This is a genomic window from Bacillus sp. AFS012607 (assembly GCF_002558005.1).
Lineage (GTDB): Bacteria > Bacillota > Bacilli > Bacillales > Bacillaceae_G > Bacillus_A > Bacillus_A thuringiensis_S.
Map to the genome: position 1 here is coordinate 115,343 of NZ_NTVM01000002.1, position 57,671 is coordinate 173,013.

Sequence of the window (57,671 nt, forward strand, 5' to 3'; positions counted from 1 at the left end):
TTCCTCTCCTAAAAGATACTGCCACTGATCCACTTCTTTATATTGTAGCCATTGCGCTACTTCTTTTAATAAAAGGAGAATACTATCACTTTCAATTTCAGTAGCAATTCGAATTTCATGTTCTTTACTTATATTTCTCTCCATATTGCCGTTCCCCTTTCAAATTGCTACCATACTGACAAATGCGTCCTTCCATCATTTTCATCTGTAATATATTCTACATAAAATCCTTGATTCACTGCGTTTTCATACATCATTTCAATCTCTTCTTGGTTTTTCGCATAAATTTGTATATACTCACCATCCGCTACTAATACGACTACTTCACACTTACTCTCCTTAAATTCTTCAAATGTTGCAATTTCTCCTAGTACCTCTCCTTTTGGACATGCTTTTAAATCTAAAAATAAAAGATAATATATGTTATCTTTTATTAGCTTTTTTAATTCTGATCCTTCCATGATCTCGTTATCTTCTGAAAATAATTCTGAACCTAATTCATTCCCTATTATTATATAAGCTTCCTCCCTTCCCATGACTTGCCAATCAAATACAGTAATATCAATTGGCTTTAATACTTTCCAAAGTAAATTATCATATCCATCTAGAATATCTACTGTAATCCCTCTTTTCATATACTTGCTCCTAACTTATTCATTTTCATTTCATACATTATATATCAAATGTAATTACTATATTTTGTCGATACATATGTACATCATAAAAAAACCGCTCCACTACTAGCGAAACGGTTTCCTTCTGCTTACATTTAAATATTTCATTCAATTGTTGCACTACGTTTTAAAATATTTTTTAATATATGCACCACATCAGTCGTTCATTCTTAATGCTCACTTCGACTTCACGAAGTAATATAAAAACCATACTGCATGATTTTGTTCATCCGCAGCTATTCTCCGCAACAACTCTTTCAGATGTGCATCCGATGTCTCATCTGAAATTTCCAAATAAAAATCTACTGTTTTTTGTTCATCTTGTATAGCGAACTCTAATCCTTGTAAATACGTATTTGGGCAGTCTTCAGTAATTTGTGGTTTTGGCTGCCTACCAGTTAAACTCGTATAAATTTGTACAAAGTTGTGAAAATGCTTTATTTCATCATTACGAATTTCAAGAATTTGTTTTTGTTCTACTTGATTTGGAGCCATATTCGCTAATTTTGCATAGCAGCTTATAGCGCTATACTCTCCGTTTATAGCTTTTTCAATATCACTAATCAACTTATCATTTTGTCTATACCAATCATAATAATTCGAATTATACATCGTATCCCTCCATACTTTCGCTTAACATTTTATGCATTTAGAAATAGTAGGAGCCTGTGTATATAACGGGACGACTTTAGATTGAAAGTAAAGTTTGAGAAAAGGGTCTATTTTGCAAAGGAATTGCTTATTCATAAAGTGAAACTATAATCAATGGGGATTTTACTACACGGCAAATAGCGGATAAAATATCACTATTTTTTTGTACGCTGTTGCTATAAATTCGCGAATGAATCAGGTTTCCAACCAGATGTGGTGTTGAGATGCGAAGCTATTATGAATCCAGTCATATAACTAGGAGGTACCACTATGCCATCTTTATTTAAACCTATGGCCTTCCAGCTGAAAACCGAAAGACTTGAGCTTAGTATGTGGGAGGAATCCGATTCCGTTTGGCTGAGCAAATTAATTGGCGAACGTGGTGTGGACATTCCAGCCGTTGATTCCGTTCGTAACCGGCTCATTGAGATGCGCAAGAAGGCAGAGGAAAATGGCATTTCCCTTCTCACTATTCGAAGGCGCAATGAAGGCGATTTCATCGGATACTGCGGCTTAATTATCGGTCGTTCCACACTTGAAGAGCCGGAGATTGCATACGAGTTGTTCCGCAGCGCCCATGGTAAAGGTTATGCAACTGAGGCGGCATCCGTTGTACTGGACGCTGCGATTGCTACTGGGCGCCATAGACTTTGGTCGACTGTAGGCGCTTGGAATATCGCTTCACTCCGGGTACTAGAAAAGATAGGATTTAAGCGTCATCACAGTACGTGGGATGATGAACGTGGTGAGATTGTTTGGAACGTACGCGATTTTTAGAGATTCCGACTTAATTCTAAGGCGACAACAGCAGATACTCATTCTTCAGCTTTTAGATTTCATCACAAAAAAGCCGTTTCACTAATTTAGTGAAACGGCTTTTTTTAAGCGTTCAATTCTGTTTTATGCCCTTTTACTACACTACGTTTGAATGTAGTTGCTAATATAGTAACCATACTTACTATACCAATCCAAACGAGTACAGTAACAGGTGTATTCCAGCTTAATCCTTTTCCGAAGAAGAAGATTTCTCTTAGGCCTTCAATCATAAATTTCATTGGTAACCATGAGTAAACCCAGTCTTGATAAAACGGAGACAACATCTCAGGTGCTAACGATAATAACGGCGCTCCGAAGAATAGTAATAAAGCGAATAAACCGATTCCTTTTAGTCCAACTAATGAAAGTACCGCAGATATCATTAAGAAGAAACTAAAAGAAGTAATAGATAAGAATAGAGCTGTATCCGTGAAGTTCGAAATATTTAACCCTACCATCCCATCTGCAATCCATGTAAGACCAAACCCAATTACAAGTGTCGCAATAGCTCCTGTTACGATTTGTTTTACTTTTAACAGAAAGTTTTCTTTTCTTGAGCTTACTGGCATTTTACTAATCGCAATAAAAATAATCGCTGCACTAGCTAAACTTGCAATCCATAACGGTTGGAACAATGATATTGGTGAGTTACCGTTCGCACTATTTTTGCCGACCTCATTCACATTTTTCACGTTCTTTACAATAGGTGTTACTAATTTCTCAGCTTGGTCTGTTGTTACAGTAGCTCCTTTTGTTTTCAACCCTTCTAATATTTGTGTACGGACATTATTGTTCATATTATCAACGATCGCCTGTAATATTTGCCCTACCATAGTTGATGCAGCCGTATTCATTCCTTGATTAATATATATTTCTATCTCAGGTGAAGATGGCTGTGGTGTTCGTAACGATGCTTGTTTTGCACTAAATTCTTTCGGAATGACTAACGCTGCATAATACTCTTTATTATTTAGCCCTTTTTGAACTGCTTCCTTATTCTTCACTTCTACCCACTTTACCGCAGGTTCTTCATCTGATTTCGATGATTTTTTCACCGTATCAACAATTGTTTGCCCCATATTCATTTTCGGTTGATTTGGAATTTCTACACCTTGATCCTCATTTACAATTGCAATTGGCAAGTTTTTCGGCTGCGGTTGAACAGTTGGAAATAACGTTAATGAAAAAATAAAAACAACAAGCAGTGCAATAACTGGTGATAAAAATAAAAGTTTATTTTTAAACATTTTCTTTTTTCCTCCTTTAATTTGATTTATAATAATCAACAACGTGTTGTTTATTTATATTTTGAATTATATGTTCGAGTTGAACCATATACAATAATCAAAAATCGGGAATGTGTCGGTTATAAGACACATTTTCTAAATGTGTTGAGTAAAATTAAGGAGGGACATGCGTTGCGCGATAGCAATTTAGATTTGCGTGTTGTTCGTACGAAAACCGCCATACGAAATGCATTGGTGGAGCTAATTGAAGAAAAAGGTTTTGACGCCATTACAGTGAAAGATATTACAACGAAAGCAAACATTAATCGCGGTACTTTCTATGCGCACTATCAAGATAAATTTGATTTAATGACAAAATGCCAAGAAGACATTATGTACGAGTTTTCTAAAATTGCCAAACAGAAATTCCCGGAAGTTATTGCTGATCTTGGAACAAATCCTTCTCCAACAATGCCATTTATACTTATCACTTCTATTCTTGAATTTCTAAATGAAAATAGTGATTTTATGAGAGCTGTGCTTAGCCCAAATGGAGATTTATCTTTCCAAACAAAACTGAAAGATTTTATGTGGCAAACATTATTTGAAGATACGAATGGTCCTCTCATTAATAAGGAAAATTTACTTGTTCCAAGCGAATACTTAACTTCTTATATGGCATCTGCACATATAGGTGTCATACAGCAATGGTTAAATAATGGACAAAAAGAAACACCTGAGGAGATTGCTCGCTTTTTATCAACTATTGCAGTTCATGGACCTTTTTATGCGGCTGGTTTAAAGAAATAAGTCAGCTATATAATAAAAGAGCATCCACTATAATAGTGGATGCTCTTTTACTTACAACACTTCAATATACCCTTCTGTTCCATGTATCCGAATTCGTTGACCGTCTTTTATTCGTTTCGTAGCATTCTCTACTCCGACGACTGCTGGTAATCCATACTCACGTGCAATTACTGCTCCGTGCGTCATAAGCCCACCGACTTCTGTTACTAACCCTTTTATAGAAACAAACAAAGGTGTCCAGCCAGGATCGGTAAATGCCGTAACTAATATATCTCCCTCTTCCAAATTCGCGTCTTCCATATTTAAAATAACGCGTGCTCTCCCCTCAATCACTCCAGAAGAAACAGGCAAACCTACTATTGCTTCAGCTGGGAGATTTTCTCGTTTATATTTACCTGTAATGATTTCTCCATCAGACGTCATAACTCGCGGCGGCGTTAGTTTTTCATATAATTTGTACTCATTTTTTTGCTTATGAATAAGCTCGTAATCTAGTTTATTTGTGCGGACGACTTCGTGAAGTTCTTCAAAAGTTAAGTAGTATATATCATCGACTTCATGAATGACCCCGCTCTGCACAAGTTGCTTAGCTTCTTTCAATAACGCCTGCTTATATATAAAATAACGATTAATCATGCCGTATTTTGGATATTCACGATAACCGATACAATTACGGATGTTGCGAATCATTCGCTTCGTTTCTTCTACTTTTTGTTTTCCATCCGGCAAGTCTTGTAATCGCTCTACTAACTCTTCTTCTTTTTTCAAAGCTTCCTGTAGTCCTTCTTCAAACTTTCGCTTACTAGCGCCAGCTTCAAAGTCTCTTATATTATTTAAAATCATCGGGATAATGATTGTTGGCTTTTCACTCCAGCGCGTTTTCGTAATGTCGATTTCTCCGCTGCATCTCATTCCATATTTGCTTAGAAACGCCTCGATTGCATCCCGAACTTTTTCCCCGCCTTTAAACTGAACTAATTCATCTAAAAAGCTGTCATCTTCTACATGCTGTAAATACGCAATGACTTCTGGATACGGCCGAATCACATCTGCAACATCTAATAATGCTAAACCCATTTCTGAAGTAATATTATTTTGTACGGATTGAGAAAGTGTATCTGCTGCATTTTTTTCACCTAGCCATTGCTCCATCTTTTCATTCATCCATGTTGAAGCATTCATACCAGCCATAATAACAGCTATACTTTGCGGGTTAAATAATACTTTCTTTAATTGCTGGATGTCTTGCAAAATAAAATCAAATACATCCACACCTGATTTCGTTTGCATGTTTCGTTTTAACTCTTCGATCGATTCTTGACTATTCTGTATTAAATTCGTAACGATTGCCGTATTATTTTCGATTTCTGTTTGCGAACTTGCAGGTTGCTTACTTTTACTAGCACTCTTTCCTTTTTCATCATCCGGTAACAATTGAATAAAATCATCTCGCTCGATTATAGTCGTTAATGCATCTCTTACGAGTGGATCCGATTTTCCTAAAGTGTTTATTAAGTAATCTCTGCTAGCAGGTAAAGCTAATTGTTGCGTAGCATCAACAAATAACCTGCCTCCCGCTTTACGCATAGGAGCACTAGTCGTTAACAAGAAAAAAGATAACCCAAGTGGTTTCATCGCATCGGTCATCATTTGTTGGTGACCAACCGATATATACACATGATTTTCCCCATCATTTACTCCTGGAATTGGATATAAAGTCGTAATCGGCCTGCTTTGGACTATATAAAATGTATCATCAACTAAACACCATTCAATATCTTGCGGACAACCAAAATAAACTTCGATTTGTCTTCCGATGCGTGCTAGTTGTAAAATTTGTTGTTCAGTAAGTGTTTGAACTTTTTGCTGATTAGGAGCAATTTTCTTTGTCTCTGTTCCGCCTTCTTTTCGTCCATAGATGGCTAATTTTTTCGTTGCGATGACCTTTCCGACGATTTCATCTTCTTTTACCTTATAATTATCGGCAGAAACCAATCCAGATACTAGCGCCTCGCCAAGTCCAAAGCTGGCATCGATTGACAACACCTTCCTATTCGAAGTAATCGGATCGGCAGTAAATAAAATCCCTGAAGCCACAGGGAAAACCATTTTTTGAACGACAACACATATAGAAACTTGATTATGATCAAAACCGTTTTGCATTCGGTATATAACCGCTCGATCTGTAAATAAAGAAGCCCAGCATTTTTTAATATGCTGCAAAATACTTTCTTTTCCAATAATATTTAAATACGTATCTTGTTGACCAGCAAACGAGGCATACGGTAAATCTTCAGCAGTAGCACTCGAACGCACTGCATACGCATGTTCATCGCCAAAGCGAGAGAGATGATGAGCTACTGATTCCACTACATCAACTGGAATTTCCACCGCCATAATGACTTCTCTAATCTTCTTACTAATTTCACAAATTTGACCTCGTTCCTCAATTTTTAGCATCGTTAGCTGCTGCAACAAAATTTGAAGCCCTTCATTTTGCTCGATGGCCTTTTCATACCCTATCGTTGTAACACAAAATCCTTCTGGCACTTGTATCCCTTGAATGTTGGATAACTCCCCTAAATTCAAACCTTTTCCACCGACAAGTGAAAGGTACGTGTTTTCTATTTCCTGAAAATCGAGAGCGAAAGAACTCATGTAACATCTCTCCTTACTTTACTTGTGTTCTTGATTGTATCAGTAGTAAATGAGAAGAAACAGTCTATTTCGAACTTGATTTACATGATATAATTAAGTTAGGAAGAGATAATCTTTTTTATTTATCCCCTCGAATTCACTTCAATTATATCTCCAAACTTAAACATTCTTTGATTATGAAAAGCATCGATACAAGTAATCGTCTTATTTAATGGATTTATATCAGCTACTGTTATGTAATTTTTGTATAAACTTACATTATAATATCCAGATGAATCTTTTATTAACTCGTAATCCCTCCTCAAAAAATAGTAGAAACTACAATTGTAAAATTAATATTTCCTGTTTGCACTTTATATAAATTGATATGAATCTCTCTTAATTCTAGGACTAAATTATTGTTTTTTAATCCCACATTAATTCTTTTCTCAAATTCGCCAAAATGAATTTTCAAGATTAGGGAACTATAATGTCGTATTAAAATATATTAAGGGGGAGAAAAATTGGACAATGAAATGAATTATGGAAGTGATTACAAGTTTATTCCAGCAACTTCAATTGAAAGTGGTCATGGCATTGAAGTATTGCCTGATTTATTTTGTTACACGATTCAAATCGTCAATATATGCTTTGCTGGAAATCCTGAGACCAATGATTTTGTTTTAGTTGATGCTGGAATGCCTAAATGTGCAAATAAAATTATCTCTATCGCTGAGGATCGATTTGGTACCAATAGTCGCCCAAAAGCCATTATTTTAACTCACGGCCATTTTGATCATGTTGGGGGAATAATTGAACTCATCAAGTATTGGGATGTTCCCGTCTATGCACATCAGATGGAGATACCGTTCCTGACCGGACAACAAAGCTATCCAGAACCAGACCCTACAGTTGAAGGTGGTATGGTAGCAAAAATGTCTCCTCTGTTCCCAAACGAACCAATTGACTTAGGAAATAACGTAAAAGCGCTACCTACCGATGGAACTGTTCCCCATATGCCAGAGTTTAGATGGATTCATACACCAGGACATACTCCAGGGCATATTTCATTATTCCGAGAAAAAGAACGAACTTTAATTGCTGGGGACGCTTTTGTTACAGTGAAACAGGAGTATCTGTATAAAGTAATAACTCAAGAACAGGAAATAAGCGGTCCGCCTCGTTATTTAACAACAGACTGGAAAGCCGCTAAAGAGTCAGTTATTAAGCTAGAGAAGTTAAAGCCTCTAACCGCTGTTACTGGACATGGGATACCGATGTCGGGTGAATTGCTATCAACAAGCCTCAAAACACTCGTTCAAGAATTTGATAAAATCGCTTTACCCGATTATGGAAAATATGTAGACTAAAAGATACATTAAGCATGAAAATAATTTTTATTCTTATATTTAAGAAACAAAATCAAAACGGAAAAAATTATTAAGTTTAATAAAAAACACTGTACTTAGGCAACATCTCTATTATTAGAATAGAACTACGCCTTGTGAATAAAACTCGATATTCCTCAAATACTATCTGTAGTATAAGCCCGCTTCTTACCCAGGTTGTACTTCTTACCATTAAAGGTTGATTAAAATGGGTTACGCTATATAGCATAACCCGTTTTTAATGAAATCTTTTATTCCATATACGTTTAAATAATGGAGGAAAATGATGAAACATATTGTTGCTTTATTAATTAAATACACAGCGATAACTGCAGTATTACTTATCGTACTCAGTATCTTTCAAGGCATTTCAATTCCTAGAGTATTACTCATTTCTCTTTTCTTAACAGGGGCTGCCTATTTAATCGGCGATCTCTTCATTTTACCTAAATACGGAAATATGATTGCTACAATGGCAGATTTCGGCTTAACTTTTTTCGGAATTTGGTTACTAACATACTTATTCACTAATTTAGACACTACTCGTAATATTGGACTTTCTTCATTTATAGCCGCTTTAATTATTGGTGGAACAGAAATTTTCTTCCACATTTATATGAAGAGACTAGTGCTGCGTAACGACGATGAATTAAGAAATCACAAGCATATTCATCATGATAAATATGCTATGGAAATGTCAGATGAATATATGGATTCTTCTACAATAAATAAATCCAAAATTGGGGATACATCTAAAAAATAAAAAAGTGGCCAATGCCACTTTTTTATTTTTGGTTATTAAGCTTGATCAGAGTTTCTTACATGTAACGGTGGTGGAACTACCCACCCTTTTTTCTTACTTAAACGCAGCAAAGTTACACCTGCTTGCGCTTTTTTCATATGAAATTGTCCGAATAACATCCCTACATCTTCTCGAAGACATTTTCCCATCACTTGACTACATGTCACAAGTCCAGCTGCTAATCCTGTAGAAACAGCTGCTGCTATTTCAGCATCATTAATACGTGCCCCTGGGGGAATGTCTTCGATAGATGCAACTGGTCGTTCTGGAGGAGCAGGCGGTAAAGCTACGCCATTAACCTTTAAAAGAGTTTTTAACTCTTCTATTTCCGAGTTCATATCATTTTCAATTAAGCTTTCTAAAAACTTCTTCAAATCTTCGTCACCTGTGTGATTCATAAACACTTGATGGCTTGCGATTCCACCTTGTGCAGCTAGAAGATAACTCCAAATATCAAATACTTCTCCGTAATGTAACGGTTCATTTTGAGGATTTCCACTTAAAATACCCATTTTTAAATTCCTCCCTTTCGAAAATATCATAATCAATATTGATTTCAATATTGAAATCAAATTTTTAAGTATGCTTTTTCCTGCAAAAGATTTTCTACTATGCATGGAAAACACCTTTCCAACACTGCGTGTTTATTGTTTAGGAAAGTAGTTTACAAATTAAATACTCAAAGATTATGAAAGAAGATTATCAATAATCTTTGAGTGAGAATCCATTTACTATAAGGGTTTTTATTTTTATACATATACAAAAGAAATTGATTTACATATCTGCTATATTGTATGCCAATTTACTTAGCGGTTAGCTCTACCACCAAGTTGTTGTTCAGCCATTGCTACTAAACGTTTTGTAATTTCACCACCAACAGATCCGTTTGAACGAGCTGTTGTATCTGCACCAAGTTGTACACCAAACTCTTGTGCAATTTCATATTTCATTTGATCAAGGGCCTGTTCAGCACCTCCAACTAACAATTCATTACGACTTCCACTATTATTGTTTGCCATATTGTTTCACCTCCGATGTTTTTAATATGCTACAAATTATGAAATAATAATTATCCTTTTTGTGGGAATTAGATTATGAATAAAAATTGATTTTTTTCTTAAAGTAGGGCAAAACATATAAGAAAGAATAACTGATATAACATACTTTCATAACAACACTATGTATACTTCCTAATTCCCTTCAGTATATAAAAGAAAGATTTCTATTTCACCAAGAGATTAAATAAAATTATGTTTTGAGACATAATCCAAAAGGAGATATGAGATGAAAGCTGTAACCTATCAAGGACCAAATCAAGTACAAGTTAAACAAGTTGATGATGCAAAGTTAGAGAAAAAAGATGATATTATTGTAAGAATTACTTCAACCGCTATTTGCGGTTCTGATTTACATTTATATCAAGGTAACATGCCCTTACCTCAAGGATACATTATCGGCCATGAACCAATGGGAATCGTTGAAGAAGTCGGGCCAGATGTCACTAAAGTGAAAAAAGGCGATCGTGTTGTCATCCCCTTCAACGTTTCTTGTGGACATTGTTTCTATTGCCAACATGAAATGGAAAGTCAATGTGATAACTCAAACCCTCATTACGATTCTGGTGGATACTTTGGTTATACGGAGAAATTTGGTAATCATCCAGGCGGACAAGCAGAATATTTAAAAGTTCCTTTTGGAAATTTCACTCCATTTGTTATACCGGAATCATGCGATCTTGAAGATGAATCCCTACTATTTTTATCAGATGTTTTACCAACAGCCTATTGGAGTGTAATAAACGCAGGCGTTAAACCAGGTGATACCGTTATCGTCCTTGGTTGTGGACCTGTTGGATTAATGACACAAAAATTTGCCTGGATGCAAGGTGCTAAGCGCGTAATAGCAGTGGATTACTTAGATTATCGAATGAATTACGCAAAAAAGATTAACAATGTTGAGGTATTTGAGTTTACAAAATTTCCAGATATGGGAGAACATTTAAAGGAAATTACACATGGCGGTGCCGATGTAGTCATTGATTGCGTGGGAATGGATGGAAAAAAATCGCCTCTAGAATTTCTGGAACAAAAATTGAAACTACAAGGCGGAACTCTCGGCCCTATTCAAATCGCTACGAAAGCCGTAAGGAAATATGGAACGGTTCAAATGACTGGCGTTTATGGTGGCAATTATAATGCATTTCCACTCGGGGCATTTTGGGTTAGAAATATTAATCTTAAAATGGGACAAGCACCTGTCATTCATTTTATGCCGGAACTATTTAAAAAAATAACAAATAAAGAATTTGATCCAAAAGAGATTATTACACACAAAATCCCCCTTGAAGAAGCGAGCTACGGTTATCAAATTTTTAATAATCGTGAAGATGATTGTATAAAAGTCATTCTGAAGCCTTGAAGCTACAATTCATTATTCTTAATGAAAAGATAAGTATCTATCCCCTATTTTCATCTCACATCTAAAATAGTTATTTTCAAAAACTTTGCATTTTGAGTTAATAAATAATTGGTAAAAACATGAATTAAAGTATTAAGCAACCAAATAGCGGACACGATAACAATGTTAACTAACTTAAAAGAGGTGTACTTCATGTTTTATTATAAAGAGGAAATAATTAATATGATTAAGCCGGATAAACCAGACCCAGCTGCTGCAAAAGTTTTACAAGAAATATTAGGCGGGCATTATGGGGAAATGCGTACAATGATGCAATATTTCTTCCAAAGCTCAAATTTTAGAGGTAAAGAGAAGCAATATCGCGATTTACTTCGAGGTGTTTTTTTAGAGGAAATAAGCCATGTAGAACTTGTACAACATACAATTAATCAGCTACTAACTGGATCTGGTGAACCTACGCCAGGAAATGCTGGTATTGACAAAGCACCGCTTGATGAAGCGGTTAAACATGCAAACCCTCACCACTTTATTGTAGGTGCTCAAAGTTCATTGCCTGTTGATGCAGCTGGAAATCCGTGGAATGGATCTTGGGTATATAGTCATGGAAACTTAATTAGCGATTTACTAGATAATGTCGTACTTGAATCTACAGGCGTACTTCAAAAGACTAGAATTTATGAAATGAGTTCTAATCAAACATTTAGAGAAACTCTTGCATTTTTAATTGTACGTGATAATGCACATCAAAATGCTTTCGCAAAAGCTTTAGAGACATTGGGTGTTGAATGGGGAAAACTCTTCCCTGTGCCGAACTATGATATTAATAAATACCCAGAGTGCAGAAAGTATGTAGACATGGGATTCCATAACGCACAATTTAATTTTAGCTTAGATCCAACAAGAATGGGAGAAATATTCCAAGGTGAATCACCAAGTAGAAACAAAGGAACATTAGCAGTAACTGACCCGCCAAAAGGTTTTCCTGTACCAGAACTTCCTGAAATGCCAAATGAGCATAGTCCTGGATTAAAAGATATGGGTCTTTAAGATCATTATGGCCAACTATTGATTCATGGTTGGTCATAGTTATTTATAAAGATTCATGTAAACTTGTTGTTAACATGATAGGATGTTTTAATAAATCCTCTTTATTTAAAAGTGATGTTGATTATATTGCTGCTCCTCTTAATTTTGTTTCTATGAACCATTAAACGCCACTGTATACTTACTTATAATCTCTCTACCTCTATTCACGTATAACATCCTTATATTGTAAACAAAGAGGAGGGACTTCTCCCCCCTCTTCTTTTAATTTTTCTTTAAAAGAGTTGCTCCTGCAATCCCTGGGTGTGTCATTTCGAATGGATCTAGAATTAATTCTAAGTCTTCTTGTGACAGTACACCATTTTTCACACAAAGTTCTCGAACGGATTGCCCTGTCGCGATTGCTTCTTTCGCAACGCGAGCTGCTGCTTCATAACCGATATGAGGGTTCACGGCTGTAATAATTCCTACACTTTTCTCAACATACTCTTTTAAGCGATCTTCATTCGCTTCAATTCCTTTTAAGCAATTATCTGTAAAGGCACGGAAACCGTTATTCATAATGCTAATCGATTGCAGTAAGTTGAAAACAAGTACTGGTTCCATAACGTTTAATTCTAATTGTCCTGCTTCTGAAGCAAGGCAAATTGTATGGTCATTACCAATTACTTGGAACGCAATTTGATTAATTACTTCTGGCATAACAGGGTTTACTTTCCCTGGCATAATAGAAGAACCTGGTTGGCGAGCTGGTAACATAATTTCAGCTAAACCAACACGAGGACCTGATGCCATTAAGCGAAGGTCATTCGCAATTTTAGACATATTCATCATACATACTTTCAGTGCTGCAGATACTTCAGTATACGCATCCGTATTTTGCGTCGCATCTACTAAATCTTCTGCACCGACAAGCGGGAGTTCACTAATTGCAGCTAAATGTTTTACAACTGCTTCAATATATTCTGGATCTGCATTTAAGCCTGTACCAACTGCAGTTGCCCCCATATTTACTTCATATAAGTGTTGACGCGATTGTTGAATACGTTTCATATCACGTTCAAGTACGCGAGAATATGCTTTAAATTCTTGTCCAAGACGAATTGGCACAGCGTCTTGTAAATGTGTACGACCCATTTTAATCACATGGTCGAACTGTTCTGCTTTTAATTCAAATATATCGTGCATATAACCCATCGTTTGTAATAAGCCTTCTAATGCGTTTAATGTTGCAATATGAATCGCCGTTGGGAATGCATCATTTGTTGATTGCGCCATGTTTACATGACTATTTGGACTAATATAATGATAGTCTCCCTTTTCCATCCCTAATAATTCAAGAGCACGATTGGCCATGACTTCATTTGCATTCATGTTCATTGAAGTACCCGCTCCGCCTTGGATTGGATCTACGATGAAATGATCATGCCATTTTCCATCAAGAATTTCTTGAGCAGCTTCTGCGATGGCACCGCCCTTGTTTAATTCCAATCTTCCTACATCTGTATTGGCAAGCGCTGCAGCTTTTTTTACAACTGCGAACGCTTTAATTAAACTTTCATGAATTTTATACCCTGTAATCGGGAAATTTTCAACAGCGCGTAAAGTTTGAATTCCGTAATATGCCTCAATAGGTAATTCCTTTCCTCCCAAAAAATCATTCTCCACTCGCACGTTCTTGTTTGTCATTGCCATTTTAATTTCTCCCCCATATTAAATGTAAAACCTAAATAAATCATATGAAGTCATTACCAATCCTTATCAGATTTTATTGTTAAATCGTAGGCTAAAGGCTCTTCAATAATTTTTTTAATCTCTTCTAATTTATTAGTTTTCCCAAGCGCCCACATCAATTTTGCTATGATGGCTTCCGTATTCATATCTCCAGATAATATTACTTGATGTTGTGCCACTTTCCGTCCTACTTCATAGAGAAGTATGTCTTCTCCTTCTTCCAGGCATTGAGTAGTAATCACTACAGCAATCCCCATTTCAGTCAACTCTTGAATTTTCGAAAGCAAGTTCCTTCCTTCAAAAGGTAATCCACCGTTACCAAAACTTTCAATAATAACCCCTTTATACAAATCTTTTAAACAATCAAATATCTCTGGTTTTGTACCTGGATACAATTTCATAAGAAAAACATCCGTACATAAATTAGTATTTATTGAAAGTTCATTATGGGAGGACTTTGGCTTCCAATGATATTTCAGTTCATCTTCATTTACCTCAGCAACATATGGATAATTCACACTTTCAAATGCATCATAACTTTTTGTTCGCATTTTAACTGCTCTCGTCCCAATAATCACCCTACTATCAAAAACAATAAACACACCCCCAACATCCTCACAGGCAAATCTAAGAGCATCAGCTACATTTTTCTTTGCGTCTGTCTTTTTAAAACTAATAGGTACTTGTGAACCTGTTAAAACAACTGGTTTTCTTAAACCTTGAAGCATATAAGATAACGCGGAAGATGTATAAGCTAACGTATCCGTTCCATGTGTAATCACAAACCCGTCATAGTCATCATAGTGATTAAAAACAGCATTAGCTATTTCTTTCCAGTGCTCAGGTTGCATATTGGTACTATCAATATTCATTAAGATTTTGCAATCTATTTCTAAGTTTCGAGAAGACTTCGAAAAATAATTCAATAATTCCTCAGCGGACAATCCTGGAACAAGCCCCTCATTCCCCTCCACAGATGCAATTGTCCCACCAGTTGCAAGTAATAAAATTTTCTTCATACACAACCCCTCCATAAAATAAACAACGATATATCGTTCGCGTAATGCGTATTTATATTTATCATTATAGAACTTAATTTGAATTAATCAAGATTTTGTATTCAATACGCGTACTTTTTTCTATTCTTGATTCTTTTTCTATGTTATAATTAATTTAATAAAATTAGATGGGGTATGAGACGAATGCTGGAACGTTTATCTAAATTAAGAAAAAATCAAAAATGGTCCTTACAAGAGACAGCAGATCGACTTGGGATTGCGAAAAGCACCTATGCCGGGTATGAAAATGGTTATAGATTACCTTCATTACAATCTTTATCAAAAATAGCCGATTTATTTGATACATCTGTAGATTATATATTAGGTCGAATTGAACATTCACATCAAAACAAAGATGTAATTGATATTACAAGACTCCTAAACGATCCAGATCCAACACTTTTAATAGATGGAGAAGCACTGTCAACAGAAGAGATAATAGATTTTATTGCTTTTGTGAGAAGTAAACGAGAACTAAGTTCCAAGAGAATAGAAAATATTGAACCAACATGTAAAAGTTGATTCAATAAAAAACGAAGACACTGTACTCTTTAAACTTAGAAATACTTAGACAATTAATTTGCAAACGGTTTATATAATGAATTCTTAGCAGCTGGCCTCATTCGGGGACTTATACTTGGAAATAATCCCATTGGTTATATGATTCAATTATTTTTCATCATTTGTGTAGTGGTAGCAGCTATTTTCGGAGGTTTCACATCCAATAAATCAATTATCATGAAACAAGGATTTCTCGCTATTTTAGCGTTGCTTGCCCTTTTATCTGTCATATAGAACTAAAGCTTTTCAATAAAGGAACTCACTTTTGAAGAATACGCCATTCTTTCTGTAGATTTATAAGAAAGAATGGCGTTTTTGTATGTCTATTTCTGTATCGAAAGAATTTGAAAGTATAACAGAATTAACAAGAATTAGCAAAGTAGATAAAGTAGATAAAGTACTATAATCATGAAAGAATCAAGGAAAAATAAAAGGAAATGAATCCAGTATTGTACTAGGCTCATTCCCTAGAGACTACTTAATAAACCGACCTTTCTAACTTTCGGGGGCACAGTCTAGTTGAAGTGCTACAACTACTTTAAAGTTAAGTGTTTAACCTTGAAGTACTTAATTCTTTTTTCCAGACAAAGCATACATTATATCTTGATGCTTTATTTTCCTCTTATAATTATGTGGTATCGGGAATTTGTTTCGGTGTTCTTTTATTATAATTATGATTACTATAAGTGATAAAGCTACAGGTATAAAAACGATTAACAAAGCATCTTAATGTTTATGAAATTCTTTGTTAATCGTTTCTCTTCTCCCTAATCTCCTGCGAGACTATATTTTTTCATTAAAATTCCCCATATCTTATTTGATTTATTCTGTAACACCAGATTGGGTTACTTTTACATCAGCTGTTACACGAAAACGTAAATGTTTATAGGATTCTTCCCATTCTTGACTGTTCCATTTTCTTACGTGAGTTCTACCAAGCTTTCTAAGTCCTATAGGATCTGTGTCTTTTTTAATAAATCTCTTTATCAATGTAGTTGCTTTTTTCTCTATTTCTTTTTCCATAATTTTTTCTAATTTTTTTATTTCTTTAGGATTATCTAGATTTTTTGTTTTTGTAAATTCTTGAATTTCAGCTTTAACTTGAATATGAGCATTTACGAATGGATGCTTACTATTCCCCTCCATCTTATATTTTGTTCTAGCTTTTATATTCTCTATCGTGGCGTAAGTATTTGGGGAACCAGGTAGTTTGAATTGGTATGTACCTTGTTTAAAATTATCTGTCAACAATTTAAATACAAATAAATCTTTAGGGTTTACTTTATCAACCATTTTACATCTTTTAAAAAGTGCTATTCCATCTAACTCCAACACATTACCTTTTTTAGATATTATCGGTAAATATGAATCTCTCGCATCATCATTAAGTTGGTTTAAAAACATAAAAAAATTTGTTTTTGGCTGCGTTCCATTATCCATATTTTGCTCCAGTAAAGAGGATAGATAGGAAGCAATTTCTTTTTCTTCAGAATAGTTCCCCTTTAATAGTGATTCCCCTTTTACATTTGTAATTGCTAAATAAATTGCATTTCCTACACTAGGATTTCGATTCAAAGTCTCTAAAATTTCCTGCATTCCCTTTTCAATTATTTTTTCATTAAATATAATAACACGCAATTGCCCCAACTCTAGAGGTCCAGAAGATTTTTCGGATGCTCTTGCAAGAACTTCTCTACCAGTCTGGCCTGATGCTGAATAGATTTTCGTTTCACCTTCCCCGCCTCCTTTATAAGCTGAAATCGCAAAGGTTCCTTTTAGCTTACCTTTTGCTTCGGTATCATATGCCGCAACTTGAACTAAGTCAATGTCATCCACAATTTTCGTTTTAGCACAACCTATTAAGAAGACACTTACTATAAGGAAAAGTATCCATCGCTTCATGTTTATCTCCTTAACTTTATTTTGGCGGTTTGAATTAGCCATAGTACAGGTAGGTATACATATATATATATAAAGCCCATTTGACCTGTCCAAGTATTTAATAAGTTAATTTTATTACGGTTATTCAAGAAAAATGATAAAACAAAGATGAATAGGATGATAACTGGCAAAACATATTTTTGCTTTATTCCCAGTGCCTCTTTTATACCACGACTTACTCCCCATAATGTAAAGGAAACATTGGGTAATATAAAAAAAGCCCAAACAGAAACAATAATGTATTCAAACCGCTCTATAAAGGGAAATTGTATAATTTTAATCATGCTTAAATATGCCCATATCGCACTCGCTAGTTGTTTTTCACTAAAAAACGCAAGAGTTAAAATCATAAGGTATGTGTAGACAATAGTCGTTACTAAATTTGCATAGTGCGCATATTTTTGAGACGTTTTTGCCTTTTTAATAAATGGGTAGTACAGCAATAACATTTCAAATCCAAAAAAACTAAACATATTTCCTTTCATTCCTTTCATAATTTCTAGGAATGAATGCTGTGCAATTGGAAATAAATTTCGGAAATCTGCATACTGCAAAGGATAAAAAAATGTGAAGATTAGAATGCTTGGGATAACGATTCCAAAGAAACCGATTCCGGCAACTACACGAAATCCTCCAGTAACAATGTAATAGCATAAACCCAAAAAAGCCCCAGCTATAACCCAAGATGAAATAGAAGGAAACATCCAAACATGTACTACTTCGATATAAGTATGTAGTGTTGTTGCACCTAACAATACAATATAGGATAAAAAAATGAAGTTGAATATTCCACCAATCCATTTTCCAAGTACGTTTTGATTGATTGCAATGATGTCTCCATTACCCTGATTTAAAATCTGATATATGATCCAAATCATAAGATTAACAGATATTCCAAAAAGTAGCGTGCTAATCCACGCATCATTTCCAACTAATTTTGCACTAATCCTTTCAAAACCAAGCATACCAACCCCCATCTGTATAGTAATAATTAAAAAAAATACCATATATGGAGAGACTTGATACTCAATTGGGATCTGTTTCATAATGCTCCTCCCTGTTAAATTCAATCATCAAAATCATTTCTTGATAGTATTTTATTTTTCTCTACCTCTTCTGGATTAAAGCGAAAACGCTGTTTAGACCTTGAAAAAATAGGACGTCGAAACATCGCTGAAATCGGCATACGTACAATACTGTCTTTCCAATCTGTAAGGCGTGTAGGATAAAAAGGAAACAAATAAGGACGTCTTAATGATTCTGTACGTAATAAACGTGCTAAAAGCAAAGAGCTTGTTAAAACAATTCCTAATAAACCCAACAGGTGTGCGGCGATTATAAAAGGAAAACGAATTACTCGAATTGTATTACCAATTCGATATATTGGTGCTGTAAATGAGCTAAGGGCTGAAAGTGCAACAATGATAATAAGTACATTACTTGTAAGACTTGCCTCTACCGATGCCTGTCCAATTACAATACCACCTACTATACCGACAGTTAGACCCACTTTAGTTGGTAAACGTGCCCCCGCTTCTCTCAGTAATTCAATCGTTATTTCTAAAAAAAGTGCTTCAATAACTGGAGGAAAAGGTACTTTACTTCTCGATATGATTAACGTTTCAAGAAGTTCTCTCGGAATTAGCTCGTAATGATATGTTAAAATTGCAACATATAATGGAGTTGTTAAGACAGAAAAAATAAAAGCAAAAAGCCTTAGCAGTCGAAAAAAGGAGGAAATAATCCAAGGCATGGTGTAATCTTCTGTCGTAGAAAAAAAGTCAATTAATGTTGTTGGAAGAGTGATAGCATAAGGCGAGCCATCTACAAAAAGTGCAATTTTCCCTTCTGCTAATACAGCTGCCACACGGTCCGGACGTTCTGTATTCAAAAATTGAGGGAATATAGAATTCGGGTTGTCTGCAATTAACTGCATCAAATAAGTACTATCCAAAACATGGTCTGTTTTTATTTGACTTACCCTTTTTATAATTTCTTGTAGATTTTGATCATTTACAATTCCCTCAATAAATACAATCGCAACAGTTGTGTTAGAGAGAGATCCTACTTTCAATTCTTTCATTTGTAAATAAGGTGTTGGAAGCTTTCTACGTACTAAATTTAAATTTACATCTAAATCTTCGACAAATGCGATTTGCGGACCCACAATATTGTATTCAATTTCGGCTTTTGTAATATCCCTTTTTTCTTTCTTTGACACATTTACTAACAAACAATTTAATTTATCTGTATCGAACTGAATCAGTATATAGCCATTTAAAATACTATCCTGAATATCTTCCATTTGATTTGTTATTTTTGAATTCTCAAAAGGTAAGACAGAGTGAATATCTTGTAACGAATCGAAGCTCTTCTCTTTTATATAAGTCAAAACCTCTTCATGAAATATATTTACATCGATTAATGTTCTAAAATATGAAATGACTATAGAGGAATTATTAGAAGCAATTTCCAACGTTATAAAATCTTTAGATTTTTTTAGTAATTTCATTAAATCCTGCAAAGATTCTATAGAGTAAACAGATATTCTTTCATGTGGTTTCAATTGATAATACCCTTCCTTTCAGAAAGAAACTATATATAGTTTTCAGGAAATTGCTATTTTTAAAATTAGGGATGGTGATATGTAAATATACTTATTGAATTAATAATAACGCCTTTGAAAATAACTTAACCAAAATTAGTTAAAAAATGTATTAAAAGTAAAAATAAGAAATGTTTTCGAGCATAATTACAATATTAAAAACATCCTTTCTTTTAGTTCTAAAGAAAGGATGTTTTTATAACAAGCTTTTTCAATTGTCTATTCTATAGGGTAAATTTACCAGTGTTCTTCTCTTTATTATTTCATTAAGTAACATTAGCATTACATTCTGTATGGTTTCTTTAAAAATTTCAGTAAAAGAATATATTAATTTTGAAGTGTACAAATAGGGAGAGTGACTTCAACTGTAGTCCCCTTATTCACTTCACTCTCAATAAATACCTTTCCCTGATGTGTTTCAATGATTTTATAACAGATCATTAACCCTAAGCCAACCCCCTCTTCTTTAATACTATAAAAAGGTTCTCCAAGGTATGGTATACGTTCTTTTGGAATCCCACACCCTTGATCGATAAAACGAATTCTTACTTGATTATTATCAAGTATATTTATTTGAATCAGAATTTCCCCTCCCATCGGCATAGATTCAATTGCATTTTTTAATATATTAACAAATACTTGTTTTAATTGATTTCCTTCACATGAAATCAATGGAATACCAGGGTTAAGATCGATTCTAAATTTTATATTATGCATCATTGCTTGAGGTTGTAGTAGCATTAAAACTTGATCCATTAGCACACTAATATCATTAGGTTGTATTTTTACCACCTGTGGTTTGGCTACCGCCATAAATTCAGTTGTTATGCTCTCTATACGCTCAATCTCTGATGATACTATATTAATATAACCCTGATTATTCTCATTTTCTGTTGATTTTAGTAATTGCATGAACCCTTTCATTGCAGTTAATGGATTATTAATCTCATGAGCCATTGCAGTCGCTAATTGTCCTACAACAGCAAGTTTTTCAGATTTTCGTAATAATTCTTCTGTTTTTAGCCGTTCAGTGATATCACGAGAAATACTTAGGAAAACCTTTTTACCATTTAAGTTAAAAACACGAACACTAAACTCAGCTGTTATTACTTTTCCTGTTGGAAAAACATATTCATCTTGCAAAGTGAAGGAAGTTTGTCCCTTTTTAATTTTTTCTAATAGCCTTACGATCATTTGAGAATCTTGTGGTACTATATTTGAAAATGATAATGAGAGCAACTCTTCTCTACTATATCCAAATCTTCTACACCCAACAGGGTTTACCTCAATAAATCGACTTGGAGCATTATCTTCATTCAGCTCTACTACATATACCGCATCAGTTGCTTGTTCAATTAGTGCACGGTACTTCATTTCACTATCTCTTAATTGCTGGTGTAATCGATGTCGTTCTCTTTCTGCTTGTTTTCTTTCAGAGATGTCTCTACATATTGCTGATAAAGCTATCACATTTCCTCTTACATCTAGTATAGGAGAAACTGTCAGACTGACATCAAGAAGACTCCCATCGCTCCTTTGTCTAACAGTTTCTAATCTAGTAACCACAGATTCGCCTGTTAGAATTTTCTGAATATTTTTAAGCGATTCTTCCATTAAAAAATCTGGTACACAAGGTAATCTCTTACCTATGATTTCTTGTGATGACCACCCAAATATCTTTTCATAAGCTTTATTTGCTTGTAAAATATGCCCTTCTCGATCAGAAATGGTAATAGCATCTAGATTGTGCTTTATAAATGATTCCAATAATTCTTTGGTAGCGCTTAATTCTGATTCTACCTTTTTCCTTTCGGTTATATCAACTGTAGAACCAACAACTTCAATAACTTGTCCATTTCGTTTAATCGGCCTAAGCGCAATAAGAATAATAGTTTTATCATTTGGCCAAGGTAATTCAAATATAATTTCTTTTCCTTCCCATGCCTGAAGATAGTACTTCATCAATTGTGGAACTAAATGTGGAGGAACAATAGAAGCATCAATAGTACGTAAGCTTTTTCCTACCACCTGTTCAGAATAAAATCCGTTTTGATAATAAAACTGTCCATCACATAAAGTGTGTATAAAGTGCTTATCCACTTTTTTAAATTTAAAAATTCCTCCTTGAAGCTCATGTACGGTATCTGCAAGTTCTTGCTTCGATTTTTTTAATTCTCGATTCATTTTAGATAAGTCCTGTGTTAAATAATACAATCTCTGGTAGGCTTCCATAAGAAATAGCCCAATTAAAAGTCCTAACGCTATATATAATAAGCCTCCTGTGTAAAGTAATGTAGTATTAAATAATACGCCAACTAACCACTTTATTCCAATAAAAACAGAAAAATATAACGATGCACTTTTAAAAGGATGTAGTTTTTTAAAATAAGTTTTAAAGGTAGAAAATAGAATCCCCATACCTAAATAAGCAATCACAGGAGGTTCCCAGTACCCTCCTGTGTAAAAGATACGCATTACAATTATGCTAATTAACGTAATCCAACCAGCAATACGACCAAAGTAAATAAAAGATAGAATAAGAGGAACAACTCGAAGATCGTAAGAAAATCCCATGTATGGAAAAGAAAAGAACATTAACGTAACTGCAATAATCCCTCCATAGAGCTTTTCGAAATATCGACTAGAATTAATTGTAAACACTTGAATAAATATTGCTGCGCTAACTAATAAAGAAAAAATAGAAAGGTTGATGAAATAATCTTTAATAATCATGTAATGTCCCTCCTTGCATTAAGTGTATTCGACAAAAAAGCTAAAAATCCTACAAATTGTATAAACAGTTCAAATGCATAAATTTTAAACTAGGATAAAATCTGGAAAAGTAAATAAGGAGCACAGCAGATGAGATATTTTAATGAAAAATAGTTCAAAAAAGATAATAGTAACCGTTGACTACTATTATCTTTTTTCTTTAAGTTATCGTAATACGTATGAAACTCTAAGGGACGTGGTATGTCATTTCATTAAACAATGATTATATGCTGAGTCATGAATATAGAAACTTCAACAGTAATTTTTGAAAAATAACATAAAAAAACAAAACTATCTTTGAAAATGGAAAAAATCTATATAAATGTCAACTAATCTATGTACAAAAACGTTCACTTAATTTTGCATAAAGTCACTCCACTTAGGAAGCTAAGTAGTTCTTCAAGGTCGATAAGAACACCTGTAGATGCTTCAGGATAACTACATAATTGTATGAGTAATGTACTTGAAACCTTTCGGTAAAACCATACACATAATACAACTAACTCCTTGGTTCAATATTTACTTTTTCGCTGAACAAATTCTTTTTCTTGAGCAAAATATTCTAGGATATAAGGAGATTTTTCAATTAACTTGGTGTCTAGTTTATTCTCCAGCTCCAATTACTTCGTTACTTTCAGATTCAGTTCATTATATTTTGTACTTTGTCTTTATACACAACATATTCTTTACCATCCACTACTGCTACTACCGCAAATTCATCATTTGGATTGAATGAAAGCCAATCAGCCCACATGTTAGTATTAGCCCCTCCACTCCACATATTATGAACAGTGTTTTTAGTTAAATTCATAACTTTATAAGACGCTTTTGGCGCATTTGTTCCAGTCTTTATTTCAAAAGTGTATGCGTTATGAATTTTTTTATAAAAGTAGAAAACGTTTGATGGACGAAGCTGATTCAAAAAATCCTGTTCTTTTTTCTCTGCAATTTTTATCCCTTCTTGCAAAGTGACAACATCTGTTTTTAATGTTTTCCAACTGTTTTTCGCTGCATTCAAGCTAGGGGTTAAGAATTTATATTTATTTTGATCAGCTTTTTGATCAGCTTTATCAATATGTCCCAGTACACCCGAATATTGAGAATCTAAATCCTCCCATTGCGTAGACATATAAGTAAGAGCAGTGATAGCACTATCAAGCGTACTATGCATATCACTAATATTATGAAATGCAACTCCAACTACACGATTCAATGTTATTTTATAATCTACAGTCTGACGCAATTTTGCTAATTCAGGTTCTAGCCAACCTAACTTACCTCTTGCATCACCTATCATTATGCCACCAGCAATCAAGGTTGGAATAAAGGGGATTTTTACCATGTCTAACCCCTTAGATTCTATGTCTTTCTGATATTTTACTTGTCCTAAAAGGTCCTCTAGACGCTTTTGGTCAGCCTCCACATCAGCACCTTGGTTTTTTAAAATCGATTGCAATGTCTCTTTATGACTTCCAAATGTTCTAACATCTTCTCCAATAGCATTTTTTAATTGAATTAATTCTTCTATTAATGCTTTTGCAGACTTTTGATTTTGTTGAATTCCTCCCTGTAAATCTGTAATCCCTTTTTTTAAAGTATCTCCATTTCCATTATTGATCGCCTCTACTAATGTTTCATAATAATTTTCAAATTTTGTATCGTATTCTATAATGCCTGTCAATGTATCAAAAAGCTGTTTTTTCACTTGTGTATTCCATGTAACAGCATGTGCTCTTGCATTCTTTTGATCTTGTACAATTTTACTAGGTAAATCTGCATTTCCATTAATAGTTATTCCTTCAAAACTCACATCTGGATTATTAATTAGCAAATAAGAATATTCATTCATAGCTTTTGCAAATAAACCAGCATCTTGCAAAGCTTTTTTCATCTGTTCTTCATTTGCTGAAAGAGATATATTTTCATTGTTCGTTTGTTCAATTTCAATCGCAAAAGTTTCTAGTGGTATGACTGCATAAGTAGTTGTTATAGTTAAAAACGCTGATACAGCGAGTAGTTTATTAGGGATTTTTTTCATCATTTCGTATTCCTCCTATATAAGGTATGGTTTCAAGTTCTAATCTTATTAAAAAGCGATGTCTTTCAAAATGAGTTCTACATCTTTTATCAGTATCGTTTGAACTTTCTTTAGCAGCCTTCAAATCATTAAGTATTAAAGAAAATGTATATAATCTGCTTCAAATTAACCGATTCTGTTGCAAATTTTAAAAAAGCAATTAAACTACAAGGTTATTTTTTATTCGAATCATACTTATATATAATTGAAAGGCGAAGTCTTTAATGAGACTCCGCCTTTCTGTTATATAAGGATTTATTAATTATTACTTTTCTGTTTAACAGTGTAATCATAGACTTTCTATGTTTTAGTTCACTTTACGCAGAATTAATATTTCCCTATTTTTGTGGAGTAACAGTTTCCACTTTTAATTCCTTTATTCCTTCTTTTAATGTAACAGCATCTGTTCGTAATGTTTTCCAACTGTCTTTCGCTGCATTTAAATTAGGTTTTAAGAATTTAAATTTATTTTGATCGGCTTTTTGAGCTGCATTCTCAATATGCCCTAGAACGCCCGAATATTGAGAATCTAAATCATGCCACTGCGTGGACATATAAGTAAGAGCGTTAATAGCATCATCAAGCGCCTTGTGCATTTCATTAATATTACTGTAAGCAACTCCAACTACACGATTTAAGGTTACTTTATAATCCACAGTCTGACGTAATTCTGCTAATAAAGGCTCTAACTTACCTAAATTATCCCTTGCTACTCCCACTATAATACCGCCAATTATTGGTAGACCCAAAATAGCACCCTTCATTACATTAAACCCATCAGATTCTAATTGTTTATAATAGTTTACTGATCCTAATACTTCTTCTAGACGCTTTTGATCGGCATCAACATCTGCACCTTGATTTTTTAAAATTGACTGCAAGAGCTCTTTATTACTTCCAAAAGCTCTAACATCATATCCAATAGAGTCTCTTAATTTAGTTAATTCTTCTATTAGTTGTTGTGCATACTTTTGATTTTGTTGAATTTCACCTCGCAAATCTGTAATCCCTTCTTTTAAAGTTTCTCCATCCCCTGTATTAATCGCTTCTACCATTGTTTCATAATAATTGTCAAATGTTGTATCGTATTCAACAATACCATTCAATGTATCTAAAAGCTGTTTTTTTACTTTCGTATCCCAAGTAACAGCATGTGCCCTTGCATTCTTTTGATCTTGTACGATTCTACCAGGTAAATCTACATATCCATTAATGGTAATTCCCTCAAAATTCACATCAGGATTCTTAATTAACATATAAGAATAGGCATTCATAGATTTTGCAAATAATCCAGCCTTTTGCAAGGTCTCTTTCATTCTCGCTTCATTTGCAGAAAGAGCCGTATCTCCATTGTTCGTTTGTTCAATTTCACTTGCAAAAGTTGTTACTGGTGAAACTACATTAGCAGTTGTAATAGTTAATAGCGTCGATACAGCGAGTAATTTATAAGGGATTTTTTTTATCATTTCATTTTCCTCCAATTTAGGTTTTAAATTTCAGTTCTACTCCTGTTTAAAAGCAATATCTTTTGAAATGAATTCTGCATCTTTATGAATATCATTCCAACTTTCTTTAGCGGCTTTTAAATCATCTGGTATTAAAGAGAATTTGTGGTCTTGCATAGAATCGATATTATCCAGTAAATCTGTATAATTTGCGCCCATTGTATTCCATTGCTTTTGAATATTTGTTAGAGACAATATCGCTTGATCTACAGTCTGATATAAATATGCCAATGTTTCTTTCGCGTTAGTAAGCGAAAGAACTGCTTGATTAGCACGATCTGCTTTCATACTTAATTCTCCGATTTTGTTAGAAATTTCATTATAGGAGTCCATATGCTTAGATGCTGTGACACCAGCCGCAGTTCCTAGACCGATACCAGCTGCACCAAGAGCCGAGAGTCCACCAACAACAGCCGGTGTTGCTGTACCGCCAGTTACAACAATAACTACCGCTCCTCCAATAGCTGCAATAACTAAAATAGCTGCTCCCAATCCACCACCAATTGACCATGCTAATACATCATCAAAATGTTTTTTCTGTGTAGAACGAAGTTGCTCAATTTCAGCTTGAAGTTGTGGAATCGTTGCCTGTTGACCTGCTAATATTGCAGTTAATCCACCTTTCCCATCTGGACCACCAACATTATTTTTAAAATCTGTAGAATTTTGATATAGTTTCCCTTTGAAGTCTTGTAGCATCTTAATCACATCTGTAACTTCTTTTGAATTTGTATTGATTGTAGTAATTAAATCATTTATACCCTCTTTTAGACCTGCCTTATCTTTCTTTTGTACAGTTTCTACTAATGTGTCGTAATAATTTTGAAATTGTTCATCGTAATTTACAATATTACGAGCAGTTTTTTGAATCTGTGGCTTCGCTGTATCTAACCAGTAATTCGCATTGATTCGTGACAGCTCTTGATTAAGGTGAATATTTTTGAGCAACTCTCCCCCCTCTGAGCCTAAATCGATATTAGATAAATTTACATTTGGTTGCTTAATCATTGTTTTTGCGTATAAATCCATTACTAGAATATGAGACCCTGTTTCAGCTAATGCTTTCTTCAGTCCTTCGGGGCCTAATGCATAATTGCCTACTTTTTGTTCTTGAGCGGTCGTTTCTTGTGCAAATGCATGAATAGTGTTACCGGTAGTAGCAGTTATAACAGTTGCTAATGTAGCTAAAGTTAGTACTTTGAATGGAAATTTTTTCATGACTATTCTCCTTCTTTCGCTAAATGCTTATAATCTGTATGAATTCCCTAAAAACGCAATATTAAAATTTATATACTTGTTCTTCAAGGTAACTTATTACATTTTTTAATTGTCTTAATGTATCTTTTTGAGACTGCTCGTTAGTTGTATCAACATTAGTAGATAATTTTGTAATGCTATTTTTTATTAGATTTAAATCTTCTTTATAGCGCTTTAGTAGATCCAGTTCTACATCTACTTGATTTGCAAACGTATGCAAATCATTTTGTGTAAGAAGAAGCATTGATTTTTGTAAATCAGCTATTGATAGTTTCGTTGTTAAATCATATATTTTTTGATTTTGTTTCTCTAAATCATCTAAATATGCTCGCTGTTCTGCTGTTAATTTATTTACTTCAGCAAAAACGCCAAATGTTTTCTTAATCTTTTCGGTATCAATGACCTTCATCAGGTCATACTCTTGTGTTTTTGCTGCGGCTGCGGCTGCTATTTCACCTTGTTTGCTTTTCTCAATTGCTTCACGAGCTGCTTTTTTTGCTGATTCAATCTCTAGAGCAGTTTTACCTTGTTCTGTCGCTTCTTGCGCCGCTTTTTTCTCCGCTTCTAGAATAGAGTTGTTAATTTCTTTTCCTTTGTTATACGCTGCCACCCCTGCTTGAGCAGCTGGTTCAATAATTTCTTTTGAAAGACTATAAACTTCTTTGAATATAGCAAATCCCTGCTCATTTAAAGCTCCTGGTATTAATGCAATTTGCTGTAAATCATTTTGAATTGCTTTTTTGGTATTTAATATTTCATTTTTTAACTGATCTATTTTTCCTGTTCCATCTGTACTTAGTATGCCTTGCGCAGTTGCCACATTAGTATCAAAATCTTTTAATTTTTTATCAAGCTGTAATTTAAGATCTGTTAATTCATTGATTTGTCGTTGCGCATTTTCTTGATTCGTCATAGCCATTTCTTGAAGTACTTCAAGTCTATCCGAAAACCCTTCTCTATCTTCTTTATTGTCTACAAACGATTTTAATGTCGGGTAATAACTATTAAATTTTGTTACAAATCCTTTACTTTTTGAATTTAATAGAATTAACTGTGGATAGAGTTCCGATGACCATTCCTTCATATCTTGTTTGATTAGGAATTGATTGGTATTTAAAGCTGGGACTTCCTCTAGCTGTACATTAGGACTCATTAAAGATTGATCAATATACGTTTGGATTAATTTAGATTGCGCACCTAATTTTCGTAATGAAGAGGAAATATCCATGCCTTCCTGTTGAGTTTCCGCTTGAACGATTGGTGTTGCGAGAGTATTGATAGGAATAGTTGCTCCAGTTACAATGGATGTGACTAATAATCCTGTCATTATTTTAGTTTTCATTCCGTACACTCCTTTACCATTGTTTTTATAACTTAATTCATATAACTTGTACGACCGCTCTCTTTGTAAACTGGATAAGAAGGAGAAATCTTTCAGATACGTTAATATCGTTGTTTTTTACTTCTAATAGGATGTAAGGATTTTATTTATCTCTCATTTCGATACTCTATTTTTTTAAATATAAATAACAAAAATTTATTAACTATATTTGAATCAGGCACCTTATGAGTAGTAAATTATTAATTCTTTCCTAAAGTTGCGGTTTAACTTACAGAATCGTGAGGATCAATAAACCAATGCTTACAGTTAATCTTGTCATAACATTGTTTAATTTCAATTTGATAATATCCCTCTTAGTTTTGTCAGCAAACTCCTTAGTAGACAACAAAAGGTGAAATTATACTGTACATTACTTATACTTTTATTGCGGAATAACTTTACTTTTGTTATGCAGAAACTTAGAACACGTTTATTACCAATTTGATTCTTGACCTCTTGTGAATAAATTGACTATTTAGAAAATTTTCAAAGACATAATGTTACTTATAACTTCACTATAATTCCTATTAGCGTAACCTTCTCCTTTCTGTCTGGTCATACCAGTTATGTTGTTCATTAAAACATTAAATTTTTAATGCGTAAATAGAAAAATTTTGTCGATTATGCTCGATAATTTACTGTTAAATAAAAATATGAACCGAAAAAAATTATATAAATATAGTTATTCGTAAATTTCATTTCTGTAATTGTAATGATTACAAATTAATGTGTATACGGTTAAAAATAACTATTTTAGCTCAACCAAGAAATTTTATTTTAGAAAAAATACTTATAGAATAATATAATAGGTTTTTTTATACTTTTTTACCTTTATTTAGTTATGTATAATTGCATAAAATGTAGATATATTTAGTAATATATGTTATATTATTGATTTTTTCACGAAATATCCCAATATCATTATTAATAAATATCTAATATGAAGATATTAGTCTATAAACTTATCATCGTTATAAACATAGGTTTTAAATTACAAAAAAGCTACAAAGCTTCCTTGGAACACTTTGCAGCCTTCTATCTTTTTGTTTCCTTTAGCAAAATAATGGTTAGTGAATTTTCATTTTTTGGGATACTTACACCCATGTTTAAGTCTTTACATTGGAGACAGTAGGTAACAAACTTATATTATTGTATATTTTTCACGGTACTGCCTAGGGGTCATGCTAGTGATTTTTTTGAAAACTCTTATAAAATAACTTTGGTCATTAAAGTTAAGCCAAGCACAGATATCTGATAACGAATAAGTAGTGAGTGTTAATAATTTCTTTGCTTCTTCCACTCGTTCCCTTTGAATATATTCGCTTAAAGTAATTCCCATTTCTTTTTTAAATAGTTTAGACAGATAAGTAGGCGTAATTTCTAAATGATTAGCAAGTTCATTCAGAGATATTCCATCGTAAACATTTTTATTAATATGTTTTATACATGTAGTAACCGCGTAAGAATACTTTTTTGCATTGTATTCTTTCACACGATCTGCAAAAGTACGTAAAGCATCCCCTGACAATCGCTTTACAGATTCTACATTATCTAATTGTTCCAGGGTTTGTATATATAAAATACTATGAGCAAAAGCAATATCTGGTGGCAGGTTTCCTTCTATTGCATATCGAGTGGCTAAGGTAATCGCAATAATTCCAAGGTTTTTTTGATTCCTGAGCGGATCCTCTATTAGCATAAGTTCAACATCTTCTTGCGAAACCGCATACATATACTGTATTAACTTTTTTTTATTCCCTTCTTTAATAGTCGAAAAGAAATCATTTACTAATGACATATTGTGCGTTTTAGGTTTGTTTTGTCGACGTTTTAAAATATATAAATCAGGTTTCACATTTTTATTAGGAATTTCCTCTAGTACTTTATTTTTTTCCAAGACAATATCTACATCTAACTTTTCATTGAAAATCATGTAATGTAATAGAATTCCCATATCAATTAATGTAGTTTTTTTAATCTCAGATAAACACTGATAATAGGCAAGTCTTTCTTGAATGTTATCATTTGATTTAAATTCTTTCTGAAATTTTATGATCATATCATCTGAATCTTTTGGATGTATAGTAGGACCGATTATAATAGTCCCTTTAATATCATCATGATTTTCTATATGAATTAGAACAAAATTTTCAAGATAGTTGTTACTTCGGAAAAGTGGCAAGTTAAAGGGATCGTTTTCTTGATAAATATCACTAAGATGTTCTTCTTTTGAAGAATAAAAAGGACTACAAACATTATCAGATGTAGAATGATATAAAATTTTTCTGTCTGCAGATAAAATATGTACAGGGGCATTAAATGCTTTATGTGCAAGATCACACAAGTGTTGTATATCGATAGAAGTATTCATTACATTCTCCTTTATAGATCCATAAAATATATTCTGTTAGATATAATTCACGACAAATAATACTATAAAATATCAAATTAGTACAATTCACAACAAAATATTACTATATCTTTTTTATAAAAATCATATATTATTTAATTGTAGTTAGCATCTAAATATCAGAGTAGATAAGTAAACGAAATAAGCTAAGTTCTTTTCTTAATTCTACAAGATATAATTATTGAACTTGAGAAAACAGTGAAGCACTACAAAATACAGTGGTAGTCAATGCGAGGACCGAGATAGAAAAATATTACAAATAAAACGAAAGTAACAGGAGATACTGTACCACCGCAAGAAATAACAGTCAAAGTTCCAATTCAATCATTTATACAAATTGAATTCAAAAAATAAATACTGCTAATTTAAATATGAAACTGAAAAACTATTTTGCTCCAAATTTTAGAAAAAGATAATAAAGAAGTCGTGAAATCGGAAAAAGAGGAAAGCGATACGGCTATTTTTGAAACACTATGTTTTGAAAAGTACAAGGTGGAGGAAATTCAAGTGCTCAATTAAACATTTAATTGAGAGAAAGGTCTTTTCATCAACTAAAAATAAAAATAAAAAACGAATGAAATATTCAAAAAATGACACTATATTACTGGTCGTAACATTAGTTTTACTTTCCACAAAAGAGGGAAAAATATATAGAATTTACAAATACTAAGAATAGCAAAATAGCTAGTTTTATTACCGCATCACATAAAGTGAAACTTTAATCAGTGGGGGTTTTGTTCATCCCCCACTGATTATTAGCCCACACAAATCGGGCTTTTACAGACAGTTGATCCCCCACCTAACTTCTTTGCTTCCGCTGAATTTTGAGGTGGGGGTCTTACTGCCCGGCAAATAGCGGGATAAACTTATTATTAATTTCCAAACACAATAGTTGTTAATCAACAAAAAACTTCAATAATTAAGGTACACAGTAAATTGATCTCAAAACAGTAATTACTACAGTATCAGTTTTTACTTATTCTATAAAAAAAGAAATATCACTTAATGATTATTACTTTATATCAATTTAGACATAAAACATTTTATTATATCAGCTTAAGTATTATGGAATTAAAATTATAAATAACACAAAAACCCTTTTAAGGGATCATACATCGTTCGTATCGAATTTATCACCTTTCGATACCTATGCCATTGACACAACTAAAAAAGATTATTACAAAGGAATCTGAGAGGTTTTTTCAATTTCGAAATTTTTTTTTGTAAATTAAAGGAAAAATAATCCGTATATATACGGATTATTTTCTTAGTGTAATCTGTATTGACCTGTTAACTGTTTTTCAGCCATTCAAACTAAGCGTTTTGTAAACTCTCCACCGATCCGAACCATTTGCAGATGATGTGATGTATCAGGTCCCAGTGTGACTCTTAGTTCAAAAGCAATTTCATACTTCATTTGCTCAATAGTACTTGTAGTAGCAGAAATAAGAATTTCCTTTGTATTACTTTCGTATCTTTGAATATTTATAATTGCACTTCCAATATATTTATAAATAACATGTGTCTACTTATGCTATTTATGCATAAGTGACCTAATTTCTTCCAGTATTTTTATAGGAACCCTTTCCCTCCCCTTATTCCACCAATTAAATTTGAAACACAAATGTACATTACATTTCAATATAACAATAAAAGCTACAAAAGCAACGAATTTACTATTTTAAAGTTAAGTGTTTAACCTTGAAGTACTTAAATTCTTTTTTCCAGATAAAGCATACATTATATCTTGATGTTTTATTGTCCTCTTATAATTATGTGGTATCGGAAATTTATTTCGGTGTTCTTTTATTATAATTAAAGTTTGAAGTTCTATGCTCAATACTTTTGCGAGAACATGATAGTTATATCCATTGTTTAACAGAGAAATTATGTCATAAAACATAGTTTTTCCGCCTACTAATTTTACTAATTTATTCTTTAACTCCTCCCCTTTTTCTTTAGCTTCATCAATTTCTAACAACATAGATTTTTTATTTGTCTGCTTAATGTATTGAGTATACAACTCTGGGAATTCTTTTTGTACTTCTTTGTTTAATACTGGTTTATATTTAATCATATAAGTAACTTGTAACAATGAGCGTTTTAACAAACTATCTTCAATGAGATACGCTACTTTATTAAATAAATGTACATATTCCTCAATATTGGAATAACTATTAAAATGAGCTAATACTCTACTTTTTATACTAAAAGCCTTGCCTACATAAATAATATTGTCATTATAATCTTTAATGAAATAAATACCACTGTCAGATTTTTTCAATTTATTATCCAATTCTTCTATACTCATAAAATGCAATTCACTCATACTTCTCTCTCCTTAGCAGTTTTAAATCGTAAAAAACAAGCAAGGTTTCTAAAAAAGTACTTAGCTGCCCTAGCATCTCTTATTTTATCTCTTGCTAAATGTCAAAAAACTGTTTCTATGTTACTCAACTATCAATATGATTATTAATAAAATTTTCTATCGTTATTATCTCGTAATTTTATCATGTAATTTCGAGATCGTTTCCTCATTTAAATTACTGTGTTTTATCGAATAAAGGAAATATATTACTACCCCAATAGTAATCCAAATACTAAAGTACACCCATGTCCTTAACGGTAAATTTAGCATTAAAAACACACAGCATACAATTGCAACGCATGGTAATACAGGTACAAAAGGTACCATAAATCCACGTTTTAAATTTGGGTGTGATTTACGAAGGATAATAACTGATAGACAAACTAACGCAAACGTCACCAAACTACCGATATTAACTAAATTAACTAATTCTTTCAAATCAATAAACCCAGCTATTATAGAGCTCCCTATTCCTGCCAATCCAGTTATAAAAGTGGGTGCTCCAGTTTTCTTATTAACTTTCGCAAATGATTTCGGTAACAATCCATCACGACTCATTGCAAAGAATACTCGTGTTGCCGCATACATATTGGAAAAAATAACAGCCATAAGGCCAATTACAGCACCTGCAGCAATTGCACCAGCGACTTTTCCTTGTCCTACAACTTCCATTACATAAGCCATTGCCTCAGGGACATTTAATTCTTTATAGGAAACCATTCCTGTCATAACAAGGCATACCATAACATAAATAATTGTACATATGATTAATGATGCAATAATACCGATCGGAAGATTACGTTTCGGGTCTTTTACTTCTTCTGCTGAAGTTGCTAATATATCAAAACCCGTAAAAGCAAATAAAATAGCTGCTCCACCCGTAAAGACTCCACTTAAACCGTATGGTGCAATTGGTATCCAGTTCATTGGTTTTACATAGAATATACCAACCGTAATAAACAACAAAATCATTCCAATTTTAATCGATACCATTGTATTATTGATTCGTTTACTTTCCCTCGTACCACGGGATAACATCCATGCTAATATCAATGTAATGATTACCGCTGGTAGATTCACAATACCACCATGCGAAGGAATCGTTACTAGAGCTTTAGGTATCTCTAATCCAAATCCCTTTATTAAATTGTGGAAATAGCCTGTCCATCCAGCAGCGACAGCCGCTGTTGCCACGATATATATTAACAGCAATGACCAACCTACTAGATGAGCAACAAACTCACCAATTGTTGCATATGAGTACGTATATACACTACCAGACGCCGGGAGTGTAGAAGCAATTTCCGCGTAACATAATGCTATAAATCCACATATAATTGCCGCAAGTATAAATGAAAAAACAACTGCTGGACCAGCATTTCTTGCTGCTACTAATCCAGTTAACACAAGAACACCCGTTCCAACTATCGAGCCTACCCCTAACATAATTAAATCAAATGCTCCTAATGTTTTCGTTAAAATCTTGCTTTGATTATGCTCTAACAATTGTGTAACGGATTTCTTTTTTAGTAAATTACTCATATTTTCTGTATCCCCTTTAAAATAAGGTTTATTCTTCTCGTTAGTGTTGTATATAAATTTACTTAGTTATTAACTAGCCTCATAATATTTCTTTTACATTAAATAGATTTGAAATATTATATAAATTCGCTTCTCACTTACTAGTTAAACTAGACATTTCCATAGATTTTTGCGTACAACGTTTCATAGCTGAAATGATAGCTGTTCTTAAACCTTTTTCTTCTAGCGTTACTACAGCTTCTATCGTCGTTCCACCTGGAGAACAAACCATATCCTTCAATTCACCTGGATGTATTCCTGTTTCCAATACCATTTTTGCAGAACCTAATACAGCCTGAGCCGCAAATTTATAAGCTTGTTTTCTCGGCATACCGCCAAGTACAGCAGCATCTGCCATGGCTTCTATAAACATATACACATATGCTGGAGAAGAACCACTAATAGATGTAACAACATCCATTAGTTTTTCATTTATGACCTCCGTCTGGCCGAAAATATTAAATATGTTCAGTACCTCTTTTATATCTTTTTCTGTAACCATTTCATTAAAACATAACGCAGACATTCCTTCTCCAACAAGTGCCGGTGTATTAGGCATTACTCTAACAACTTTTAACTTTCTACCAAATTCATTCTCAGTGCTCTTAATACTTTTTCCTGCAGCAATAGTTACAACGATTACATCATTTTTTATTTGATCTTTTATTTGGTTAATTACCGATAAGTATAAATCTGGTTTGATTGATAAAATTAAAATGTCAGCGCTGTTAGCGACTTCATTGTTGTTAGTAGTTATAGTTATGCCATATTCATTACTAGCATTTTTTAAATTAATGACATTTAAATCTGAACAAATTATTTGATCTGGAGAAACTATATTTTTTTTAATCATCCCACCTATCATAGCAATACCCATGTTTCCACATCCGATAAAACCTATTTGTTTATTCATAATAATTTGCTCTTGCTCCTTCTACTCTAAATTTTATTGATTTTGAAATTATTATTCTAAATAAGGGCTATTACAATTACTTGGTTTATCAATAGAATTTCAAAATTCTCCTTCCTATATAGAGCTTACATATACCTCTAATAACTTCTTTGCTTTCGCTGAATTTTGAGGTGTGGGTCTTACTGCCCGGCAAATAGCGGGATAAAATCATTTCTTTAATCTATAATAAGAAGGACATAAAAAAACAAAAAGTTACAAAAATTTTCAAATTAAAACTTTTATAACTTTTTGTTTTGATTCAAATATAATTTCAATTAAGGTATCTCATCGTTTTAAACTTGACGCTCCATAATCTTGTATAGTTACATTTATATGATATTTAATCGGTACTTTACTAAATGTTTGATCCCAATCTTTTTTGACTTTCTCCCATGTTCTCGGGTGTTTAATTCTTAATTGGTTGCCAAAACCCGCAATATCGACTTGATATTCTTTTTGTATTTTTTTTGTAACATGATGTACTAAGTGCTTTACTTCTTTTTCAATAGCTTTTTCTTCCTTTTTTAAAAATTCATTTTCAAAATCTTTTCCTGATTGCATCCAATTTTCAGACAAACGCCCTTCTGATTCAATGTTTACATCAAAGGAAATATTATTTCCGTTAACATGTGGTATGATTTTGCTTTTTATTGACTTTATTTCGTATATAATGAGTTTCTTTGATTCTTTATCAAAAGTTTTTACCACACCACCATTCCTTTTTCCGTTTATCCATACTACTCCTTCCAATTCCTGTTCATTTAAAAAGCCCATCAACTTTTTTGTCTTCCCTTTAATTACAGCAGCTCCTGCAAATTTTGTTTCCCCTTTTATCGATATTACATTTTGCAAAAGAAAACTGAACCCTGACCGCATCTTTCCTTCCAATTTAGCGAGCGATACAGGGGGTAAAATCCTTGTTGTTCTATTTCTATTATCTGCAATTCCAGACAAACGAAATGCTGGGATTTCTCCTTTTTTGTTTGATTCCAGTACCTCCTTCGCTAGACCCTTGCTAATTAAGAGCATACAGCTAAGCCGAACTTCATTGTCACGGAGATACTGTTCAAGTAATTGTTCTAAACTGTATGTACGTACAAGACTATCACTAATAACAATGTTTTTTAAATGTGGGCTAAACATTGTGCTCTCTCTTTTCAATGAAAACTCACGAACAATTTGATGAATGGAATCACCGGTCTCAGAAACATTTATATAACGTTTTTGTTGTCCATTTCCTTTACTTTGTGCTTGCGAACTAACAATTTGATAAGTAGCTGTTATAAGATTTCTTTTAGGATAACCTCCTTCCTCATCTTCTTTCTCAATTGTTGAATTCTTCCCTTTATCTAGTGCTATACCTGCAGTTAAACTCAACTCTTCTACTTCTTTACTGCTCCAACATCCTGTTAAAAATAGAAGCAAAAGCGTCCATAACAAAGCAAAATAGAACCGCATATAATTAAATTTATTTTTCACACTACTCCTCCTTTTAATCGCGTAATAATAAGAAGAAGCAGTGGCAGTAAACCAAATAAAAATAAAGCAGCATTACCGAGCATATCCCCCAATTTAAGCAAGTCATTTATATTTTTCGAAGTCATAGCAGTGATGTAAATGATTGGAATCAAAGCAAAAATAAACGGATGAATACTCTTTTTAAAGAGTTGCGCTAATCCTAATGCAGCTGCATAATAACTAATCGTATAGGTAGCAAATATTTGCATAATCCATATTACAAGCAGTAAAGATTCAAAACGTTCAAATATCAATCCAGAAATTTCAAAACTGCGCATAAGGTCAATTGTCGGCCATGTTCTTGTTACAACCCCATCAATTGATAATGCACCAATGACCATTACAACAGTTATTACATAAAAGATTAACGGAATAGAAATTCCAACTAAAATAGCTTTTACTGCTTTATTTCGTTGTTCCATAAATACCAAAAGAATTAACATAATTTCAGGACCTGTATATGCGAGAGACGTTGTTTTTATCCCATCTAATACTGGTTTAATTCCCAAACCTAATACGGGACGGAGATTATCTATCTCGAATATTCCGATGCTCATAAAGGAAATGATTAAAAAAATAAAAACAGTAATAGGAAATATTATTTCAAACATCCGTGCAATTGAATTAATACCACTCATAATCAAATAGAGACCTATCCACATAAAAGGCATAACAATAGCCCATGTGGGGGTTCCTTCGAGCAAAAAAAAGCTTATTACTTCTGCCATTGAACGAATTTGAAATGCTGAAGTTGTAAGAAAATACCCTATAATAAGAAAACTAAGCAACCTGCCTATCCATTTCCCTACAATATCTTGACTGTATTGGTAAAATGTTTTTTCTGGAAACTGCTGACTTAATTTGACCATAATTACTCCTGAAACCATTGCCAGTATTCCACCTAATATCACACTTATCCATACATCTGGTGTTTTCACTTTTTCCACAGATGCTCTAGGCAGAGTGAGAATTCCTGTCCCAAGTATGTAATTTACAATAATAACAACTGCCTGTGAAGTTGTTATTCGGTCTTTAAATTTAGTAATCACTGAAGGCCACTTCCTTTCGTCATCAGCTACCTTTTGCGGATATTTTTTTTGGTATGCATTATTTTTGGTCGACGTCTCATTATTTTTAATGGCATGCGAACCATAAAATCTTTCCAGTCACTGAATCGATATGGAACAGCAGGACTGGTATAAGGAACGCCAAAACTTTTCAGTTTCACTAAATGACTGCAAAGTAAAAGAAAGAAGAGAATAACTCCATACAAACCAAATATCGCAGCACAAAACATAGCTACAAAACGAAGAATGCGTAACGTAATTCCTACACTATATTGTGGAATAGTAAAAGAAGAAATAGCTGTTACCGCAACAACGATAACCATTATTGGACTAACAATTCCTGCTTCTACGGCAGCTTGACCAATTATTAAACCGCCCACAATTCCCATTGCAGGTCCAATCGGTTTAGGCAGACGTAAACCTGCTTCTCGCAAAACTTCGATAGCTACTTCCATAATTAACGCTTCTATTAAAGCGGGAAAAGGAACTCCTTCTCGCGATCCGATAATAGAAATAGCGAGCTTAGTGGGAATTAATCCTGGATGAAATGAAATAAAAGAAATATACAGTGCTGGAGCAAATAATGAAACAAAAGCTGTCATGAAGCGTAATAAGCGGAGAAGCGTACCAGGAAGCCACCTTTCATAATAATCTTCTGGTGATTGCAGCAGCATACTAAATGTAACTGGAGCAATTAAAACAAATGGTGTTCCATCTAACAAAATAGCTACTCGACCTTCCATTAAAGCACTAATAACACGATCAGGTCGTTCTGTATTTTGAATCTGTGGAAAAGGACTTAGATAATTATCTTCAATGAGTTGCTCTATATAACCAGATTCGAGTACACTGTCTATGTCAATTTTCTGAATTCTATTTTTTACTTCATCCACCAATTCTGTACTAGCAAGATCTCTAATAAATGCGACAACTAACTCTTTCTTTGCACGTTCTCCTACTGGTAGCTTTACTAATGATAAGCTCTCATCCGCACAATGTCGTCGCAAAAGTGAGGTATTATCACTTAATACTTCAGTAAAACCGACCCGTGGCCCTCTGACTAATGCCTCCGATACTGGTTCTTCAATGTTTCGTTTATTTGCTTTTGTTGTACCAAGAATAAACACATCTGCTAAACCATCAATTAAAAGAGCTGTTGAACCTATCAATACTTTGGGTATTAAATCTTTTATGTAATGGACTTCTGCTACTTCACTAATTGTAAGAACTTTATTTTTAATATATTCTTTTGAAACAGTCCCCTCCACATAAGAAGTTTCATTTTTATATTCATCAGAAAAATCATCCATTAGTAATTTCATAATATGTTTGTCAATTATCTCTTTATCTGATAGGCCATCAACAAAAACGATCCCAGCCTGAATATCTGTGCGTCCAATATTAAACTTCCGAAAGCGAACATCAGAATTATGTCCGATTTGTTGCTTTATAAGTTCTAAGTTAGAGGCAAAATCATTTGTGAAATGAACGATTGCATTTTGAGAAGGTTTATGCTCTTGTTTCGTTTTACTTTGAATATTATTTTTTTCACTTGTTTGTCTCTTGACTTCCACCAACTCATTCTTCCCACTCTTTCTCTGACATACGAACCCAATGAAAAAATCTTGAGATAGTATACGGAATTAAAAACAAGATAAAAGCTTGTACAAAGACTTTCCAATCTGGAAGATAAGAAGTAATTATGTTCCACATTTTTATCACCCAATTTATATACTCTGCTAGGATTGAGATTTCTAAAGAACGATATGTACTTAATAAAAAATAACTATAAGATTAAAGAGCAGAAAAGCGAGACATTATGCTTATTTAGCACCAATAACCTAGTTAGTATAAAAACATTTCTGACCTAAAATACCATTTCCAATTATAATTTGTTAGATATTATCTCCTTTTCCCTTATTTGTATGCCTGCATTTGAATTTCAAATAATATAAGTATTAATGATATTTCCTCTTAAAGAAAAAAAGATGCTAGAAGATAGCATCTTTTTTTAAATTCAACTTACTATGTATTTATATTTCATTGTGAAAATACTCGTTTTTTTAAATGAATATTAATGTTTAAAAAAATAAAAAATACATATTCTTTTGTTATAAGTTCATACACTTCTACCGAATCGATACGGAATTTTCTGATTTTAAAATCAATATGAAATAAAGGAAAATACTCTCTTAGAAAAACTATATAAAACAAATAACATGAAAACAATTATCAATCTAGCAATTGAAAATAATAATTAGCAAGAGTTTATCATCTTAACTCCAGGTGTATTCGTTTTGCTTCAAAATAAAGAACTTGAATAAATTTTTTCGTATCAATACGAGCAGGTACTGTTGGTTCATTATTCAATTCTGTCATCTTTCTCCTTACGGTAGTAAAATCAAAAAATCTAGAAGCATAATTTTCAAACTTCGGGTTTAAAAAATCAGTAAGTCCAAGGGAAGCTAAATGGTTTAATGATTGATATATTGCTCTCCGAATCCGTTGTTTGGAAGCTTCTATGAACCTTTTTAATTCGGCGTCTTCAGCTGAATCCCCAAGTTTTTTTTGAGCTAAATTCATAAAAATCTCTTTTAGTGAGGGGAAACCTTGTTCCAACGTGTTATCTTGTTCATATTTATATAAATAATCTAGCATATCCATTAAATCTTTACTTCCACTTTCACTGGCTATTCCTAATTCAGACAAAAGAAAATGAATGGAATTTTGAAAGTGATTAAAAGTATTTAAATGTTTTTCATTACGGTATTTTTCTTGCGCACTTGCATTACTATCCAATTTTAATACCATATTAAGCGATTCTTGAATGTTTTTTATTGATTTTTCCAAACGAATTCGTTCAATGACTTTCCCAACAACTGTTAAGACTTCAATCCGGTTAATTGGCTTAATAATATAGTATTCAACGCCAAGCGAATAAGCTTCAGCAATTAACTCTTTTGATTCTACTTGAGAAACCATGATGATTTTCCCTTTAAACGAAGGCTTTATTTGACGAATTGTTTTTATTCCATCTTGAATCGGCATTAACAAATCGATAAATAAAATGTCTATCTTTTTAAGGATTGGCATGTGTTGCTCTAAAGATAAACCATCCTCAGCTTCTCCTATAACCTCTCCAAGATCTTCATCCTCGATAATTTGAGCCAACATTGAGCGAACCGCTTTTTCATCATCTACTATATAAAAATACATAGAATCACCCTTTCGAAATTATATGATCAATCCCTAATCTAATTATAAAAATTGATCCTTTTCCTTCGGTTCTGTCCTCAAGCGTAACATCACCTTCTAGTTGTTCGACCATTTCTTTAACATACGATAGTCCGATGCCTGTCGATGGATTGCCTAAATCATCATATTTAGAAGTAAACCCAGGCTCAAAAATTGAATCTTTATATTTTGAAGAAATACCTGGACCGTTATCTCCTACTCGAAATTCAACAAAATGATGGTCTTTATTAATGTCAATTGTGATGATTCCCATACCTTGGATAGCTTCTACAGCGTTTGTAACGATATTATTTATAATAGATAAGATTGTGTAAATATGATAATGAGGATGCACACCATCAATTTTATACACAAATTGGATGTCTTTCTCTAGCAACCGTGCGTATTTCGTATTTGCCCGTATAATGATGTTTACCAGTTCATGTACAGACATATAATCTGTAAAACTTTCATCAGAAATTAGTTTTGAAAGTCCCGCAAAAATGCGTTGGTTATCCTTTTTAACGTCATGGACCTCGCCAGCAATTTGTAATGCCTGTTGCCTTAAATCCTGAAACTGAAAATCCATCTGTTTATGCTCAAAAGAGTCTAAGGTTTTATATAAATCATAGGATTTTTTTGTTATATTCTCAGCATCTTGTAATGTTTTTTTTAAATGAACAGCATCTTCATATAAATTAGAGATAAGCATGAGCATGTGTTCATTTTGTTTCTTTATGTGTCTCTCCCTTGATTGCGCTTCATACAATTTCATCATATTGAAAAAGCTTAGAACTATAAAGCTATGGGAACATGCGATAACAATGATCTCATTTATTGCCTCAGATGTGATTGATGTTTTTAATACGAAATATTGAATCATTAATTCCACACAGTCTGACAGTATTTCAATCATGCAACCAATAAAACCAATCATTAGTGGTTGATGATAAAAACGTTTAATTTTTGCTAAATGAAAGAGATACGAATAAGTAAAATAAAAGAAAAAACTAGGATAGTGAGTATGAAAAGCGGCTAGCCAATCCATATTTCCCTTTATAATGACATCCATTGAGATACGAAATACTACCACGACTATCGCTGTTAAAAAGCCCGGTAAAAATGCTGGAATTCGTCGAAATAATAACAAAAAAAAGAAAAATGTTGGTGCGCCAAAGCTCATTCTAAATGTTTCATTTAAAGGAAATGACTTTATTTCACCTACTAAGGGCACTGTAAGTATCATTAAAACGAGAATATAGATGTCTTTTTTTACTAAATTACTAAGATTCAAAATAATCACTTCTCACTTTCGCCTAACAGTCAGTATACAAACCTATTTGCATTAATACAATACTTACTCTATTTTTTTCAAAAACTGATAAATAAGTTATAAACGAAAGCATTATAGATTGTGAGTATTCATTACACCCTTCTACTTTAGAAAGATACTTTATAACTCAAAAATGTTCAGACACAATATAAGGTCTGAACACTTTTGGACTCGCTCTAACACCAAAATATCTGTGCTCCTTTTTAAAATATACTTAAATCCCATTCTTTTGCAATATGTTCTAACAACATAATTCCTGGTAAACTATTCCCATACTCATCAATGGCTGGTCCGTAAATACCAATACCACATCCATCTTGAAACGATAAATCCTTCCTAGATTTTGAGGGAACAAGTGTCATAATTCCGCCGGATACCCCACTCTTAGCTGGTAATCCAATGAAAGCAGCAAATTTTCCAGAAGCGTTGTACATTCCACAAGTAAGCATTAAAGCTTTTGTTAACCTAGCTACTTCTTTAGGGAGCACTTGTTCTTTGCGAATAGGATGATATCCATCATGTGCTAGTATAAGCCCTATTAAGGCAATATCTTCTGTATTTATTTCAATCGAACATTGTTTTAAGTAAACCTCTAGTGTCTCCTCCACATCTGATTCTAGAAAACCATTCTCCTTTAAATAGTATGCTAATGCTCTATTACGATGAGCCGTTTCCCATTCTGATTGAAATACTATTTCATTAATAGCGGGACGCTTCTCTATCATTTTTTCAATTAATACGTATAGAGATTCTAATTTTTCTTGCACCGATGTCCCTGGCAAAAGTGAAGCTATCGTAATCGCTCCAGCATTGATCATAGGATTAAAAGGTTTTCCTGGTTTATGTATCTCTAAACGAATAATTGAATTAAAGGCATCTCCAGTTGGCTCTACGTCAACTCGTTCTAATACATAAGAAATACCGCGACTTAAACAAGCGGCTATAAAACCGATTACTTTTGATATACTTTGTAATGTGAAAGGTATCTCCCAATCTCCTGATTTTATCATTGTTCCATCTGGCTTTACTATACAAATACCTAACTGCGATACATTTATTTCCCCCAGAGCGGGAATATAACTGGCGCTTCGTCCCTTAGCTGCATACGCTCGATAATGAGCTACCCATTGATCTAAGCAAACTTTTTCTTGCCCCTCAACTTGAACGCTAGAATCCTTTATCATTTAATAATATTCCCCCGTACTATTAACTTTATATAGAATGATTTTTTCTTTACTATAATCAATAATATTTGCACTAGAACCAAGAAAAATATTCAGACATATTGCAGTCTGAATATCCTTCTTATTACACACTTTTCTTTTTTGAAGTTTTCTCATAACTATCCCAACATTCAATATTTTCAAGTCCTTTAATGTTTTCTTTATAAAAAATAGGATCTTTACCAGCTTTTTTCTGGTTTATATAATCTTGTAACGCCGCAAATGCTACTTTTGAAAGTAAGGTAATAGCAATTAAATTAATAATAACCATAAAGCCCATAAATAAGTCCGCTAAATCCCATACAATTTGAATCTTTGCAACAGAACCAAATACAATCATAGCCAACACACTTATTCTGTATATCATTAACCACACTTTACTTGTATGTAAGAAGCGAATGTTTGTTTCACCATAATAATAGTTGCCAATTAACGCACCAAATCCAAATAAAAAAACAAAGATAGCAAGACAACCCGATGCCCAAGGGCCTATGTGTTCACTTAATGCTGCTTGTGTAAGTGCAATACCATTTAACCCCGGTTGTTTATATGCATCAGACAGCAAAATAATAAAGGCGGTGCTAGTACAAATGATTAGTGTATCCGTTAATACACCAAATGCTTGAATCAGTCCTTGTTTCACCGGATGACTTGTTGTTGCTGTTGCAGCAACGTTTGGTGCACTTCCCATACCAGCTTCATTTGAGAATAAACCGCGTTTAACTCCATTCATAAGTGCTGCACCAATTGAACCGCCTGCTATTTGTTTAAAACCAAATGCGTTTTGAACAATAAGAGAAAGAACTTCCGGCATTTTTGATATGTTGGTAACTACAACAAATAATGCAACTCCAATGTATAATACCGCTAAAAATACCACCTTGTATTCAGCCATTTTTGCAATACGTTGTACACCACCAAAAATAATCGCAGCGAAAGCAATGGCCATGATTATCCCAACTGTTAGACGATCTGTACCAAATGAGTTTTGAAAAGCAATTGTAACTGTATTTGATTGTACTGAATTGAATACAAGTCCAAAAGTAATTGTGATTAAAATAGAGAATAATACTCCCATCCAACGTTTATTCAACCCTTTTTCCATATAATAGGATGGACCACCGCGGAAACCAGTTTTATCTTTTACTTTATATATCTGTGCTAATGTGCTTTCGACAAAACTAGATGCCGAGCTAATAATAGAAATAATCCACATCCAAAATACAGCTCCAGGACCACCTAATGCAATTGCAATCGCAATTCCTGTAATATTCCCTGTCCCAACGCGGGCTGCCATACCAATACAAAACGCTTGAAAAGGAGAGATTTGATCTTTAGAACCACTTTTCCCCTCCATTAATACACGGACCATCTCTTTTAACATTCGAAACTGTACAAAATTCAATTTAAATGTAAAATAAATTCCGCAAATAACAAGCATAATAATTAACAATTTAGACCATAAAAAATCATTTGTTGATCCGACTAACTCTACAAAAAACCTTTCCATATCATCACTCCACGCCAAAATTTATATATTATAATTTATATAAAATCACCTATATTTCCTGGTATAAATACCTCTTTCATATTCAAATACAACAAGGATAAAAATTTTCTATATTAATCGGATTGGCCTGTTTAAGCAAACAGCACAACATGTAACCGTAAAACTGAAATTTTGAAGTACTTAACGCTTATACAAACGGATGCTCTACCCCTTTCTGCAAACTAATATTTTTATCCACTAACATTGTTGTACTATTATGTTTGTTTCGTTTACCGGTGATTTAAATCATAAAATCAATAGTGATTAACTGGTTATTTGTTAATTTTCTCAAGAACATGGAAATATCTCCTTTCTCACTACTAATCTCAAAAATAGGCTAGATAAAAAATTTATAGAAAAACTATGAAGCGCTTTCAATCTTCAACTAAGAGAAGCTTGTCTTTAATTTATAATTAAAAGTACAGAATGTTACGAAAAAGTACAGATTTTTATAAAAACAAAAAAATATTTTAAGATTTTTCATCTAAAAAAACAGTGAGATTTTGTGAATTTTATACAGTATCCAAACGTCGCGGATGCTGTTCTACCTAACCTCTGACAAGCCTCTATTTTCTTCATAAAAACATGCATATTTTTTCTCTTTTAGAAGTTCATATAAAGTATTTGAAATCAAGAATCAATGGAATATTATAAGAATATTAAAAAAAATAAAACATTTAATTTATTTATGTTATCATACAAAAAACATTTGTTTTCTCAATTAATCCCCCTAGTTGGATTCGTCTATATTGCACATATTTACAACATGAAAGACACTAAGAAAAAAAGATTTTGTTGAAGGGATGAAACATTACAAAACTCTTATTTAGGACCTTATGACATCCTCTTTTCTAGCAATATCGAGTTATCCCAAAAAACGTATATTTACTAACATAGATTACAGGTGGTGTATTGTGAAAGAAATAGTATTCGTTCAAAATAAAAAAAGACTCCTTATGAAATTCGAATTTTTAAAAAAGGATTTAGTGCTTACCATTTCACTGATACTAGCAATTGTAAGCTGCTTAATACATTCGCCAAAGATCGAATATATTAACTTTGAAGTGTTAATTAGCTTATTTAATCTGATGGTAGCCATTAAGGCCTTGGAACAGCTAAAGATATTAGACAAACTTGCCGTTGCGATTTTAAATAAATGCAATAACAGCAGGTCAATATCTATTATTCTAATTTTGTTATGCTTTATTTGCTCCATGTTTGTAACAAATGATGTTGCTCTCCTCACTTTTGTACCAATAACACTTGTCATTAGTAAAAAAACACAAATGAACATGATGGATACAATCATCCTGCAGACAATTGCAGCAAACATCGGTAGTAGCTTGATGCCTATGGGAAACCCACAAAATTTATACCTATATTCTTACTATGGAATTAAGCTCATCCCATTTTTAGGTTCAATTCTGCTTTTAGCTGTACTTGGAATTAGTTTATTATTTATATTTACTCAAAAACTTCAAAAAACAGATTTGAAAATAGAACTACCTGTTATTACCGTGAAAAATCGAAAAAAAGCTACCGTCTGGATTTTGATACTTATTACTATCATTGCATCTATTTTTGGTGTTATTAATTATTACATCGCGCTAATAGTCACACTGATAGCAGCATTTACGTTAGATAGAAACTTACTATTTAAGATCGATTACTTTCTTCTAATAACCTTTGTCTGTTTTTTTATTTTTATCGGAAACATTTCCCATTCCGATGCACTGGGGACATTTGCTCGCGCTAATTTAAGAGGAGATACTTCAGTCTTCTTTAGTTCCATATTTTTGAGTCAATTGATTAGCAATTTTCCTACTTCAATTCTTCTATCAAACTTTACTTCTGATTGGAAAGCTTTATTACTAGGAGTAAATATTGGAGGGCTTGGAACAATTATCGCATCTTTAGCCAGTGTAATCTCCTATAAACTATTCATTCAGGCCAATGTTAAAGAGAGTAAGGCATATTTAATTAAATTTAGCATTTACAACTTTTCATTTTTAATCATACTTACATGTATACAATACTTTATCTTTAAATTTCTAAAAATTTTTTAAAAAATTGATTCCTATATTAAAACCCAAATTNNAATTTGGGTTTTAATATAGGTATGTTTAAAGAGCTACAACAAAGTTACCATCAATTTAATATTTTGAGATGTTCCCAAAGCGAAAACCTTTTAGCTTTTACGTTATTTAATAGAGTTCGGTTCATTTTTTATGCACTCAGTTATATAATAAATGACTGAATTTATAGGGTAATAACTTTCAATTAATAATAGAAATATAACTTATTACAATGTTATTTCATTTTTGAAGTCCTCTTCACAAAATCTTTAATGTCCCTCAATTTTTTTCCGCTAATATTATCTTTGATCGTTGAATCTATTTCAATTTCTAATTTTGCAAATGCTGCTCCTACACAATTATAGATACTTGATCCAAAAGCAAGATGTCTTGCAGTACCACTAAATGCCTTTTTAATATCAATGTCAGGACGATAAACGGTGAATTTATCAAACCTTTCAAATACGTTAGAGTCACAATTTGTTGCACCAATCATACAGTAGTATCCACATAACTAGTTACATTCTCCTTTTTCTATTGTTAATAGCTTCGTAATAAAAGCTGTTAAACAGCAAAAGTGCGAAGTCTTAAATTAGACTTCGCACCTTATACAAATTTACAATCCGTGACGATACCAACACAAATGCAATACTATATACATAATCACTCATTATATGTGTTGCTCTTTTAATTGGCCAATGTATAAACAAATCCTTTTACTTAGCCATCCTTCATGATTGGCTTGATTGTTTCTAGATACTTAATCCCTCTATACTCATTTCAAGCGGTAATCCATTCCGATGGAAATTACAAATGACAAAATTTATCCGTTTTTCCTACTTGCTAAATTCAGCAAGTAAAATGTTTTTAAAAAATTCCGGGTTATTAATGTTTAAACTGTTCGAATTGATAGCGAGTATATGTTTACCTCCAAGTGTTCCACCAACAAAAGTGGAAAACCCTGGAACGCCCCCCCTGTGTCCCCATACTGAGACACCGTTCGGAAGCTTAATTTCAAGGATTCCAAGACCATATCCGGTTCCCTCTCTATTTGTAGGAACTGTAGTAAGCATTTGTTTTAACTGCTGTTCCTTCAGTAATTTGCCACCTAGTAAGTAAGAGAAGAATTTGCTTAAGTCGTCAGCAGTAGAAATCATATCTCCATCCGAGCTACCTGGGTTAATATAAGTAACGTCTTTTAGCTCACTCGCTCCGTCTAGTTGCAAATAGCCACGGGCATGCTTAGTCCCTGGAATCACGCTTGAATTGCCAGGTAGGAATGTATTTGACAAATCAAGCGGTTCAATAATCCGATTTTCAACCTCTTCGGCATAACTGTTGCCAGTTACTTTTTCAATAACGATCCCCAGTAATACGTATCCTGTGTTTGAATAAGACCAACCCTTTCCTGGGGCAAAGTCTGGGGGAAGTGAAATCCCCATCTTTACAAATTCTTCAGCCGTATACGATTTTTTTATATCCGTAATATCAAAGTCTTTTGAATTTATATAGTCAGCAATACCACTTGTATGATTCAATATTTGCCGGATAGTAATCTGGTTACCATCATATCCGTTTCCTTGAATCACACCAGGTAACCATTTTTCAATTGAGTCGTCTAGATTCAAACGGTTCTCTCCAGATAATTGAAGTAGAACTGTTGCAATGAACGTTTTCGTCACACTGCCAATGCGAAAGCGAAAATCTGCTTTCATTGGTTTCTTAGTTCTCAAATCCGCTATCCCAGCACTATAACTCCAAGTTTTACCCCCCCTTAGAAATTTGAGCGAGTATTCCCGGGTATCCAAGTTGCAGTTCATCTCGCATTGCTTTCTTAACGGAAGTACGATCGCTTTTCGTACTTGTTTGTAACGAACTAGATACATTTTTCGTAGGTTCTGCTTTTACAATTGATGTTGGTGTTATGTATAACAGGGAACTTCCAGCTATTAAAAGTGCTAGACTTGCACATGTAATTTTACTGCGTGTTTTCATAAAGAATTCCTCTCTTCTATTAAAATTGTATAGATAGTTGATAGCAGTGTCATATACGAACCACATAGCTATCCATTCTCCCAATGATGAAAAGGCAACAATGCATTTGCAATCATTGTACTCATTATTTTCACAAAACACTCTTGTTACTGATTGTTATATATAGGCCGTACTTATCCCCCCTTCACGACTCCTTATATTTTTATCCTACACAATGAAAATCTCTTTTTTCTTACCTATTCCTTACAAATTCCTTACATACAAAATCACTTGTACACTAGGGTTGAAGTAGCATCTGTGCCCGAAAGCGCAAAAAACACCGATGCTTTTCGCTTCAGTGTTTTTGCGCTTTACATATTGAAGATTCGTTTTACTCTTAACAGGTTAAACTGCTAATTTTTTCTAATGCGATTATTCTTCTTGCTATATAAAACAAATTTCATTGTGTTATATGAAACACTATGAAATTTGTCATTAAGGCATATTATTCTAAATTTATTGATGTACTTGAGATGGACTCAATTTTTGAATTTGAACAAGTATATCAAACGCTTTACCTAATGATATATCAACAGTTTTTGGTATATCAGGCCCTTCGGTAGTTATTCCAGCGAAAATTGGATGTTGTTCGTGTAACCAAGTTTTTGTCACGCCGTTCGCCTTACGTAAATCAATAAAAAATTGATCTTTTTTGACCTGTCCAAAAATGTAGTTATAACTGTTTGGATCATCCAATTTTAATGTTCCATAGGGGCCAAATTCACCGTCACTATTAATTGGCCACAGTAAGACTTTATTTCAAACCCACAAAAAATAGATTACCTGTACAATAAAAAGTATAGGTAATCTATTTTTTTTGAGATTAATAAAAACCTAATTTATTTTTTGAATTCTTCCATCAATAATAGACTGAATTGGTTCTTTTGATTTTTTTATATAATCTACTAATGCTTCAAAATCAGTTGGTCCTGTTTCAGCATCTTTACCGTTTTTAAAAGATACAAATCCATCTCCACCTGAAGCTAGAAATGCGTTAGCAACGACGCTGTAAGTTTTAGAAGGAATAATTTCTTCTCCATTTGTTAAGCGAATACTTGTTACTTTTTCTCCATTAGGCTTGTTCGCATCCCAAGTGTATTGGATACCTGAAATTTGAAGCATTCTTGTTATATCTTTTTGCCATTGTTGATTTAAAATATCACGAATGTCTTGACCTGTTAAATTTACTTTTATTAATTGATTTCCGAATGGTTGAATACCATATATCTCTCCCCATGTAATATCACCAGCATCTAAGTCATTACGAATACCACCAGGATTCATAAGTGCAATTTTGGATTGCATTGTTGCACGCTGGGCATCAGCAACTAAATTTCCGAGAGTAGATTCACCAGCCGTATTGAGTTTACGATCTAGTGGAGCAATAGACTTACCTACAACTTCATTAACAAGAGGTGCGATTTTTGCTTGATATTTCTCCATCTTCTTCTTTATTTTTTTATCAGGCTCCATGCCTTCATGGTAAGTTGTAACAATTTCTGCTTTTTTCTCAACAATATCTTGTGTCTTACGATCAATCTTTACATCAACATCAGCAAAAGCCATACCATATGAATTTGCTTGTACGACAAGTTTATTATTAACAGTTCCATTTACATAAGTATGGCTATGGCCACCAAAAATAACATCGACTTCTGGATCAGTCTCATTTGCTAATCGGACAATATCACCATTTGTTACGCCGTTCCCATCTGTTGTACCTCCGTTATGTGCAAGAACAACGATAGATTTAACGCCTAGTTTTTTTAATTGCTTTACGGATTTGTTAATAGCTTCAACTTCATCTGTAATTTCTACATTCTTTAGCATAGTAGGCATAACAAGGTTAGGAACATCCGTTGTTACGACTCCGATAAAGCCAACAGGCACTCCTTGTACCTTTTTTATAGTGAATGGTGGTAAAAATAGACGCCCGGTGGATTTATTATAGAAATTCGCAGCAACATATGGGAATTTTGCTCCTTTAAAATTCCCTGTTTTCTCATGGTACCCACCATAAATAAGGCGGTTCATTTCCGCAACACCTTCATCAAATTCATGATTCCCTATAGTTCCAACATCGAATTTCAAATCATTTAGAAATTCAATTGTAGGTTCGTCTTGTAATAATGCTGAAACAGGAGTACTTGCTCCAACAACATCGCCGGCATGTACCTTTAATGTATTTGGATTTTGTTTTTCACGATCACGTAAATAAGCCCCTAAGTACTCAATTCCCCCTGCATCTTTATTGTTAATTTTTTTTACTGTGTCTAGTTGCCCATGAAAATCGTTAATACCGAGCATTTGTACATCTATGTAGCGGTTTTGTTCTGTACTTGCTTGGATTGAAGGCGCAGCAAATACACTAGTAAAAGTAACTGTACTTAATGCTAAAGCAACTGGAATGATTTTTTTCAACATAAAATTTCTCTCCCCTAATTAAAATCTGACATAATACGATGTTATTTTAATATATTAAGAGAATTATTTCCATAAAAATTCTACCAATTATAAAAATTAATAAGATTTTATTGTTTTCTGACAAGATATTTTTTCCTCAAAAAAATGTATATTTCTTTGTTTTGAGGAAGAAATATTATCTTGATAGTAATATAACAATACTTCTAAGAAATCTAAAAAACTCTAATCAATACATTTTAGCTGTTAAGAAGAATATTCAATCCAAAACTAATGGCGATTTATTAACCTAACATCTCAATATCAATATTTAAAAAGATGCTCCTGGATTTATCCAAGAGCATCTTTTATAAAGCTTTATTTTAACTTATTTATAATGTCTCAATTAACAATTATATAGTTGTAATCAGTCCTTTAAAAATGATAGGAGTGCTTCATTAAATTCTTTAGCATGCGTTGCATTGAGCCCATGTGGACCACCCTTTATTAATGCTACTTTAGAATTAGGAATTGCTTCATGTGTTAATTTCCCACTATATTCATATGGTACAGTTGCATCTGAATCACCATGAATGACAAGGGTAGGTATATTAATCTTGGCTAAATCGCTTCTGAAGTCTGTTTTGCTGAAAGCAGCGATACAATCTAATGTTCCTTTAGGTGATGCACCCGCAGCGATATCCCTATTGTAAAGTCGAAATGGTTCACTAACTAAGTCAGTTCGATCTCCAGCAGCAAAAAAACCTTTCGTAAACTCATCAAGGAATGCTATGCGATCACTTTTCACTCCATTTTCAAATCCTTGAATTGCTACATCATCTAATACACCCTCAGGATGATCTGCTGACTTGTAAAGGAATGGTGGTACAGCTCCGGCAAATACAGCCTTCTCTATTCTATGGGTTCCATATTTCCCAATATACCGGGCTACTTCGCCTCCCCCCATAGAAAAACCAACAAGTGTGACATTTTGAAGCTCTAAATGTTCTAATAGTTGATGTAAATCAAAAGTAAAGGTATCATATTCATACCCTTCCCACGGCTGAGATGATTTTCCAAAGCCTCGACGATCATATGTTATAACTCTGTATCCAGCCTCAACAAGAGCGGGAACTTGATATTCCCAAGATCGACCACTTAACGGCCAACCATGAATGAGTACAACTGGTTTTCCTATACCATGATCCTCATAATATATCTCAATTGGTGCTTGATTTTCGGTTCCTACAGTAATTTTTGCCATTCTCCTACCTCCTTTAATATGTATCCTTTTCTTCAATAATTCGGATGAATCTCATAAGCTATTCATGCACGTTTATGTTGTGAACTCTAAGTATGAAACTCTATTGTTCCAATGCATTTTTTCTCCGTTTGGAACAATCCCCCCTCTAATACCTTTTTCATCATAAAATAATTACTGAACATTACTCATATTCAATTGTAATAACAAAAATAGGTGACTATCAATATTGTTCTATCTATAGGATGTATAGGTAAAACCAATCTATTTTATAGTGAAAACAACTATAGTTACGACCTATACAAATTATAGATAATTTAGAATTGATTAATGAATCAGTTTTCAAATACTATAAATTTGTATAGCACTTCATGTTCTGTGAATGCTGCTATAACCAATATTATTGGTCAGCTTAGTTATAAACGAAGAAACTTATGATAGTATTCGACTATTTAAACTTTCTTCGATTACTTAATTTTTAGGAGGAATACATAATGACTGATCTCTATTCTCGTATTAACAAAGATGATGCTGTCGTGCTTTTAGTAGATCATCAAACTGGTCTTATGTCCGGACTAGTACGTGACTATGGTGTTGATGAATTCAAGAACAATGTTTTAGCTCTTGCTCATACTGCTAAGTTTTTTGATTTACCAGTTATTTTAACAACAAGTTTTGAAAACGGACCTAACGGACCTTTAATGCAAGAATTGGTTAATCTCTTTCCTCATGCACCAAAAATAGCTCGACCTGGACAAATTAATGCATGGGATAATGATGATTTTGTAAAAGCAATCGAAGAAACTGGAAAAAAGCAAATTATCATCGCCGGCGTAGTTACGGACGTTTGTGTTGCTTTCCCTGCACTTTCCGCTATAAAAGCTGGATATGAAGTATTTGCTGTTACTGATGCTTCAGGTACTTTCAATAAACAAGTTGCAGATGCTGCAAATACTCGTATGGCACATAGTGGTGTGCAACTTATGAACTGGTTTAGCGTAGCTTGCGAATTACAACGCGATTGGCGCAACGATGTCGAAGGTTTTGGCAATTTGCTTGCTAGCAATCTTCCAGGCTATCAAAATATAATTGGAAGCTATATGGGCGCACAGCGAGATCTTAGTAAACAAAATGCATAAATGTATTTCAAGGAAATAGCTTTAAATCACTTTTTAAAAAATGGATAGTATACATTTAGTGCTGATTAAATCAGCACTCTCTTTTTAATTAACAGAAAAAACATTATTTTCAATAATATCGATTTTAAACAATTAAAAAAGGAGCGTTTTATTATGAGTAATTTAGAATTGTTAAATCCGGAGAACAGTGCCTTAATTTTGATTGATTTTCAGCCTCAAATGACTTTTGGAGTTGCAAGTATTGATAGACAAACATTGATTAATAACGTTATGCTGCTTGCTAAATCAGCAAAAACTTTTAACGTACCTACTATTCTTACTACAGTTGAAACACGCAGCTTTTCTGGTTATTTTTGGCCGCAAATTCTTGACATATTCCCAAACCATGAAATTATAGAACGCAGTTCAATGAATTCTTGGGAAGATCCAAAATTTGTTGAAGCAGTTAAAGCAACAGGTAGAAAGAAATTAATATTTGCAGCACTTTGGACTGAAGTTTGCCTTGCATTCCCTGTGCTTGAAGCAATTAAAGCTGGCTATGAGGTGTATGCAGTTGATGATGCTTCAGGTGGTACTAGTTTGACAGCACATAACGCTGCTATGCGTCGTGTAGAACAAGCTGGTGCAATTCCAGTGACAGCAATTCAAGTTTTACTTGAATACCAACGTGATTGGGCACACAAAGACACTTATGATGCTGTAATGGAGATTGTAAAAGAACACACTGGCGCTTATGGTCAAGGTGTAGAATACGCATATACTATGGTTCACGGCGCGCTTCCAAGCAGAAAAATATGAAACTAGAAGGAGTAGCTGTCGAAGAGACTCATACAGAGAACACAATGGATGCTGCTAATCCAGTAACAACGATTGTTACATGGGAAATTCAACAGGGTAAAGAAAAACAGTTTGAAACATGGAGACATGAAATTGAGGCTGCGGCTACTAAATTCCCAGGACATTTAGGTGTAAATCTAATAGTCCCACCAAGTAACGAATCCAGAGAGTATACTGTTATTTTTCGCTTTGATACGTATGAGCATCTACGTGCTTGGCAAGAATCAGATGTTCGCCGGGATTTGTTAAAAACGGCCGAGCAATTTCAAGCCACTAATCCAACTTACAAAACTGAAAGCAGTTTGGCTTATTGGTTTGTTACTCCGAAAACGCCAGTTCCACCGCCAAAATGGAAAATGTCTATCGTTACCCTTTTGGGTGTATGGCCTCTTAGCATGTTAGTTCCTAAATTGATAGGACCTATTATAAAACATATGAATCCTATTATGTCAGCTTTTTTTGTTTCTGTATGTATAGTGTCCTTGCTATCATGGGTAGTCATGCCGATTTTCGGTAAATTATTTCATCCATGGTTACAAAATAATAGAAAGTAGACGAGGTGTGAACATGACTTTACCGGATATGATCTTATATAACGGAAAAATTACTACCCTTGACCCTTCTCAACCTGAGGTATCTGCTATCGCCATAACTGATGGTTTAGTCACTGCAGTAGGTGGAGATGAGCTTCTTAATAGTGCCACGGAAAAAACAAAGAAAATAGACCTTAAAAGAAAGAGAGCTATTCCAGGCCTGAATGACTCTCATATACACGTTATTCGTGGTGGTCTACATTATAATATGGAATTACGTTGGGAAGGCGTGCCATCACTTTTTATTGCTCTAGAAATGCTCAAAGAACAGGCAAGGCGTACACCTGCTCCTCAGTGGGTAAGAGTAGTTGGAGGTTGGTCTGAATTTCAATTTAAAGAGAGACGGTTGCCAACTTTGGAAGAAATTAATGCCGTTTCTGAACACACTCCTGTCTTTGTGCTACATCTTTACGATAGAGCACTTGTAAATCGTGCAGGGCTGCATGCACTGGGATATACGAAAGATACACCAGACCCTCCAGGCTGCTTAATTGAGCGGGATAAACGAGGTAATCCAACAGGCCTTTTAATTGCGAATCCTAACGCTTCTATTCTTTATTCAAGTTTGGGTAAAGCACCAGTACTTAATTTTGACGACCAGATTAACTCAACTCGCCATTTTATGCGCGAATTAAATAGATTAGGTATTACAAGTGCTATTGACGCAGGTGGTGGATTCCAAAATTATCCGGATGATTACAAAGTTGTTGAACATTTAGCCGAGAAGGAACAATTAACTT

Annotated in this window: 45 protein-coding genes and 4 pseudogenes (2 of these 49 running past the window's edge); 14 read left to right on the forward strand and 35 right to left on the reverse strand. The window is 33.4% G+C overall.

Annotated elements, in window-relative coordinates; all coding sequences use genetic code 11:
- The 3 genes from CN409_RS00925 to CN409_RS00935 all read right to left on the reverse strand — a co-directional run.
- Positions 1 to 144, reverse strand: the start of a protein-coding gene (locus CN409_RS00925) for a GNAT family N-acetyltransferase (protein ID WP_000440746.1). 372 nt of this gene lie to the left of the window's left edge; the window shows 144 of its 516 coding nt (coding positions 1–144); the start codon lies at positions 142 to 144; its stop codon lies off the left edge, out of view.
- A 23-nt stretch (positions 145 to 167) separates the two neighbouring features.
- Positions 168 to 635, reverse strand: a complete 468-nt coding sequence (locus CN409_RS00930; RefSeq protein ID WP_000820199.1) for a DUF2691 family protein — start codon at positions 633 to 635, stop codon at positions 168 to 170.
- Between the two features lie 216 nt (positions 636 to 851).
- Positions 852 to 1,286, reverse strand: a complete 435-nt coding sequence (locus tag CN409_RS00935) for a ferritin-like domain-containing protein (protein WP_000282834.1) — start codon at positions 1,284 to 1,286, stop codon at positions 852 to 854.
- Positions 1,287 to 1,595: 309 nt separating this feature from the next.
- Here CN409_RS00935 and CN409_RS00940 point away from each other — a divergent pair, with 309 nt between their 5' ends.
- Positions 1,596 to 2,102 (forward strand): GNAT family N-acetyltransferase, encoded by a 507-nt coding sequence (locus CN409_RS00940; RefSeq protein WP_001139518.1) that lies wholly within the window; start codon positions 1,596 to 1,598, stop codon positions 2,100 to 2,102.
- Between the two features lie 104 nt (positions 2,103 to 2,206).
- Here CN409_RS00940 and CN409_RS00945 read toward each other — a convergent pair whose 3' ends face one another.
- Entirely contained in the window at positions 2,207 to 3,388 is a 1,182-nt protein-coding gene (locus tag CN409_RS00945; protein ID WP_000475847.1) for a YhgE/Pip domain-containing protein, read from the reverse strand.
- Between the two features lie 171 nt (positions 3,389 to 3,559).
- Between CN409_RS00945 and CN409_RS00950 the strand changes: the two genes are divergently transcribed.
- Positions 3,560 to 4,177, forward strand: a complete 618-nt coding sequence (locus tag CN409_RS00950) for a TetR/AcrR family transcriptional regulator (RefSeq protein ID WP_097981866.1) — start codon at positions 3,560 to 3,562, stop codon at positions 4,175 to 4,177.
- 51 nt (positions 4,178 to 4,228) lie between these two features.
- Here the strand turns inward: CN409_RS00950 and ppsA are convergent, their stop codons facing one another.
- Positions 4,229 to 6,835: a phosphoenolpyruvate synthase gene (gene ppsA, locus CN409_RS00955; protein WP_097981864.1), complete on the reverse strand. Its 2,607-nt coding sequence runs from the start codon at positions 6,833 to 6,835 to the stop codon at positions 4,229 to 4,231.
- Between the two features lie 503 nt (positions 6,836 to 7,338).
- Between ppsA and CN409_RS00965 the strand changes: the two genes are divergently transcribed.
- Both CN409_RS00965 and CN409_RS00970 read left to right on the forward strand, forming a co-directional pair.
- Positions 7,339 to 8,184: an MBL fold metallo-hydrolase gene (locus tag CN409_RS00965; RefSeq protein ID WP_000368266.1), complete on the forward strand. Its 846-nt coding sequence runs from the start codon at positions 7,339 to 7,341 to the stop codon at positions 8,182 to 8,184.
- Positions 8,185 to 8,488: 304 nt separating this feature from the next.
- Positions 8,489 to 8,965, forward strand: coding sequence for a YndM family protein (locus CN409_RS00970; protein ID WP_000680681.1), 477 nt, complete (start codon positions 8,489 to 8,491; stop codon positions 8,963 to 8,965).
- A gap of 35 nt (positions 8,966 to 9,000) precedes the next feature.
- On the opposite strand, the gene CN409_RS00975 is transcribed toward CN409_RS00970, so the two are convergent.
- Together CN409_RS00975 and sasP are read right to left on the reverse strand one after the other, a co-directional pair.
- Positions 9,001 to 9,516, reverse strand: coding sequence for a DUF3231 family protein (locus CN409_RS00975; RefSeq protein WP_000512140.1), 516 nt, complete (start codon positions 9,514 to 9,516; stop codon positions 9,001 to 9,003).
- Positions 9,517 to 9,810: 294 nt separating this feature from the next.
- Positions 9,811 to 10,023: a small acid-soluble spore protein, SasP family gene (sasP, locus tag CN409_RS00980; protein ID WP_000002835.1), complete on the reverse strand. Its 213-nt coding sequence runs from the start codon at positions 10,021 to 10,023 to the stop codon at positions 9,811 to 9,813.
- A gap of 265 nt (positions 10,024 to 10,288) precedes the next feature.
- Here sasP and CN409_RS00985 point away from each other — a divergent pair, with 265 nt between their 5' ends.
- Positions 10,289 to 11,422, forward strand: coding sequence for a zinc-dependent alcohol dehydrogenase (locus tag CN409_RS00985; RefSeq protein WP_000649089.1), 1,134 nt, complete (start codon positions 10,289 to 10,291; stop codon positions 11,420 to 11,422).
- A 192-nt stretch (positions 11,423 to 11,614) separates the two neighbouring features.
- The gene (locus CN409_RS00990; RefSeq protein WP_000500336.1) at positions 11,615 to 12,469 is read left to right on the forward strand and encodes a manganese catalase family protein; all 855 of its coding nucleotides are present in this window, start codon (positions 11,615 to 11,617) and stop codon (positions 12,467 to 12,469) included.
- A 261-nt stretch (positions 12,470 to 12,730) separates the two neighbouring features.
- On the opposite strand, the gene aspA is transcribed toward CN409_RS00990, so the two are convergent.
- Positions 12,731 to 14,161, reverse strand: coding sequence for an aspartate ammonia-lyase (aspA, locus tag CN409_RS00995; protein WP_001251916.1), 1,431 nt, complete (start codon positions 14,159 to 14,161; stop codon positions 12,731 to 12,733).
- A gap of 53 nt (positions 14,162 to 14,214) precedes the next feature.
- Complete coding sequence (ansA, locus tag CN409_RS01000; RefSeq protein WP_000722294.1) at positions 14,215 to 15,219, reverse strand: asparaginase; 1,005 nt, start codon at positions 15,217 to 15,219, stop codon at positions 14,215 to 14,217.
- Positions 15,220 to 15,402: 183 nt separating this feature from the next.
- Between ansA and ansR the strand changes: the two genes are divergently transcribed.
- Positions 15,403 to 15,780, forward strand: a complete 378-nt coding sequence (ansR, locus tag CN409_RS01005) for an HTH-type transcriptional regulator AnsR (protein WP_000893569.1) — start codon at positions 15,403 to 15,405, stop codon at positions 15,778 to 15,780.
- Between the two features lie 57 nt (positions 15,781 to 15,837).
- Positions 15,838 to 16,053, forward strand: a pseudogene (locus CN409_RS01010) (DUF1304 domain-containing protein); the annotation flags it as partial.
- Between the two features lie 588 nt (positions 16,054 to 16,641).
- Here the strand turns inward: CN409_RS01010 and CN409_RS01020 are convergent.
- From CN409_RS01020 to CN409_RS01060, 10 genes and pseudogenes are all read right to left on the reverse strand, one after another.
- On the reverse strand, positions 16,642 to 17,721 hold the full coding sequence (locus CN409_RS01020) for a Ger(x)C family spore germination protein (protein WP_000832876.1): 1,080 nt from the start codon (positions 17,719 to 17,721) through the stop codon (positions 16,642 to 16,644).
- A gap of 2 nt (positions 17,722 to 17,723) precedes the next feature.
- Positions 17,724 to 18,806, reverse strand: a complete 1,083-nt coding sequence (locus CN409_RS01025) for a GerAB/ArcD/ProY family transporter (RefSeq protein WP_000809703.1) — start codon at positions 18,804 to 18,806, stop codon at positions 17,724 to 17,726.
- Positions 18,807 to 18,826: 20 nt separating this feature from the next.
- Positions 18,827 to 20,326, reverse strand: a complete 1,500-nt coding sequence (locus CN409_RS01030; RefSeq protein WP_000802307.1) for a spore germination protein — start codon at positions 20,324 to 20,326, stop codon at positions 18,827 to 18,829.
- Between the two features lie 366 nt (positions 20,327 to 20,692).
- A complete protein-coding gene (locus CN409_RS01035; RefSeq protein WP_086390633.1) occupies positions 20,693 to 23,098 on the reverse strand; it encodes a PAS domain S-box protein in 2,406 nt (801 codons plus the stop codon).
- Between the two features lie 431 nt (positions 23,099 to 23,529).
- A pseudogene (locus tag CN409_RS32210) lies at positions 23,530 to 23,757 on the reverse strand (hypothetical protein); the annotation flags it as partial.
- Positions 23,758 to 23,777: 20 nt separating this feature from the next.
- Entirely contained in the window at positions 23,778 to 25,178 is a 1,401-nt protein-coding gene (gene hblB, locus CN409_RS01040; protein ID WP_097980979.1) for a hemolysin BL regulatory component HblB, read from the reverse strand.
- 374 nt (positions 25,179 to 25,552) lie between these two features.
- The gene (hblA, locus tag CN409_RS01045; RefSeq protein ID WP_000591973.1) at positions 25,553 to 26,680 is read right to left on the reverse strand and encodes a hemolysin BL binding component B; all 1,128 of its coding nucleotides are present in this window, start codon (positions 26,678 to 26,680) and stop codon (positions 25,553 to 25,555) included.
- A 36-nt stretch (positions 26,681 to 26,716) separates the two neighbouring features.
- The gene (gene hblD, locus CN409_RS01050; RefSeq protein WP_000714435.1) at positions 26,717 to 27,937 is read right to left on the reverse strand and encodes a hemolytic enterotoxin HBL lytic component L1; all 1,221 of its coding nucleotides are present in this window, start codon (positions 27,935 to 27,937) and stop codon (positions 26,717 to 26,719) included.
- A gap of 61 nt (positions 27,938 to 27,998) precedes the next feature.
- On the reverse strand, positions 27,999 to 29,318 hold the full coding sequence (hblC, locus tag CN409_RS01055) for a hemolytic enterotoxin HBL lytic component L2 (RefSeq protein ID WP_000850235.1): 1,320 nt from the start codon (positions 29,316 to 29,318) through the stop codon (positions 27,999 to 28,001).
- Between the two features lie 1,180 nt (positions 29,319 to 30,498).
- Positions 30,499 to 31,728: a helix-turn-helix domain-containing protein gene (locus CN409_RS01060; protein WP_001097907.1), complete on the reverse strand. Its 1,230-nt coding sequence runs from the start codon at positions 31,726 to 31,728 to the stop codon at positions 30,499 to 30,501.
- A gap of 429 nt (positions 31,729 to 32,157) precedes the next feature.
- Here CN409_RS01060 and CN409_RS01070 point away from each other — a divergent pair, with 429 nt between their 5' ends.
- Complete coding sequence (locus tag CN409_RS01070; protein WP_003281887.1) at positions 32,158 to 32,286, forward strand: hypothetical protein; 129 nt, start codon at positions 32,158 to 32,160, stop codon at positions 32,284 to 32,286.
- A 790-nt stretch (positions 32,287 to 33,076) separates the two neighbouring features.
- Here the strand turns inward: CN409_RS01070 and CN409_RS01075 are convergent.
- The 11 genes from CN409_RS01075 to CN409_RS01135 form a co-directional block, all read right to left on the reverse strand.
- On the reverse strand, positions 33,077 to 33,256 hold the full coding sequence (locus CN409_RS01075; protein ID WP_042598237.1) for a small, acid-soluble spore protein, alpha/beta type: 180 nt from the start codon (positions 33,254 to 33,256) through the stop codon (positions 33,077 to 33,079).
- A 198-nt stretch (positions 33,257 to 33,454) separates the two neighbouring features.
- A complete protein-coding gene (locus CN409_RS01080) occupies positions 33,455 to 34,096 on the reverse strand; it encodes a GIY-YIG nuclease family protein (RefSeq protein WP_001292159.1) in 642 nt (213 codons plus the stop codon).
- Positions 34,097 to 34,261: 165 nt separating this feature from the next.
- Positions 34,262 to 35,677: an amino acid permease gene (locus CN409_RS01085; RefSeq protein WP_097980980.1), complete on the reverse strand. Its 1,416-nt coding sequence runs from the start codon at positions 35,675 to 35,677 to the stop codon at positions 34,262 to 34,264.
- A gap of 133 nt (positions 35,678 to 35,810) precedes the next feature.
- A complete protein-coding gene (gene proC, locus CN409_RS01090; RefSeq protein WP_097980982.1) occupies positions 35,811 to 36,629 on the reverse strand; it encodes a pyrroline-5-carboxylate reductase in 819 nt (272 codons plus the stop codon).
- Between the two features lie 324 nt (positions 36,630 to 36,953).
- Complete coding sequence (locus CN409_RS01095) at positions 36,954 to 38,147, reverse strand: Ger(x)C family spore germination protein (protein ID WP_097980983.1); 1,194 nt, start codon at positions 38,145 to 38,147, stop codon at positions 36,954 to 36,956.
- Positions 38,144 to 39,235 carry a spore germination protein gene (locus tag CN409_RS01100; protein WP_097980985.1) on the reverse strand — a complete coding sequence of 364 codons (1,092 nt, stop codon included), beginning with the start codon at positions 39,233 to 39,235 and terminating at the stop codon, positions 38,144 to 38,146. The genes CN409_RS01095 and CN409_RS01100 overlap by 4 nt, the downstream gene beginning before the upstream one ends.
- Positions 39,236 to 39,261: 26 nt before the next feature.
- Entirely contained in the window at positions 39,262 to 40,827 is a 1,566-nt protein-coding gene (locus tag CN409_RS01105) for a spore germination protein (RefSeq protein ID WP_306418447.1), read from the reverse strand.
- 697 nt (positions 40,828 to 41,524) lie between these two features.
- Complete coding sequence (locus CN409_RS01120; RefSeq protein WP_097980988.1) at positions 41,525 to 42,469, reverse strand: response regulator; 945 nt, start codon at positions 42,467 to 42,469, stop codon at positions 41,525 to 41,527.
- A 4-nt stretch (positions 42,470 to 42,473) separates the two neighbouring features.
- Positions 42,474 to 43,790 carry a sensor histidine kinase gene (locus CN409_RS01125; RefSeq protein ID WP_086410002.1) on the reverse strand — a complete coding sequence of 439 codons (1,317 nt, stop codon included), beginning with the start codon at positions 43,788 to 43,790 and terminating at the stop codon, positions 42,474 to 42,476.
- 233 nt (positions 43,791 to 44,023) lie between these two features.
- On the reverse strand, positions 44,024 to 45,004 hold the full coding sequence (gene glsA, locus CN409_RS01130) for a glutaminase GlsA (RefSeq protein ID WP_000588648.1): 981 nt from the start codon (positions 45,002 to 45,004) through the stop codon (positions 44,024 to 44,026).
- A gap of 124 nt (positions 45,005 to 45,128) precedes the next feature.
- Entirely contained in the window at positions 45,129 to 46,553 is a 1,425-nt protein-coding gene (locus CN409_RS01135; RefSeq protein WP_000439283.1) for an alanine/glycine:cation symporter family protein, read from the reverse strand.
- 953 nt (positions 46,554 to 47,506) lie between these two features.
- On the opposite strand from CN409_RS01135, the gene CN409_RS01140 reads away from it, so the two are divergent.
- Positions 47,507 to 48,658, forward strand: a complete 1,152-nt coding sequence (locus CN409_RS01140; protein WP_000659287.1) for an anion transporter — start codon at positions 47,507 to 47,509, stop codon at positions 48,656 to 48,658.
- 244 nt (positions 48,659 to 48,902) lie between these two features.
- Here the strand turns inward: CN409_RS01140 and CN409_RS01145 are convergent, their stop codons facing one another.
- The 5 genes and pseudogenes from CN409_RS01145 to CN409_RS01165 all read right to left on the reverse strand — a co-directional run bounded on the left by CN409_RS01145 (position 48,903) and on the right by CN409_RS01165 (position 54,365).
- Positions 48,903 to 49,163, reverse strand: coding sequence for a hypothetical protein (locus tag CN409_RS01145; protein ID WP_000578627.1), 261 nt, complete (start codon positions 49,161 to 49,163; stop codon positions 48,903 to 48,905).
- Positions 49,164 to 49,503: 340 nt separating this feature from the next.
- Positions 49,504 to 50,662 (reverse strand): annotated as a pseudogene (locus CN409_RS01150) (serine hydrolase domain-containing protein).
- 495 nt (positions 50,663 to 51,157) lie between these two features.
- A pseudogene (locus CN409_RS31305) lies at positions 51,158 to 51,436 on the reverse strand (erythromycin esterase family protein); the annotation flags it as partial.
- Between the two features lie 99 nt (positions 51,437 to 51,535).
- Positions 51,536 to 53,125, reverse strand: coding sequence for a bifunctional metallophosphatase/5'-nucleotidase (locus tag CN409_RS01160; RefSeq protein WP_086402533.1), 1,590 nt, complete (start codon positions 53,123 to 53,125; stop codon positions 51,536 to 51,538).
- A gap of 403 nt (positions 53,126 to 53,528) precedes the next feature.
- Entirely contained in the window at positions 53,529 to 54,365 is an 837-nt protein-coding gene (locus CN409_RS01165) for an alpha/beta fold hydrolase (protein WP_097980989.1), read from the reverse strand.
- A gap of 491 nt (positions 54,366 to 54,856) precedes the next feature.
- On the opposite strand from CN409_RS01165, the gene ycaC reads away from it, so the two are divergent.
- The 4 genes from ycaC to CN409_RS01185 all read left to right on the forward strand — a co-directional run.
- Complete coding sequence (gene ycaC, locus CN409_RS01170) at positions 54,857 to 55,501, forward strand: isochorismate family cysteine hydrolase YcaC (RefSeq protein ID WP_097980991.1); 645 nt, start codon at positions 54,857 to 54,859, stop codon at positions 55,499 to 55,501.
- A 153-nt stretch (positions 55,502 to 55,654) separates the two neighbouring features.
- Entirely contained in the window at positions 55,655 to 56,299 is a 645-nt protein-coding gene (locus CN409_RS01175) for a hydrolase (RefSeq protein WP_000067162.1), read from the forward strand.
- A complete protein-coding gene (locus CN409_RS01180) occupies positions 56,296 to 56,892 on the forward strand; it encodes an antibiotic biosynthesis monooxygenase (protein ID WP_097980992.1) in 597 nt (198 codons plus the stop codon). Before CN409_RS01175 ends, CN409_RS01180 begins: the two co-directional genes overlap by 4 nt.
- Before the next feature lie 13 nt (positions 56,893 to 56,905).
- A protein-coding gene (locus tag CN409_RS01185; protein WP_000174494.1) for an amidohydrolase crosses the window boundary here: on the forward strand, positions 56,906 to 57,671 show its 5' end (the start). Its footprint extends 1,070 nt past the window's final position; 766 of the gene's 1,836 nt are visible here — the first part of the coding sequence; its start codon is at positions 56,906 to 56,908; the stop codon falls past the right edge of the window.

Bases quoted from the DNA above. Each gene is read 5' to 3' on its own strand.
- CN409_RS00930 (WP_000820199.1), bottom strand. From the start codon at position 635: ATGAAAAGAGGGATTACAGTAGATATTCTAGATGGATATGATAATTTA.
- CN409_RS00935 (WP_000282834.1), bottom strand. From the start codon at position 1,286: ATGTATAATTCGAATTATTATGATTGGTATAGACAAAATGATAAGTTG.
- CN409_RS00940 (WP_001139518.1), top strand. From the start codon at position 1,596: ATGCCATCTTTATTTAAACCTATGGCCTTCCAGCTGAAAACCGAAAGA.
- CN409_RS00945 (WP_000475847.1), bottom strand. From the start codon at position 3,388: ATGTTTAAAAATAAACTTTTATTTTTATCACCAGTTATTGCACTGCTT.
- ppsA (WP_097981864.1), bottom strand. From the start codon at position 6,835: ATGAGTTCTTTCGCTCTCGATTTTCAGGAAATAGAAAACACGTACCTT.
- CN409_RS00970 (WP_000680681.1), top strand. From the start codon at position 8,489: ATGAAACATATTGTTGCTTTATTAATTAAATACACAGCGATAACTGCA.
- CN409_RS00975 (WP_000512140.1), bottom strand. From the start codon at position 9,516: ATGGGTATTTTAAGTGGAAATCCTCAAAATGAACCGTTACATTACGGA.
- sasP (WP_000002835.1), bottom strand. From the start codon at position 10,023: ATGGCAAACAATAATAGTGGAAGTCGTAATGAATTGTTAGTTGGAGGT.
- CN409_RS00985 (WP_000649089.1), top strand. From the start codon at position 10,289: ATGAAAGCTGTAACCTATCAAGGACCAAATCAAGTACAAGTTAAACAA.
- CN409_RS00990 (WP_000500336.1), top strand. From the start codon at position 11,615: ATGTTTTATTATAAAGAGGAAATAATTAATATGATTAAGCCGGATAAA.
- aspA (WP_001251916.1), bottom strand. From the start codon at position 14,161: ATGGCAATGACAAACAAGAACGTGCGAGTGGAGAATGATTTTTTGGGA.
- ansA (WP_000722294.1), bottom strand. From the start codon at position 15,219: ATGAAGAAAATTTTATTACTTGCAACTGGTGGGACAATTGCATCTGTG.
- ansR (WP_000893569.1), top strand. From the start codon at position 15,403: ATGCTGGAACGTTTATCTAAATTAAGAAAAAATCAAAAATGGTCCTTA.
- CN409_RS01020 (WP_000832876.1), bottom strand. From the start codon at position 17,721: ATGAAGCGATGGATACTTTTCCTTATAGTAAGTGTCTTCTTAATAGGT.
- CN409_RS01025 (WP_000809703.1), bottom strand. From the start codon at position 18,806: ATGAAACAGATCCCAATTGAGTATCAAGTCTCTCCATATATGGTATTT.
- CN409_RS01035 (WP_086390633.1), bottom strand. From the start codon at position 23,098: ATGATTATTAAAGATTATTTCATCAACCTTTCTATTTTTTCTTTATTA.
- hblB (WP_097980979.1), bottom strand. From the start codon at position 25,178: ATGATGAAAAAAATCCCTAATAAACTACTCGCTGTATCAGCGTTTTTA.
- hblA (WP_000591973.1), bottom strand. From the start codon at position 26,680: ATGATAAAAAAAATCCCTTATAAATTACTCGCTGTATCGACGCTATTA.
- hblD (WP_000714435.1), bottom strand. From the start codon at position 27,937: ATGAAAAAATTTCCATTCAAAGTACTAACTTTAGCTACATTAGCAACT.
- hblC (WP_000850235.1), bottom strand. From the start codon at position 29,318: ATGAAAACTAAAATAATGACAGGATTATTAGTCACATCCATTGTAACT.
- CN409_RS01060 (WP_001097907.1), bottom strand. From the start codon at position 31,728: ATGAATACTTCTATCGATATACAACACTTGTGTGATCTTGCACATAAA.
- CN409_RS01080 (WP_001292159.1), bottom strand. From the start codon at position 34,096: ATGAGTGAATTGCATTTTATGAGTATAGAAGAATTGGATAATAAATTG.
- CN409_RS01085 (WP_097980980.1), bottom strand. From the start codon at position 35,677: ATGAGTAATTTACTAAAAAAGAAATCCGTTACACAATTGTTAGAGCAT.
- proC (WP_097980982.1), bottom strand. From the start codon at position 36,629: ATGAATAAACAAATAGGTTTTATCGGATGTGGAAACATGGGTATTGCT.
- CN409_RS01120 (WP_097980988.1), bottom strand. From the start codon at position 42,469: ATGTATTTTTATATAGTAGATGATGAAAAAGCGGTTCGCTCAATGTTG.
- glsA (WP_000588648.1), bottom strand. From the start codon at position 45,004: ATGATAAAGGATTCTAGCGTTCAAGTTGAGGGGCAAGAAAAAGTTTGC.
- CN409_RS01135 (WP_000439283.1), bottom strand. From the start codon at position 46,553: ATGGAAAGGTTTTTTGTAGAGTTAGTCGGATCAACAAATGATTTTTTA.
- CN409_RS01145 (WP_000578627.1), bottom strand. From the start codon at position 49,163: ATGATTGGTGCAACAAATTGTGACTCTAACGTATTTGAAAGGTTTGAT.
- CN409_RS01160 (WP_086402533.1), bottom strand. From the start codon at position 53,125: ATGTTGAAAAAAATCATTCCAGTTGCTTTAGCATTAAGTACAGTTACT.
- CN409_RS01165 (WP_097980989.1), bottom strand. From the start codon at position 54,365: ATGGCAAAAATTACTGTAGGAACCGAAAATCAAGCACCAATTGAGATA.
- ycaC (WP_097980991.1), top strand. From the start codon at position 54,857: ATGACTGATCTCTATTCTCGTATTAACAAAGATGATGCTGTCGTGCTT.
- CN409_RS01175 (WP_000067162.1), top strand. From the start codon at position 55,655: ATGAGTAATTTAGAATTGTTAAATCCGGAGAACAGTGCCTTAATTTTG.
- CN409_RS01180 (WP_097980992.1), top strand. From the start codon at position 56,296: ATGAAACTAGAAGGAGTAGCTGTCGAAGAGACTCATACAGAGAACACA.